Source organism: Dysgonomonas gadei ATCC BAA-286, from assembly GCF_000213555.1.
Taxonomy (GTDB): domain Bacteria; phylum Bacteroidota; class Bacteroidia; order Bacteroidales; family Dysgonomonadaceae; genus Dysgonomonas; species Dysgonomonas gadei.
Genome location: NZ_GL891990.1, coordinates 60,214 through 106,482, shown reverse-complemented (window position 1 = coordinate 106,482; position 46,269 = coordinate 60,214). Strand labels below are relative to the sequence as shown.

At 40.8% G+C, this 46,269-nt stretch carries 29 protein-coding genes and 1 pseudogene; 12 read left to right on the top strand and 18 right to left on the bottom strand.

The features are described from left to right. Nucleotides 1–409: 409 nt before the first annotated feature. A pseudogene (gene mobC / locus HMPREF9455_RS18255) lies at nucleotides 410–2,418 on the top strand (conjugal transfer protein MobC). A 73-nt stretch (nucleotides 2,419–2,491) separates the two neighbouring features. Here mobC and HMPREF9455_RS18250 read toward each other — a convergent pair. Then, the gene (locus HMPREF9455_RS18250) at nucleotides 2,492–2,665 is read right to left on the bottom strand and encodes a histone H1 (RefSeq protein ID WP_006801225.1); all 174 of its coding nucleotides are present in this window, start codon (nucleotides 2,663–2,665) and stop codon (nucleotides 2,492–2,494) included. 297 nt (nucleotides 2,666–2,962) lie between these two features. Between HMPREF9455_RS18250 and HMPREF9455_RS18245 the strand changes: the two genes are divergently transcribed. The 4 genes from HMPREF9455_RS18245 (at nucleotide 2,963) to HMPREF9455_RS18230 (ending at nucleotide 13,057) form a co-directional block, all read left to right on the top strand. After that, entirely contained in the window at nucleotides 2,963–4,522 is a 1,560-nt protein-coding gene (locus tag HMPREF9455_RS18245; RefSeq protein ID WP_006801224.1) for a DUF3945 domain-containing protein, read from the top strand. Nucleotides 4,523–4,557: 35 nt separating this feature from the next. Further along, nucleotides 4,558–6,666 carry a type IA DNA topoisomerase gene (locus tag HMPREF9455_RS18240; RefSeq protein WP_006801223.1) on the top strand — a complete coding sequence of 703 codons (2,109 nt, stop codon included), beginning with the start codon at nucleotides 4,558–4,560 and terminating at the stop codon, nucleotides 6,664–6,666. A 144-nt stretch (nucleotides 6,667–6,810) separates the two neighbouring features. After that, nucleotides 6,811–7,254: a DUF1896 family protein gene (locus HMPREF9455_RS18235; RefSeq protein WP_006801222.1), complete on the top strand. Its 444-nt coding sequence runs from the start codon at nucleotides 6,811–6,813 to the stop codon at nucleotides 7,252–7,254. Beyond that, nucleotides 7,244–13,057 (top strand): N-6 DNA methylase, encoded by a 5,814-nt coding sequence (locus HMPREF9455_RS18230; protein WP_006801221.1) that lies wholly within the window; start codon nucleotides 7,244–7,246, stop codon nucleotides 13,055–13,057. Before HMPREF9455_RS18235 ends, HMPREF9455_RS18230 begins: the two co-directional genes overlap by 11 nt. A gap of 34 nt (nucleotides 13,058–13,091) precedes the next feature. Here HMPREF9455_RS18230 and HMPREF9455_RS18225 read toward each other — a convergent pair whose 3' ends face one another. The 15 genes from HMPREF9455_RS18225 to HMPREF9455_RS18155 form a co-directional block, all read right to left on the bottom strand. After that, a complete protein-coding gene (locus tag HMPREF9455_RS18225; RefSeq protein ID WP_006801220.1) occupies nucleotides 13,092–13,412 on the bottom strand; it encodes a helix-turn-helix domain-containing protein in 321 nt (106 codons plus the stop codon). Continuing rightward, a complete protein-coding gene (locus HMPREF9455_RS18220; RefSeq protein ID WP_006801219.1) occupies nucleotides 13,409–13,723 on the bottom strand; it encodes a helix-turn-helix domain-containing protein in 315 nt (104 codons plus the stop codon). The genes HMPREF9455_RS18225 and HMPREF9455_RS18220 overlap by 4 nt, the downstream gene beginning before the upstream one ends. A gap of 199 nt (nucleotides 13,724–13,922) precedes the next feature. Beyond that, nucleotides 13,923–14,753, bottom strand: a complete 831-nt coding sequence (locus HMPREF9455_RS18215) for an RteC domain-containing protein (RefSeq protein ID WP_006801218.1) — start codon at nucleotides 14,751–14,753, stop codon at nucleotides 13,923–13,925. Between the two features lie 483 nt (nucleotides 14,754–15,236). Then, a complete protein-coding gene (locus HMPREF9455_RS18210; RefSeq protein ID WP_006801217.1) occupies nucleotides 15,237–17,522 on the bottom strand; it encodes a copper-translocating P-type ATPase in 2,286 nt (761 codons plus the stop codon). A gap of 107 nt (nucleotides 17,523–17,629) precedes the next feature. Then, entirely contained in the window at nucleotides 17,630–18,028 is a 399-nt protein-coding gene (locus HMPREF9455_RS18205; RefSeq protein ID WP_006801216.1) for a heavy-metal-associated domain-containing protein, read from the bottom strand. 40 nt (nucleotides 18,029–18,068) lie between these two features. Then, nucleotides 18,069–18,467 (bottom strand): heavy-metal-associated domain-containing protein, encoded by a 399-nt coding sequence (locus HMPREF9455_RS18200; protein WP_006801215.1) that lies wholly within the window; start codon nucleotides 18,465–18,467, stop codon nucleotides 18,069–18,071. A 48-nt stretch (nucleotides 18,468–18,515) separates the two neighbouring features. Next, nucleotides 18,516–20,189 (bottom strand): efflux RND transporter periplasmic adaptor subunit, encoded by a 1,674-nt coding sequence (locus HMPREF9455_RS18195; protein ID WP_006801214.1) that lies wholly within the window; start codon nucleotides 20,187–20,189, stop codon nucleotides 18,516–18,518. Next, nucleotides 20,176–21,681 carry a TolC family protein gene (locus HMPREF9455_RS18190; protein ID WP_006801213.1) on the bottom strand — a complete coding sequence of 502 codons (1,506 nt, stop codon included), beginning with the start codon at nucleotides 21,679–21,681 and terminating at the stop codon, nucleotides 20,176–20,178. Before HMPREF9455_RS18190 ends, HMPREF9455_RS18195 begins: the two co-directional genes overlap by 14 nt. A 13-nt stretch (nucleotides 21,682–21,694) precedes the next feature. Further along, the gene (locus HMPREF9455_RS18185; RefSeq protein ID WP_006801212.1) at nucleotides 21,695–25,519 is read right to left on the bottom strand and encodes an efflux RND transporter permease subunit; all 3,825 of its coding nucleotides are present in this window, start codon (nucleotides 25,517–25,519) and stop codon (nucleotides 21,695–21,697) included. A 10-nt stretch (nucleotides 25,520–25,529) separates the two neighbouring features. After that, nucleotides 25,530–25,946, bottom strand: coding sequence for a rhodanese-like domain-containing protein (locus HMPREF9455_RS18180; RefSeq protein WP_006801211.1), 417 nt, complete (start codon nucleotides 25,944–25,946; stop codon nucleotides 25,530–25,532). 123 nt (nucleotides 25,947–26,069) lie between these two features. Further along, nucleotides 26,070–26,528: an HYC_CC_PP family protein gene (locus HMPREF9455_RS18175; RefSeq protein WP_006801210.1), complete on the bottom strand. Its 459-nt coding sequence runs from the start codon at nucleotides 26,526–26,528 to the stop codon at nucleotides 26,070–26,072. 617 nt (nucleotides 26,529–27,145) lie between these two features. Then, the gene (locus tag HMPREF9455_RS18170; RefSeq protein ID WP_006801209.1) at nucleotides 27,146–28,201 is read right to left on the bottom strand and encodes a site-specific integrase; all 1,056 of its coding nucleotides are present in this window, start codon (nucleotides 28,199–28,201) and stop codon (nucleotides 27,146–27,148) included. A gap of 1 nt (nucleotide 28,202) precedes the next feature. After that, nucleotides 28,203–29,129 (bottom strand): helix-turn-helix domain-containing protein, encoded by a 927-nt coding sequence (locus HMPREF9455_RS18165; protein WP_044216727.1) that lies wholly within the window; start codon nucleotides 29,127–29,129, stop codon nucleotides 28,203–28,205. Between the two features lie 269 nt (nucleotides 29,130–29,398). Continuing rightward, nucleotides 29,399–30,790 carry a tRNA uridine-5-carboxymethylaminomethyl(34) synthesis GTPase MnmE gene (mnmE, locus tag HMPREF9455_RS18160; RefSeq protein ID WP_006801207.1) on the bottom strand — a complete coding sequence of 464 codons (1,392 nt, stop codon included), beginning with the start codon at nucleotides 30,788–30,790 and terminating at the stop codon, nucleotides 29,399–29,401. Between the two features lie 331 nt (nucleotides 30,791–31,121). Then, nucleotides 31,122–31,817 carry a helix-turn-helix domain-containing protein gene (locus tag HMPREF9455_RS18155; protein ID WP_006801206.1) on the bottom strand — a complete coding sequence of 232 codons (696 nt, stop codon included), beginning with the start codon at nucleotides 31,815–31,817 and terminating at the stop codon, nucleotides 31,122–31,124. A 525-nt stretch (nucleotides 31,818–32,342) separates the two neighbouring features. Here HMPREF9455_RS18155 and prfB point away from each other — a divergent pair. The 5 genes from prfB to HMPREF9455_RS18130 all read left to right on the top strand — a co-directional run bounded on the left by prfB (nucleotide 32,343) and on the right by HMPREF9455_RS18130 (nucleotide 38,213). Beyond that, nucleotides 32,343–33,456, top strand: a protein-coding gene (gene prfB, locus HMPREF9455_RS18150; RefSeq protein ID WP_185095965.1) for a peptide chain release factor 2 whose coding sequence is annotated in 2 segments (ribosomal slippage) — nucleotides 32,343–32,405 and nucleotides 32,407–33,456 — 1,113 coding nt in all. Because the reading frame shifts where the segments join, the coding sequence is not laid out codon by codon here. 48 nt (nucleotides 33,457–33,504) lie between these two features. Beyond that, nucleotides 33,505–36,273, top strand: coding sequence for a S9 family peptidase (locus HMPREF9455_RS18145; RefSeq protein WP_006801203.1), 2,769 nt, complete (start codon nucleotides 33,505–33,507; stop codon nucleotides 36,271–36,273). 125 nt (nucleotides 36,274–36,398) lie between these two features. Further along, entirely contained in the window at nucleotides 36,399–37,592 is a 1,194-nt protein-coding gene (locus tag HMPREF9455_RS18140; protein ID WP_006801202.1) for a low temperature requirement protein A, read from the top strand. A gap of 59 nt (nucleotides 37,593–37,651) precedes the next feature. Then, nucleotides 37,652–37,948: a GNAT family N-acetyltransferase gene (locus tag HMPREF9455_RS18135; protein WP_006801201.1), complete on the top strand. Its 297-nt coding sequence runs from the start codon at nucleotides 37,652–37,654 to the stop codon at nucleotides 37,946–37,948. 43 nt (nucleotides 37,949–37,991) lie between these two features. Then, nucleotides 37,992–38,213, top strand: coding sequence for a (4Fe-4S)-binding protein (locus tag HMPREF9455_RS18130; RefSeq protein ID WP_006801200.1), 222 nt, complete (start codon nucleotides 37,992–37,994; stop codon nucleotides 38,211–38,213). A gap of 85 nt (nucleotides 38,214–38,298) precedes the next feature. On the opposite strand, the gene HMPREF9455_RS18125 is transcribed toward HMPREF9455_RS18130, so the two are convergent. Next, the gene (locus HMPREF9455_RS18125) at nucleotides 38,299–40,959 is read right to left on the bottom strand and encodes a transglutaminase domain-containing protein (protein ID WP_006801199.1); all 2,661 of its coding nucleotides are present in this window, start codon (nucleotides 40,957–40,959) and stop codon (nucleotides 38,299–38,301) included. Nucleotides 40,960–41,029: 70 nt separating this feature from the next. Continuing rightward, a complete protein-coding gene (locus tag HMPREF9455_RS18120; RefSeq protein ID WP_006801198.1) occupies nucleotides 41,030–43,777 on the bottom strand; it encodes a putative LPS assembly protein LptD in 2,748 nt (915 codons plus the stop codon). 376 nt (nucleotides 43,778–44,153) lie between these two features. Here HMPREF9455_RS18120 and HMPREF9455_RS18115 point away from each other — a divergent pair, with 376 nt between their 5' ends. Both HMPREF9455_RS18115 and HMPREF9455_RS18110 read left to right on the top strand, forming a co-directional pair. Then, nucleotides 44,154–45,431, top strand: coding sequence for a M64 family metallopeptidase (locus HMPREF9455_RS18115; RefSeq protein WP_006801197.1), 1,278 nt, complete (start codon nucleotides 44,154–44,156; stop codon nucleotides 45,429–45,431). A gap of 92 nt (nucleotides 45,432–45,523) precedes the next feature. Beyond that, entirely contained in the window at nucleotides 45,524–46,237 is a 714-nt protein-coding gene (locus tag HMPREF9455_RS18110; protein WP_006801196.1) for a tetratricopeptide repeat protein, read from the top strand. The last annotated feature ends 32 nt before the right edge of the window (nucleotides 46,238–46,269 follow it).

Below are 46,269 nucleotides of genomic sequence, written 5' to 3'. Positions count from 1 at the left end.
AAGAATATGTCAACTGCGTCGTCTGAAAATATACGATCCTATAATGTAAACAGCTTTTCACATGAGAGATAACACTATCGTCCTCGTGCAGCTTTAAAGTCTGCTTTGCAAAATCTGTGACTCTCGCCTATGTAAACTAATACAGGGATTTGCAGCTCCCAAACTATTGGAAGTCTGCTGTGGGAAGTCTGTTTACTATAGGATTAAAGATTGGGTTTTTCGAGCCATATAGACAATATCAGTAATACTGAAAAGGGAGATAGAAAATCCATCTCCCCCAATAGCATTACTGCATATCGTCAGGATGTTTATTGCTGACAGGTTGCTCCCCAGCAGTGCCTGTTTCCTCTTAACATCCTGACATAAAGATAAAAAATAAAAATTAATCATTAAAAAATTTGGATTTAAAATGGGAAATGAGGATGATTTAAGAGGACTTGCTAAAGTCATGGAGTTTATGAGGGCGATCAGTATTTTGTTCGTTCTGATGAATATTTATTGGTTCTGTTATCAGGCAATACACGAGTGGGGAATTAATATCGGGGTAGTAGATAAAATTCTAATGAATTTTAACCGTACCGCAGGTTTGTTCAATTCTATATTGTGGACGAAAATCTTTGCCGTGGTATTCCTTGCCCTGTCCTGTTTGGGGACAAAGGGAGTGAAGGAGGAAAAGATTACATGGAATCATATCTATGCATGTCTTATTTTTGGTTTTGTATTTTTCTTTCTGAACTGGTGGCTTCTTTATCTGCCTCTTCCCAAAATAGCCAATGCAGGCTTTTATATTTTTACCATTGCAGTAGGATATATATTGCTTTTGATGGCGGGTACATGGATGAGTCGCTTACTCAAAAACAATCTGATGGACGATCCGTTCAATAACGAAAACGAATCGTTTATGCAGGAAACCAAGTTGATGGTAAATGATTATTCGATAAACCTGCCCACAAAGTTTTGGTACAAAAAAAGCAGTGGAAAGGTTGGATAAACGTAGTAAACCCGTTTCGTGCGGCTATTGTGTTGGGTACTCCTGGTTCGGGTAAGTCATACGCCGTTGTAAATCAGTTCATCAAACAGCAGATTGAGAAAGGCTATACGGGCTATATTTACGATTTCAAGTTTCCAGACCTTTCGACTATTGCTTATAACCATCTGTTAAACAATAGAGAAGGTTATAAGAAAGTACCGACCTTTTATGTGATAAACTTTGATGATCCAAGTCGTAGCCACCGTTGCAATCCAATTAACCCGTCATTTATGGATGATATTTCAGATGCTTATGAGAGTGCATACACCATAATGTTAAATTTGAACCGGACGTGGGTGCAAAAACAAGGAGACTTCTTTGTAGAATCTCCGATTATCCTTTTTGCTGCCATTATATGGTATTTGCGAATCTACAAGGATGGTAAATACTGTACTTTTCCTCATGCCATAGAATTTTTGAACAAAAGTTATGAAGATATTTTTCCGATTCTGACTTCGTACCCAGACCTCGAAAACTACCTTTCTCCCTTTATGGATGCGTGGAAATCTGGAGCTGCTGACCAGCTTCAGGGGCAGATTGCGAGTGCTAAAATACCTCTTTCTCGTATGATTAGCCCGCAATTATATTGGGTGATGTCGGGCGATGAATTTACCTTAGATATCAACAATCCCGATGACCCGAAAATATTGGTAGTAGGTAACAATCCTGACAGACAAAACATCTATGGAGCGGCACTTGGATTGTATAATAGTCGTATTGTGAAACTCATAAATAAGAAGGGGCAACTCAAATCATCGGTTATCATTGATGAGTTACCGACAATTTATTTCAAAGGATTGGATAACTTGATAGCCACTGCCCGAAGTAACAAGGTTGCTGTCTTGTTAGGTTTTCAGGACTTTTCGCAGCTAAAGCGTGACTATGGAGACAAAGAAGCTGCCGTAGTAATGAACACAGTAGGTAATATATTTTCGGGGCAGGTGGTCGGAGATACAGCAAAAACCTTGTCTGACCGATTCGGAAAAGTATTACAGAAACGCCAGTCTATGACCATCAACCGCAACGATAAATCGACTTCCATTTCTACCCAAATGGATAGCTTGATACCAGCATCCAAAATATCCAATCTGACACAGGGTATGTTTGTGGGTGCGATAGCGGATAACTTCGACGAGCGGATAGAGCAAAAGATTTTTCACTGCGAAATTGTGGTAGATAACGAGCGGGTTTCAGCCGAAACAAAGGAATACAAGAAGATACCTGTTATCACCAACTTTGTAGATGAGAATGGTGTAGACCGAATGAAGGAAATGATAAAGGAAAACTATGATCGCATCAAAGCCGAAGCTAAACAGATTGTAGTTGAGGAATTGCAACGTATCAAGGACGATCCCGACCTTTGCCATCTCCTGCCGAAAGAAGAATAGGTTTTATCAAAAATAAGAAAGCCGGATAATTGAAAATATTATTCGGCTTTTTATATTCCTTAAATATAGAATCTTATTTTGCAGCTTCAATAGATGCTTTACGAAATTCTTTCAATGCTTTTTCTATTGCTAAAGATGTTTTTCTGGCACGAGTTCCTGCTGCTTTGTTTCCGCTTTCTACTTGTAACGATGCATCTTTTTGGAAGTCTGCAATTAGGGAGTTGATGTTTTCTACTAAATTTTTCATTGTTTTTTATTTTTTATTCGGGGCAAAGATAATAATTATCATAAATCATCTTCGTTCTCTTTCTCTAAATCTGCTACAACTTCTTTTAATGATATCCTAAAAATAACAATTACAAATATACAGTTCTTTCGCTATTTAGATAATGAAACAGGTCGATAAATAAGAACCTTTCTAAAACCATCCATAGACAAGCACAGACACAAGCATCCACCTCTTTAAAACCTTGCAATCAGTCCATTAGTAAGATGTATTTTCGCTTTGCATTAATGTTAATGCAGAATAAAAATATCATTTATTATGGATCAAAACAAAGTAAAATCCGAAGAGCCTAAAGTCTTATTGACCCAAGGCGAAGATGGCAAACTCAAAGTCATCACAGGGGAGCAGGACGGTAAACTCAAAACCGTTGAACCCACCAAAGAGAATGCCGACCAATTTTTGAAGGTCGATACCAACAGTAACTTTCTGGAAAATTTCTTCAAGAAGATGTCGGCACAGTTCAATCACCCGTCACATACGGGTGTGTATGCCGTCGGGGTGTCAGCCATAGATAAAATAGCGGCTTTTCTCGACAAACTTATCCGTATCGACCACACCGACAAAGCCCTCGATCCGTATCGCCTTAAATTTGATGGTAAGGTAAAGATACATATTGAGCTTACAGGTAAGTTTCAGCCTTTAGACCTCAACAAACTCAATTGGAAAGAGACTGAGAAGTTGGGACTTTCGGGTGACAAATTGCAGGATGCCCTCAAAGCGATGGTTTACGGACACAAGTCTCCGGGATTGGTCGATATCAAACCTACTATTGACGGCAATGAGTTCCCGATGCAAGCTCGTTTATCATTAGAACCACAGGCGGATGGAAGTATCAAGTTGGTAACCCATCCCAAGCAGGAACAACCCGATTTTGACAAACCATTCATGGGAATAGCTTTTTCCGAGCAGGACAAAGAGCAACTCCAAAAAACAGGGCACGGAGCACGAGTCTACGAACTTGAACCCGTAGCCGGAGGTGAGAAAATCCCCTCGCTTGTATCTCTCGACAAAATGACGAATCGACTCGAAGCTGTCCCTATCTCTGAAATCAATATCCCGCAGACCTTGAAGAATGCTCCTCTTTCTCCTGAACAGCAACAAGGATTGAGAGAGGGTAAAGCTGTATGGGTTGAGGGCATGGATAAAAAAGTGAAGCCCGGAGAAGAACCACAGAAGATAGATCGTTTTGTGCAGTTCAATGCAGTCAATAAAAACTTCGATTTTAAGTTCAGTGACGAACAACGGCAACAGCATAAGGAGCAGCGACAAGCCAAACAGGGACAAGCACAGGAAAAGCCATTACCCAAAGCCCGTAAAGTTGATGAGGTATGGATTTATTCTAAGCAAGGTGGCGTACAGCTTAGTAAAGAAGAGTTTACCAAGCTGTGTAATAAAGAACCAATCTTTGTTGAGGGTATGCAATCCCGTCCGAAGCAACAACAAACAGATGCTTCAGGTGCACAAAAGGTAGAAGCTACCGATCAGAAAGGACAGAAATATAATGCATGGGTATGGGTTGACGAAAACAGAGATAAAGTCCGCCATACCTCTAAGCATCCCGATCAAGTACGAGCAATCGAAGCGAAGCAAGCGGCTAAGGATTCTCAGAAAGTTACTCCTGCTGCTGAAAGCAGAACACAAGTGGCTGTAAATAACGAAGGTAAGACCAACGAAGCGACCAAACATTCCAAAGAGCCGCTAAAACAAGGACAGACACAACCCACCGTCAAACAAGTCGAAAAGAAGGAGCAAAAACAGCAACAGGAACAAAAACAATCTCCTGCCGCTCCCAAGAAAAGTAAAGGGCGAAAAATGTAGTTTTTATCATCAACCACTAAAAAATCAATGTTAAAATGAAAATAATAATAGCAGAAAAACCCTCTGTGGCAAAAAGTATAGCAGCCATAGTTGGAGCAAATAATAAAAAAGAGGGCTATATGGAAGGTAACGGATATGCCGTTACATGGGCTTTCGGGCATTTGGTCGGACTCGCCATGCCGGAACATTATGGTATCACAGGATTTCAGAAAGAGAACCTGCCGATACTCCCAAAAGAATTTAAACTATTGCCCCGACAAGTTAAAGAGGGTAAGGAGTACAAGAACGATCCCGGTGTGATGGAACAACTCAAAGTAATCAAGGAGCTATTCTCTAAGGCAGATGAGATCATAAATTGTGCCGATGCCGGACGCGAGGGCGAATTGATTTTCCGATATATCTATGATTATCTGTGTTGTACTGTCCCATTTCAGCGATTATGGATCAGTTCGCTAACAGACCGAGCCATCAAAGACGGCTTTAAAACACTTCGCCTCGGAGCAGAATACGACAATCTGTATGCTTCAGCGAAAGCCCGCAGTACTGCTGATTGGCTCGTAGGGATCAATAGTAGTCAGGCTCTTTCTATCTCGGCAGGGTATGGCGTTTGGTCACTTGGCAGGGTACAAACCCCAACACTGGCGATTATTTGTAGTCGTTATCTGGAAAATAAAGACTTCAAACCACAGACCTATTTTCGGCTGAAATTACAAACAGAAAAAGAAGCTACTACTTTTTCCGTTCATTCGGTAGATAAATTCGACACCCGAACTCGTACCGAAGAAGTTACGGCAAAGGTAAAAGCCGCAGGAGCTATACAGGTTACAGCCGTAGAACGTAAGGAGGTCAAGCAGGAACCACCTTTGCTGTACGACCTTACCACACTTCAAAAGGAAGCCAACAGCGAGCATGGTTTTTCGGCAGATAAGACGCTGACGATAGCACAAAATCTGTATGAAGCGAAGAAAATTTCCTATCCCCGAACGGGCAGCCGTTATATTTCCGAGGATGTGCTGGAGGAAATACCGCACCTGATCGCTACGCTGCGGGCACACTCTCTTTTCGGAAAATACATAGACGGCAGATTCGACACTACGCTCAATACCCGTTCGGTGGACGATAAGAAAGTGACCGACCACCATGCGCTGATTATTACAGAAGAATCAGCAAGTAATTTATCCAAAGACGAACAGCTTATCTACGATATGGTTGCCGGACGTATGCTCGAAGCCTTTGGCGAACGTTGCATCAAAGAGAACACCACCGTATCACTTGATGCCGATGGCGTACACTTTTCCTGCAAAGGAAGCGTTACACTCGTCCCCGGCTGGAGGGCGGTATTTGATGCTAAAGACGAGCCAAACGATGAAGAGGATTCCACCACTTTACCTGTTCTTCTGGAGGGAGATAATCTTTCTGTTCGTGATTGCGAGATTCAAGAAAAGCAGACCAAACCCCGTCCATTGCATACGGAGGCAAGTTTGCTTAGTTCGATGGAATCCGCAGGCAAAGAAGTAGAGGACGAACAGCAACGTGAAGCGATGAAGGAATGCGGTATCGGAACACCTGCCACCCGTGCATCCATTATCGAAACACTATTTTCCCGTGAGTACATCGTCAGAGAGAAAAAGTCTCTTGTTCCGACCAACAAAGGATTGGTAGTCTATCTGGCAGTAAAGGACAAAAAGATAGCCGATGTAGCGATGACAGGTCAATGGGAGGAAGCCCTCAATAAAATTGCTTTAGGCAAGATGGATGCGGCTACATTTCACAAGGGAATAGAAGTCTATGCCTCGCAGATAACTACGGAGCTGCTTTCTACCACCATTGAACGCACGGATAATCACAATACTTGTCCTTGCCCAAAATGTAAAAACGGACAGATGGTATTTTATCCCAAAGTGGTAAAATGTAAAGATGAAAGTTGTGGACTGATCGTATTCCGCTCCATTGCCAAAAAAGAATTGACGGACGGACAACTCAATGATCTTTTGATGAACGGAAAAACCGCACTAATAAAAGGTTTCGTAAGCTCTAAGACCGGAAGTACCTTTGATGCCATCGTAAAATTTGATGTGGACTACAAAACAGTCTTTGAATTTCCACCACGCAAAGGTGACGGCAAAAAGAAACGTTCTAAGTAAAATCACTATCTTTACCACTGAAAGGTCTTTGTTCTACGATTCGGAATAGTCGTTTAACATTGATTTTTTAGTGGTGGCATCCGGGGCAAGGCTCTGGATGCCTTTTTTTTCCATCCTATTTCTCACCACTAAAAAATCAATGATATGGCGACAAAAACTAAAACGACAGTTACAGAACTGTCTTATTTCCGACTATCCCTATTATCTTATCTACGTGATACACATCCCGACAAAGCAACTGACCACAACTTTATTGCTGTACGTGGTGATGCCGCAGCAGAGACGTATAGCCAAGCTATAAAAGCAGGTCATACCCATGACTATGCAGAAGAAGCCTCTTCAAAGGTCTTATACGAAGGCTTATATTTCTCCACCTACCGAACCCTTGTAACTATCCTTTGGGAAGAATTTTCCGAAGAAATACCTCCCTCACAAGCCGAAGGCATAGCAATGGAGCTATTACCCTGCCTTACGGGTACAATTCAGAAATACAGCTTGTCTGATGATTTCGCCGATACACCTGAGTACAATCAGTTTTACACGGAACTGACTGGTGAAATACAAATACTTCTCGAAAATGGCTTATAATAAAAAAGCCCATCTTCGGGATAACATCGAGGCAATACGCATTGCTTTTGCTCTCGATAAAGAGAAAAGGCAGGCTACCGATGATGAAAAAATAAAATTGGCAGCCTATTCCGGTTTTGGAGGGATAAAAGCCGTGTTGAATCCCGCCGCCAAACAGGAAGATATACAATATTGGAAAGCCTCGGAGCATGATTTGTTCCCACTTGTAACCGAATTACATCAAGTGTTACGGGAAGGAGCGAAAGATGATGCCGAATACAAACGCTCTGTAAGCTCCCTTAAAAATTCGGTGCTGACCGCTTTCTATACACCCAAGCCCGTTATTGATGCTTTGACACTCGCTCTGAATAACAGTGGCATCAAACCTCAACGTTTTCTTGAACCGAGTGCGGGAACCGGAGCGTTTATATCCTCGTTCAAAGAAACTGTTCCTGATGCAGAAGTAACAGGATTTGAAAAAGATCTGCTGACAGGCAAGATTCTCTCACACCTCCACCCAGAGGATAAAATACGGATTGAAGGTTACGAAAAAATGGAAGGACGATACTCGCAGCATTATGATGTAATCGCTTCGAACATTCCTTTCGGCGATGTTGCTGTATTTGATCCTTTACTATCCAAACATGAGATACCCGCAGTGAGCCAATCTACAAAGGCAATCCATAATTATTTTTTCACTAAAAGTGTGATGGCTGCCCGTGAGGGAGGATTGATAGCTTTTATCACTTCACAGGGAGTTCTTAATTCGGAGCAGAATAAACCGATTCGTGAACACCTGATGAATAGTTGCAATGTCGTTTCCGCCATCCGATTACCCAATAACTTGTTTACAGAGGAAGCAGGAACAGAAGTCGGAAGCGATCTGATTATCCTGCAACGTAAGAATGATAATATCCTGCCGACCCAAAGGCAGCAGGATTTTATCGAATCTCGCAAATTATCGAACGGTATATCTGTAAATAATCTGTTCAAAGACTTCGACAGGGTGATACAGACCGATGTAAAAGTAGGTACTGACCCTTACGGAAAACCTGCAATGGAATTTACTCATTCGGGAGGAGCGGAAGCCATTGCCGCCACATTGTATCGGATGCTGAATGAAGATTTTACTCAACATTTAGATGTACAGCATTATCAAAGCCATGCACAGAGTACAGTAGAACAATTGCAATTACAGGTAGCTCCCACTGCGGAAATAAGACAAACACCCAATTTAGATGAAACTCGTTTTCCCGATGATCTTAACCCATTTTGGCAAGAAGTGGAGGATTTTCTGACACAGCCGACAGTACAACAATCCGAAACAACAAAACAAATCCAAGAGCCAAAAAGCATACAGGAAATATCTGTTTCGGATATGGTGGAATTAAGTCCCAAATCGGCTTATGAACCTATTGAAGAAGATTTAGTCCTTTTTTATCCGTTTGGAGAAGCCAGAAATCACAAAGCATGGGCAGAACTGTTCGAGCAGGGGAGAAAAGTAACTGTGGAGCCACGCATTGACCAACCAAAAGAAGAGCAGAAAGTTGTACCTGCAACAACAGAGAAAAAAGATACAATCATCAAGGATCAAGCCAGCGGATTGTTTGTAAATACGAATACGGGAGAAGTAATAGAGCAAAAGGACGTATCCGTACCCGACATTCAGCAACAGCCTATTGTTACTTTGTACGATTTGTTTGGTTTTTCAGCCGAGGAACGTTCACAGATTAAACAGCCCAAGCGTTCCCGTCGCCGTATGCCTATATCACCGCCTAAAGCCAGCCAGCAAAAGGAAGTACAACCTAAAAGTCCGGCAGCAAGTACACCAACAGAAACGCCAGAACAACGTGCAGATCGGTTGGAAAATGAAAGAGCGGAACGACTGAAGCCCATTCCGATGCCCATACCTGAAAACGGATTGCCGAAACATTATCGTGACGGCTCGTTGGTAACTGATGCAGATAATCGCATCGGCTACCTACGGGATATGGACGGACATCGACCTATGTTTCATCCGTTGGAATTGCCACCAAATCAACAAAAACGGGCATCACTTTATATTGAGATACGCGACACTTACAACCATCTGTATAACAACGAAGCCGATATACTGAAAGAGAATCCCGCATTACGGCAGATGCTCAATCGCCTGTATGATGATTTTACACAAAAATTCGGAAACCTGAACGATGTAAAGAATCTCGACCTCATCAAGATGGATGCCGCAGGGCGGGAAATACTTTCGTTAGAACGCTACCGAGAGGGCAAAGCGATAAAGGCTGATATCTTTGAACGTCCCGTAGCTTTCAATCCCGATGAGATTTCCAAAGTAGATAATGCATACGAAGCTCTTGTATCCAGTCTCAATAAATACGGAGCAGTCAATTTGGACTACATGGTTTCTCTAACAAGCAATACGCAAGAGGGAATACTTGACGAGTTAAAAGGTAAGATTTACTTCAATCCTCTTGTTGGAGGCTATGAAGTAGCGGACAAGTTTATATCGGGCAATGTTATCTCAAAGGCAGATGAGGTGCAGAACTTTATTGACCGCAATCCTGAACATAAAGCAGCCAAAGAATCCCTGACCGTTTTACAGGAAGCCATACCTAAGCCGATAGCCTTCGACGATCTGGATTTCAACTTTGGTGAACGCTGGATACCTTCGGGCATCTATGCCGCTTTTGCTTCACACCTCTTTGATACGAATGTAAATATCCATTATGCACAGAGCCGAGATGAGTTCAGCATAAATGCCAATACTAAAAATGCAAAGATCAGTGATCAGTATGCCGTCAAGGGAGAAAGCCGCACCTTTGATGGTATTGCCCTGATGCGTCATGCCTTGCACGATACAACTCCCGATATTACAAAAACGGTCAGAGTAGATGGCAAGGAGACAAAGGTACGGGACGGAGAAGCGATTCAGCTTGCCAATACCAAAATAGATGAGATGCGTAACGGCTTTTCGGAATGGCTCAGAGAGCAGACTCCCGAATTTAAAGACAGGCTGGCCGACCTCTATAACCGCACATTCAATTGTTTTGTACGTCCCGAATATGACGGCTCGCATCAAACTTTTGCCGGACTCGACCTGAAAGGTTTAGGCATTCCCGACTTATACAAGAGCCAGAAAGATGCCATCTGGATGCTTAAATTGAATGGTGGTGGGATAATCGACCATGAAGTGGGAGGTGGCAAAACGCTGATTATGTGCTGCGGAGCAATGGAGATGAAACGGCTCGGATTAGTCAATAAACCGCTTATCACAGGACTGAAAGCCAATATTCACGAAATCGCTCAAACCTTTTGTACGGCATACCCTGATGCAAAAGTGCTCTATCCCGGCAAGGAGGATTTTACACCACAGAACCGCAATCGTATTTTCAACGAAATGAAAAATAACAATTGGGATGCAGTGATTCTAACACATGAACAGTTCGGTATGATACCACAGTCCCCGGAGATACAGCGAGGCATCTTACAGGCTGAACTCGATAGCGTGGAGGAAAACCTCGAAGTATTGCGTTCACAAGGTAAGGAAGTTTCAAGAGGGATGCTTAAAGGTTGCGAGAAACGGAAAGCCAACCTTGAAACAAAGTTGGAAGGAATAGCCCACCAAATCGAAAACCGCAAGGATAATATGTCAGATTTTCGGATGATCGGTATAGACCATTTGTTCGTAGATGAATCTCACAAATTTAAAAATCTGACTTTTACCACCCGTCATGATCGTGTAGCAGGCTTGGGAAATACCGAAGGTTCACAACGGGCACTCAATATGCTTTTTGCTTTGCGTACCATACAAGAACGTACAGGCAAAGATTTAGGTGCTACTTACTCATCGGGAACTACAATTTCCAATTCACTAACAGAATTGTATTTGTTATTCAAATATTTGCGTCCCAAAGAATTGGAAAGGCAGGGTATCAATACTTTTGATGCTTGGGCGGCTATCTTTGCCAAGAAAACCAAAGACTACGAGTTTTCGGTTACCAATCAGATTGTTCAGAAAGAACGTTTCCGCTATTTTATCAAAGTGCCGGAACTGGCTTCGTTTTATTCTGAGATTACTGACTACCGTACTGCACAGGATATTGGCATCGACCGTCCTCAAAAGAATGAAATTTTGCACAATATACCGCCTACACCCGATCAACAAGAGTTTATCGGTAAACTGATGGAATTTGCCAAAACAGGTGATGCCACTCTCTTAGGAAGGGAACCGCTATCGGAACGGGAAGAAAAAGCAAAGATGTTGATAGCAACCGACTATGCTCGCAAAATGTCGCTTGATATGCGGATGATAGATCCGGTTAAGTATGGCGACCATATAGATAACAAAGCCAGCCATTGTGCCGCTTCGATAGCAGACTACTACCAAAAATACAATGCCCAGAAGGGGACACAGTTCGTATTCTCCGATTTGGGAACCTACAAACCGGGACAATGGAGCCCATATACCGAGATTAAACGCAAGTTGGTAGAGGATTACGGCATCCCTGCATCCGAGGTACGTTTCATTCAGGAAGCCACCAGCGAGAGGGCACGAAAAGCTATGATAAAGGATATGAATGAAGGTAAAATCCGTGTACTATTTGGCTCTACCGAGATGTTGGGAACAGGCGTAAACGCTCAGAAGCGGGCGGTGGCTATTCATCATCTTGACGCACCGTGGCGTCCGTCAGATCTGGAGCAACGCGACGGACGGGCTATAAGAAAAGGGAATGAAATAGCGAAACTCTATGCTGATAATAAGGTAGATGTAAAAATATATGCCGTAGAAAAATCACTCGATGCGTACAAATTTGGTTTACTGCACAACAAGCAGTTATTTATCAAACAGCTTAAAAATAATAATTTGGGTACTCGAACCATTGACGAGGGTAGTATGGATGAGAAAAGCGGTATGAATTTTTCTGAATATGTAGCTATCCTGTCAGGTAACACCGAATTATTGGAAAAAGCAAGGATTGAGAAGAAGATTGCTGCTTTGGACAGTGAAAAGCAGGCTTTCACTCGTGGCAAATCAGTGAGCCGATACAAGTTGGAGAATATCATGCAGACGGTTGAATCCAATAAAGGATATATTGATCGCATCTCCAAAGATGTGGAAGCCTTTAATAGTAGGGTGCAGGTTGCTCCCGATGGCACACGGCTCAATCCTGTAAAATTGGATGGGTTTCAAGCTGCCGATCCGGTTGCTATCGGCAAGAAATTGAACGAGATATCGGATAAGGCACGTACACACGGGGCACACGAGAAAATCGGCTCGTTGTATGGTTTTGATCTATTGGTAAAATCCGAAACTACGAATAAAGATGGTTTTGACTTGATACAAAACCGATTTTTCATACGTGGCGAGGGGCAGATACTTTATAACTATAATTATGGAAGTTTGGCGGCAGATCCAAAAACCGCCTCGCTTAACTTTCTGAATGCACTTGACAGTATGCCTAAACTATTGGAGAAGTATCAAACGGACACCGATAAGCGGATGCAGGATGTACCCGTTCTCAGACAGGTCGTGGAAGGCATCTGGGCGAAAGAGAATGACCTCAAAGACTTGAAAACGGAACTCACTGCTTTGGAGCGTAGGATAGAGTTGTCACTGAAGCCTATCGAGCAAAGTGAGGGACAAGAAAATGTTTCTGAAAAGAATCAGCTTCAAGCTCAGAATAGTCCAGAATCGACAGTGAATCAAGGTGGCCCTATGCCGAATACTTTGCAGGGAGTGAAAGAAGTTATGGGAGACAGGTTCGTGATTGCATCGGTGGGTAGTTCTCCACCAAAGGAAGAGAGAAGAGGTATGAAACTCTAAATGAAGACGACTGTAGAATTTCTGCGGTCGTTTTTTATTCTTTTTCTACCATTTCTTCATCAGTGTTATCTCTGAAATGATCACGAATAAATTTCTCTACGTTTTTCTCTGTATAAAATATCTTGTGATGAATGGTTATGTAGGTCAGTTCGCCAGCCGAACGGTAACGCTGCAATGTCCGTTTACTTACGTTCAGCATTTGGCACAAGTCTTGATTATCCAAAAGACGTTCGCCGTTTAGCACGTTATGTCGTCCGCTCATTATATCCATAAATTTATCCAATCGGTCAAAGCGTCCCATGAATTGCTCAAACCACTTTTGCATGAAATCTTTTATACCTTCGTTCTCGCTCATGGTTTGCCTCCTTTCTTATTGTTGTTTACCACAAGTCCCGGTAATAGACGTTTCACTTCTGCCAACAGATACCATACTCTACCTCCCCTGATTGAATAGGTTATTTCTCCGTTACTGCGTAACCGCTGCATAGTGCGTCTACTTACCCGTAATATGGTAGCAGCATCTTGATCACTCAGCCAAACCTCTGATGGATCAGATTGTTGTAGGATAGTATTTTCTTTTTCTTGTTTTTGTACAAAAGAATGAATCCGGTCAATTTTTTGTAGTAGACTTTTATAGGCTTCCGATTCTATACTTATTACTTTCATGCTCGTAACTTATTGGTTTGATGCAAAGTTCGAGCGTTTTTTGATACTTGATAACGAGGTCGGTACTACTCTTTTTGAATATTTCTGTAAGTAGCTTATATATAATCGAATATAAGTAAATTTTCTCCGAAAAAGAGAAATAGAAAATACAGAAAAGATCGGTATAATGCGTGTTTAAGCATACATACCGACCTCGGTATTATTCTTTTCTACCCATACGCCGCAATAGGGCATCTTTTAACTTGTCAAGAAATGGTGTAGGGGTATTCCGTATTTTCAAATCACCAAGAGTTCGCGAAAGATTGCTATCTAACTGGATATTAAATACATTTTGGATATAATCGTAAAGTTGTGTCAACGGTAGGTCTCCAAACATTCCGGCACTATCCCATGAAAATATTTGCTCCTGTAACTCGGCTTTACTACCCATCCAAGTCTTTTTAGTCGCAGGAAAGCCAAAAGAACAACTCTTCATACCGTTATCATCCAACAACTCCACTTCGTGCATCAAATAGACAGAAAGCATATCATTTGCTAAAATCTTCGCTACCTTAAAATCGCAGTTAGTCGAAAATTGGGGATCAAATTCATAATAAAATGTTTCGAGATATTGCTCCACGTCTGTTTTATCCCGCAGAAAATAAATAGCGTCTAAATGAGAAGAGTCTGATCGGTAATAACGGATAAAATCAAGCCTTTTACCATTATATTTGTTTATATCATTCAATAAATCACAGAAGTATTCCCGTTGTTTATTTATACCTATGGGGCGATTCATCTCAATATTATAGACTTTACGATAGAATATTAAACGGGAGCATAATCTAGGTTTAGTTTCTTTGAAAAAATAAATTTCCTCTTCCTCATCTTTAAAATCGTATGATAAAATAAATGCTTTTAATTGGTTGAATGCTTTGGCAAGTACGCGGGAAGCATCCAAAGACTTCGTAATCATACTCATTTCAGAACATTCTATTTGTTCAATCTTTATATCAATTTCTTTTTTTAGATGGGAGGTAAATCGAATCATAAATATGCATCTTTTTAGACCAAATAGTAAAACAGAATTCTATTACTAACTGATGTTACGCAAAAAAGAGAGAACATGCGATATGGATACCTCAGGGGCATCTTAGTTTCCCATCGTTAGATACACAATGTGCTTTGTGAGGCCTGAGATACAGGTATAATGTTTCCCTGCGTAACATCAGTTACTAATTGAACTACAATAGAGCACGAAATCTAATATCTCAAGTTTAATTTCTTTAAAAAACATTTTCATTAAAAATATCATTAGAGTTTAAAGAAAGAAAACAATTTCTCATTTTATTCAGACAATCGCTTAATAGTCTTATTATTGGTTCAGTTTCTTCAATGGAAATTCATCAAAATGATGGTAAAACACACCGACATATATACTACAACTTATCAGGTTATTTCATATGCCGGTGTGACACTTAACAGAATCAAATAAAAACAATTAATATTTCCATCAGGTATGAATAAATGGATTTTATTTCATTCGTAACATCAACGCATTTATTGCAACTATTACTGTACTGACGGACATTAGTACAGCCCCTACGGCAGGACTCAATATAATACCTACAGGAGCGAGAATTCCTGCTGCCAATGGTATAGCGATAATGTTATACCCTGCCCCCCACCATAGATTTTGCACCATTTTTTTTGTTGTGTTTTTTGCAAGTGAAAGAAAATGGATGATATCATATGGATTACTTTTTACCAATACCACGTCTGCTGAATCTATCGCCACATCTGTTCCGGCACCGATTGCCACACCGATATCTGCACGTGCCAATGCCGGGGCATCATTCACTCCGTCACCCACCATCATAACGTTTTTTCCCTTATGCTGGTATTCTGTTATGACCTTCTCTTTATTTTCGGGTAAAAGAGAGGCATATACATCGCTGATTCCCAACTGTCCACCAACAGACTTTGCTGAGGCTTCATTGTCTCCTGTTAACATGACCGGAGTAATTTTTTCATTTTGAAGTTTTTTTACTGTCTGTTTGGCTTCTGGTTTAATTTGATCTCCTTGTGCTATTAAGCCTGCTACATCATCATTTATTAAAAGGTAACTTATGGAATTGCCTTTTTCTGCCAAGTCATTAAACAAGGATTTATCATATGACACTGCATTTTTATCCAGATATGCAGCAGTAACAATTTTTGCATCCTGTCCACTTACAGTACCCGATAAGCCTGTTCCACTTATAAGAGCAACATTTTCGGCCTTTGGTATCTCCAATTTATCTTCTTTGGCTTTATCCAATATACCTACTGCTAATGGATGATTGGAATGTACTTCCATTGCTGCCATTGTTTTTAGTATATCAGCATCACTCCATCTACCCGAAAGACTTTTAACAACGGAAACACGGAAATTACCTTCAGTAAGTGTGCCTGTTTTATCCATGGTTACAACGGATATATCCTTTGCTTTCTCCAATGCGTTGCGGTTACGGATTAGTAAACCATGTGTTGCACCTAAAGATGTAGAGCGAGCTACTACAAGGGGGATAGCCAAGCCTAAAGCGTGTGGACAGGCAATGATAAAGACAGTTACCATCCTTTCCAATGCGATATTAATATCTTTGTCGATAATATACCAAACGATAAATGCAATGATACCTACTATCAATGCTATATAAAAGAGTGCTTTGGCTACTTTATCGGAAATGGATTCCGCTCGTGATTTTTCTTGTTGGGCTTGTCCTACCAATTTCATCACTTGTGCTAGGTAACCTGATTCACCTGTTCCTGTCACTTCTACTACTATTGATCCCGAGCCATTGACCGAGCCACCTATTACGATTGCTCCCTCGCTTTTCTTTATGGCTTTGGCTTCCCCGGTTACCATTGATTCATTAACAGATGTTTCACCGGATATAACTTTCCCGTCAGCAGGCACTTTTTCCCCCGCCTTTACCATTACATGCTGCCCTTCCTGTATTTGTTGAAGAGGGACATCATTAATACTTCCGTCAGGTTGTACCAGATGTGCACTTCCAGGCAACAATTCAGCCATTTTCTGCAATGCGTTTCCTGCATTACCCACAGCCTTCATTTCTATCCAATGACCGAGCAACATAATAACAATTAGTGTCGCCAATTCCCAAAAGAAATCCATTCGGTGACCCGGCACTTGCAGGATGTAATTGGTAACAAAGGCGTACACACTGTATATGTAAGAAACAGTGATACCCATTGAAATCAATGTCATCATAGCCGGATTTTTTGCTTTTAGTTCACTTACAGCTCCAGTGAGGAACGGCCATCCACCGTAAAAATATAGAAACGAAGCTAAGAACAGTACTACCCAATATGAGCCCTCAAACGAAAGGCTAAAAGGTAGTTTCATTCCCATCATAGGGGATAACAGAATAATCGGTATTGCTACGATAAGGGAAATCCAAAATTTCTGTTTAAGATTTCCCATATGAGCCATATGTCCTCCCGCATGATCGTGATTCTGATGTCCATGCCCACTATGGTCATGTCCTTTGTGCATACTGTTCATTTCTGTATGATCCTGATGATTATTATGCGACACGTTTTGAGCATTTTGAGCCATTTCTATAGTATAATTGCCAATTTTCGATAAGGCATCCTGCAATACTTCCGTAGATATATGTTTATCCATACTGATGATGGCTATAGGAGGATCAAGAGTAACAGTTGCATGAATGCCTTCAATAGCATTCAGTGCTTTTTCCACACTTGAACGGAAATGATTACAAGTCATACCGTTTATAATATATGTATGTTCCATGTTTGGCTTCTTTTTATAAGAGGAATGCTCTAATTGAGCATTCCCTTTAAATATAATACTCACTTATCCCGGTCATTTATTCACCGTTTAAATTATTTCTAACAGAATTACCTGTATTTGCAACAGTCGGGTAGGGCATTATACGTTTTTTTATCTGTTTTGTCCTTTTCTGTATCATGTCCCACTTTGGCAACGGCCTTACTTATTGCCTCGATAGATGTTTTCTTTTCGTCAAAGTTAAGATGTAATTCTTTCGTCTTTTTATCCCAAATAGCCGAAGACACACCTTCCACATTTAATGCGGCTGTCTCAATTCGTTTTTTACACATATCGCACTTACCTTCCACTTTGAGCATCGCATGAGATTCTTTCATTTCACTTTTTTCTTTTTGATGATGTCTGGCATGTATGGTATCTTTTTTTTGTAGGCTATCCTGATTGTTAGCAGTCAGGCTGTTTGCTGATAAGAATATTATCACTGTTAAAAATAAAACTATCTTTTTCATTTATTTTTTTATTTTGATTGATTAATTATTCGTATTTCTCTTATTTTCTGTATTTGCAGCAATCGGGCAATGCATCATATGCTGCCTGATCAGCTTTATCCTTATCCGTATCATGTCCTGCTTTGGCAATAGCCTTGCTGATTGCATCCAGATTAGTCTGATGTGGATTGAAGTTCAGATGTAGTTCCTTCTTTTCTATATCCCACATAGCCGAAGATACCCCTTCCACACCTTTTGCAGCAGTTTCTATCCGCTCTTTACACAATTCGCAAAGTCCTTGTACACCCAACATGGCATGTTCATCCTGATGATGTTCTGGGGCTGACTGGGTTGTCGGTTCCGTTTTGGATGTATCGTCACTTGGTGCGCTTTTTGAGTTACAGGCACTAAAAGACAGGATGCCTAATCCCAATACGATGACTAAAATATACTTCTTCATTTTATTCTATTTTTTAATGGTGAATATTCCTTTTTTAGGTTGTTATGTTTATTTCTTGTATTTGCAACAGTCCGGTAGTGCATCATAAACAGCTTTGTCTGCTTTGTACTTGTCTGTATCATGCCCAACTTTGGCTACTGCTTTACTTATAGCATCCACATTGGTTTTTGCCGGATCAAAGTTTAAATGCAGTTGTTTAGACTTCTGATCCCACGAAGCCGATGTTACTCCGCTAACACCTTTAGCAGCTTTCTCGATACGTTCTTTGCATATTTCACAGAGTCCCTGCACATTTATCATAGCATGTTCAGTTTTGGCAGTCATGCTTTGTTTTGAATCTCCCTGCATGGAGGACATATCGTGTCCTTCATGCCCGGTTGATGTTTCGGATTGGTTTGTACCTGATGAGCTTCCCGACATATTATGACCTTCGTGCCCTGTTACGGGACGGGATGCTTCAGCATTCATCATACTACGTTTTCCTTCGAGTTGCGCACTGGCATCAATGGTAAAGGCTCCGTTGGTCACAATCTCATCTCCTTCATTCACACCCGAAAGCACTACATACGAATCGCCAAGTGACGGGCCGAGTTCAATTTCATGTAACATAAATGCCGGAGATTGTGTATTCGGTTGCTTCACATAGACAATCGAACGTTTCCCTGTCCAGAGCACAGATGATTTTGGTATGACAATTTCATTGTTGAATTGTTTCAACGGAGCTTTGATAATGGCATTAGCATACATCTCCGGCTTTAATTGCATGCCGGAGTTGGCTGTTTCTACCCGAATTTTAGCTGTACGGGTCGTTCTATCCAATATCGGATCAATAAAGGATATTCGACCTGAAAATGTTTTGCCGGGCACAGCCTGCAACGTGAAATCAATTTTATCCCCGACTTTAAGGAAAGGCAGATCTACTTCATAGGCATCAAACATAGCCCATACCTGTGACAGGTTAGCAATATCAAAAAGTACACTTCCCTGATTAATATAATCTCCCTGATTCACTTTTTTGCTGACTACAATACCGCCGGTATTGGCTTTTATTTCTACCAATGCAGACACATTTCCTGATTGCTCTATCCTCGCGATCTGTTCATCTGTCAATTTCCACAGGCGCAGTTTTTCCCGTGCCGCCTGAATTAAGGCAGGTTGTACCGATTGCATTTTAGCTGCTTCCAATAATTCCTGCTGCGCACTTAATAATTCAGGGGAATAAATTGTAGCAATCGTTTGTCCTTGCCTAACACTCTCTCCTGTGAAGTTGATAAAGAGTTTTTCAATCCGCCCACTAACATGGGATGTTTGTGATTGAGACAATCGTTCATCAGCTTGTATTGTACCATACAACTGAACATCTTTTATTGGATTTTGGCGGCTGATAACGGTTGTTTGTATATTAGCCAGTGCCACAGCTTCCTTAGACAGTTGAATCGCACTCGGGTCAACAGCTTCGTCTCCGCTACCGGATGTTTTCAACGGTATCAGATCCATACCGCAAATAGGGCATTTACCCGGTTTGTTTTGTCTTATCTGAGGGTGCATGGCACAAGTCCAAATTTGTTCCGCACCCTCTTCGTGAACATGCTCAGATGATTCATTCTGATTATTGGATGAAGCTCCGAATATCAGCCAGCCGATAAACAGCCCGGCAATGAGTATCAATCCGTACTTGATATAATTATTATTAATAATCTTTTTTAATTTATTCGTTTCCATAATATATGCTGTTTACGTTTTGTTCAGTATCCTTAAATGAAATCAGTTTTTGAATAGATGCCACCATTGTATTGTAACTTGCGACTGCCTCGGCTTTTTTGAGTTGATAATCCAACAGTTGCCGTTGAACCTGTATAACATTGGTTAGATCGCTTTTTCCAACAACAAACTCCTGTACGACCAAATTATAGGTTGTTTCAGCAAGGTCTGACTGTTTTTTATATAGCGAAATTTTACGGGAAGCATCATCCAGCAGGTGTTTTGTCTTATACAATTCCGACTCCAGTACATTGTACGTATTGGTATATTTCTCTTTACTGGCTTGCCACCAGAATTTACTTTCACGCTGTTGAGCCTTGTACTTGTTACGATAGAGGGGGATACTAACGGAAACCATTGGCATAATCATATCCTTTCCGTTCATATCGCCCATTCCGAACATCGGATCGCTTGTTTTCTTATTAAGCATATATTGCACACCTATACCGAACATCGGATAACTCATCTTTTTATCCATTTCTGCTTTAGCTTTGTAAGCAAGCCCTTCTTCGGTAATCATGTTCAACATAGGGTTCTGATCGTTGATCTTTGTCATAGCAGTTTCGGGATCGAATAGGAATGGAAGTTGCTCAAAGGTTTCGGGTATCTGTATTTCGCTGAGAGCGGAGCGGTTCAGTAAAGCGTTGAACTTTGCTTTTTCCGCTTTTATTTCCGAAAGAATGCTCTCTATATTATTATCCAATTCAGCTATTTCCAACTGGATACGCAGCACATCAGACATACCGCCGGAAGCTGTACCACTCATGCCTGATGTCATACCACCACCGGAGCTGCCCATCGAAGACATACCTGCATTTTGAGCAGTTGGCTGAGAGCCACCACTACTTCCCATTGAGGACATGGATGACATACCACTTCCTCCTGCCGGAGGCGTACTGGTTGGTGGGGGCGGGGATGAAATTGAATATCCTGAACCTGAACCTGCTGATGGCGATGAAAACTTACGTAACGCCAGTTGTTCCAATTGAGTCAGCAGGGCTTTGTTATCCCTGTTGTTCATCAGTTTTTGTTGTAAGCTGCAAAGTAGATACCATTGGGTATAAACTTCCAGATAAAGGTTATCCCTTGTTTCACGGAATTTCTCAAACGACATTTTTGCCATGTGGGTGGCTTCGGTCTGTGCCGCTTTCTTTGTACCAAACCAAGGGAACATCTGCATCAGTTTGAACTCGGCAACCTGTTTCCCTCCGATAATATCCATCGGTTCAAGGAAAAAGCCCATTTCAAGTTCGGGATCTGCATAAGCTCCTGCTTGTGGTATTTTTTGCAGAGATGCCTTATAAACCATAAAATCCGCTTTAACTCCGGGGTTATTAAAGGCAGCTATTTTGAGGTAATGGCTGAGTGAATCAGCGGTTTGTGCTGAAACTGAACCGGTGCCCATTATCATCAACAACAGCATTGTTAAATATTTGATTCTTATTGTTGTCATAATACGATTTGTTTTATTCTTTAATCTTACCGTGTTTCTTTATCGCCGATTCACGCCACCAGCATTGAAACACCGGAACTACGAACATGGTCATCGACTGGATAAGCATCCCTCCGAAAGTAGGAATGGCCATCGGAACCATAATGTCCGCTCCCTTACCTGTCGATGTCAATACGGGAAGTAATGCGATGAGTGCGGTTGCCGTAGTCATAGCGGCAGGGCGTACACGCCTTAATCCGGCGTGAACTACAGCCTCTCTGATTTCATCTTTGGTATGTGGGTCGCGTTCGAGGAAAGTATCATGGATATATGTACCCATCAGCACCCCATCATTGGTAGCGATGCCGAATAAAGCTATAAATCCTACCCAAACAGCAATACTCAGGTTTATCTGATGCATTTGGAACAGGTCGCGCATATTCATATCCCCAATAGAGAAGTTCATAAACCAAGGCTCTCCATAAAGCCACAACAGGATAAATCCTCCGGCAAAGGCTACGATTACCCCGGAAAAGTGGATCAATGATGCTGTAACAGTCTTAAACTGAAAATACAATATCAACAAGATAGCCAGCAAACTTAATGGTATAACAACCAATAGTCGGTTAGCAGCCCTTTTCTGTTGTTCATAATTTCCAGCAAACTTATAAGATACACCTTTGGGCAATTCTAACTGTCCGGACGCTATTTTATCTTTAAGTATCTTGTCAGCTTCTTTAACAACATCTACTTCGGCTTTTCCGGCTACTTTGTCAAAGATTACATAGCCTAATAGAAAGGTGTTTTCACTCTGGATCATTTGCGCTCCCTTGGTATATTCTATATCTGCTACTTCCTTTAAAGGAATCTGAGCTCCGGTTGCTGTTGGCACAATCAGTTTAGCCAGTTCTTCGGGGTTATCCCTCAATTCCCTCGGATACCTTAAACGCACAGGAAAGCGTTCACGTCCTTCTACAGTTGTGGTCAAAGGCATTCCTCCCACTGCTGCACTGATTACATCTTGTAAATCAGCCACGGTAATGCCATAACGTGCCATATTCTGACGGTTTAATTTTATTTCAATATAGGGTGCTCCGACGGCACGGTCATAGAACACAGTAGATGAAAGTATAGACGGAATATCTTTCAAGGCTGCTTCCAATGCTTTTCCTCCTTGCTCAATGGATTCCAGATCGGGCCCTGATACTTTCAATCCCATCGGTGCGCGCATACCTGTCGAAAGCATCACCAATCGGGCTTCTATCGGTTGTAGTTTAGGCGAGGATGTAAGTCCCGGCATGTGAGAAACATTTACGATTTCCTGCCATATATCATCCGTTTTTTTGATATGGGGACGCCACTGACGAAAATAATCGCCCTTGCTGTCCGTGATAAGACTATCGGCAGGTAACAGGCGAAAACCATCTTTCGGATTATAAGCGCCTCCACCTTTTAAAAGGAACTCACCATTACGGTTTACTTTAAATCGTTGCCTGTGTCCATTTTCGTCCAGAATATATTCACTACGATAGTTAATTGTGTTTTCAAACATTTGGGTTGGAGCAGGGTCGAGTGCCGAATTGACACGTCCCCACTTACCTACGGTTAGATCCACTTCGGGAATATTGGAAATGCGTTTATCCAGTGTTTCAATAAATTGTAAATTCTGCTCTATACCCGTATGAGGCATACTCGTTGGCATCAAAAGGAACGAGCCTTCATTCAGACTTGGCATAAACTCTTCACCAATACCGGGGAAACGTTCACTTGAAGCCTGCCAGAAAGCAGTTTGTCTAAAACTCTTCCAGCCCACAGTTTCAAAACCTTTAGCCACAAAACCGAATGTTGTATCAAATCCCAACCATATCATAATACCGAAGAATACGGTAACTAATGGTATAAGCATAAACTTCCATCGATGTGCCAAGCACCAACGTAATATGCGTTCGTAATAAATTACCAATATCCATAGTAAGGCTAAGATTATACTTATCGCTACAAGGACGAATATTAAGTTTAAAAAGAATCCTTCCTGCGGGCCGATAGGTAGCCACTCGATTGTTAAATAATAGACAGCTACCAGAATTGCAATGCCAATATTGATATAAGTAGGTATCTTCTTATTCGTCCATCGGTAAGCAAGGAAGTTATTCAGTCCAAATAAAGTGAGAGCCAGGGCTGCCAATACTCCCGTAAAGACAAACAACAGGATACCTCCAGCTATCAGGACAATATTAGTAATTTTTCGTACCTGGGCAGAAGTCACTTTAATGGAAAATACATAATAAGCCAGTGTCGGCAACAGACTTAGTCCCAGTAGTAATGCCGATATCAATGCAAAAGTTTTTGTAAATGCTAACGGATGGAATAATTTCCCCTCCTGCGCCTGCATGGCGAAGACAGGCAGGAAGCTCACAATGGTAGTAAGCATTGCTGTCGTGATAGCACCTGAAACTTCGCTGACGCTTTTATGTATCAGGTTTGTAAAGGCTTTCCCTTTGGAAATGCCTTCATTTTCGGGCATCTCCATATGCCGGATTATATTTTCGACAAAGACAACTCCGACATCAATCATGACCCCGATAGCGATGGCAATACCCGACAGCGCGACAATATTGGCTTCGACACCCGTATAACGCATGATGATAAAGGTGGCCAGCACCGTTATAGGGAGCATGGAGGAAATCACAACCGATGCCCGTAGGTTGAAGACTAATACTATTACTACAATTATACAGATCAGTATCTCATGAGAAAGGGCTGTTTCCAGTGTACCGATAGTTTCCTGTATCAGTCCAGACCTGTCATAGAAAGGTACAACAGTAACTTTTGACACGGTACCATCCGCCAGTGTTTTCTGAGGAAGCCCTGCTTCCATTTCTTGTATTTTAGCTTTTACATTGTCAATGACCTGCATCGGGTTTGAGCCGTAACGGGCAACCACAACGCCACCAACTGCTTCGACACCTTCTTTATCCAGACCTCCACGACGGGTAGCCGGGCCCAGATTAACAAAAGCGACATCTTTAATTTTAACGGGTACTCCATTGCGGACAGTAATAACCGCTTCTTCCAGATCGGAAACATTCTTTATATACCCCAATCCCCTGACAAGATATTCAGCCTTATTGATTTCCACTGTTTCCGCACCTATGTCCAGATTGCTCTTTTGTACGGCATTCATCACATCCATGATGGAAACATTAAAGGCACGCATAGCATTAGGATTTATCTCTACCTGATATTCTTTCACAAAACCGCCGATAGATGCTACTTCGGATACTCCTTCGGCTGCTGAAATCGAATATTTGGCATAAAAGTCCTGAATAGTTCGTAACTCATCTGGGTTCCATCCGCCGGTTGGCTCCCCTGTTTCGGGGTTACGTCCTTCAAGGGTGTACCAGAATATTTGTCCTAAAGCAGTGGCATCTGGCCCCAAGCTGGGCTGTACCCCTTCTGGTAATGTTCCCGCAGGTAGGGAGTTCAGCTTTTCTAATACTCTGGAACGACTCCAATAAAATTCGATGTTGTCGTCAAAAATGATATATATAAACGACATACCGAACATAGAAGTACTACGGATGGTTTTCACTCCGGGTATTCCCAGCAGTGAAGTAGATAACGGATACGTAATTTGTTCCTGAATATCCTTTGGTGAACGTCCCATCCATTCAGTAGCTACAATTTGCTGATTTTCTCCTATATCAGGAATAGCGTCCACAGGGACAGGATCGCGTGGCAATACGCCACCATGCCAGTTGAATGGAGCTGTAGATAGTCCCCAAACAATGATGATAACAAGTAGTAACAATGTTATAACTCTGTTATCGAGAAAATACTTGATGATTCTGTTAAGCATAGTAATATTTTTATTTATCCGTCAATAATATATTAAGGTTTTCCCATTTTCCTCCGTCATATACATTTATAAACCCCTGATGTGTTAAAAATGTTTTAGCTTCTTTACTTCTTTTACCACTACGGCAAACTATAACAATAGCTTCTTTCTTTTGTAGGGAAAAAACAGAATCATTTAATTTGTCCAGCGGAATATTAATAGAATTTCTTATATGACCTTCATTATACTCTTGTTCTGTACGAACATCAAGTATAATAGCAGATTTATCCTCTATCAGATGTTTGACAAGGGTGTATTGAGGGGATGAGGGTTGAGAGACTGTTGAATCAATCGGAACTGTCTCCGTATTATAATGAGTATATACGGGACGTCCTGTGATATAGCCGGTGGACATAGCTATACCAATCAGAAAATAAAATGGTTTCATTGTTCTTTGATTTGATAAACATTTGTAAATCTTTGTTTTTAGATTTAAACAATTTAACGTACATCCGGTTTTGGATATACACAAAATTCAAACCAATGGCAGGGTAGCCACGGATTTATCAAATCAAATACGGTAGATGCAAATATAGGTCAGAAGGTCTATGTTGTGTAAACTAAAACCTCCTGGCGGAAAGTATTGACTGGTTTTAGTTACACCCTCATTCTCTGTTGGTATAAGCAAATTAAGAGCCAACCATACATTTTCATATGACGGCAATATATTGCTTAGGTTAAATTGCTGAACCTGATGCTGATAGTCGTCCGTTGAGAGTTCAACCTTTTGAATGTCACAGCAATTTTCATGGGATGGCATTATGTTATCCTCCTGTGTGTTTGAAGTAGTATGGCAGGCATTGTCATCCTGTTGTGGCATTTCCATATCTTCACAGCAGGACTTCTCTATTTCATTGTCCAAAACTCCAAAGGAATATAATTCTCCTGCACAATAATGCATAGCTATCACAGGATGAGCTCCAATGATCAGCATTAATAGCAACAGAAATATTGATATAACCTTCTTCATTTTATTACTGTAAAAATTCACTTATAAAATAAGCTATTGGCAAAGGTAGATATTTATTTTTATATTAACACAAAAAAAATACAATTTTATCCATGTTAGTTTTTAGATATCCAAATTGGATTTTATCATTATACTGCACAAAGATAGAAACACCCAACATGAAGTTACCGTCATTTTTAACAATCAACTTTAAGCATACCTAAATCTCATAATTTAATCTTTGCTATTTCCCATTTTAGTTTTTTGTCCTGTCCTGGAAATAATGGAATATCATGCTCCGAAATATTGGAATATCCTAAAAACACATTATACAGTGATAACACAGACATTGAACAGTTGTCTCTATTTTTGGAAATTACCAGTTCGTTTAGCAAACATTTATTATATTTATATCAAACGACATCAAACCCCTATTCATATATTTTTATTAATTCAAGGGTAAATATTCCGTACAAGCTCTTTTGGGTATTGAATTTGAATTATCATTAGCTATAAAATTTTATAGCAAGAAATTAATAAATACAATAAATCAGATAAATAAATTTGAGAATATTGGCAATATAAGGATTATTTAGTATTTTCACGCTAAGTTAAGTCGCTCTTTAATAGTAAGGGAATTAAGCATATCTAAGAACCAAGTTGGTTTCTAGATCGTTACCTATTGAAAAATAGCACATGCGCAATTTGTTGATTAATAGTCTATAAGACTTTCTTTTGTGTCTTGCTGTGTGGAATGTAATGTGTTTTGTTATCCCCGCACTGGCAACCCATGCTTTTAAAGGTTGCTGAGTCATGCTTCGTTGTAGACCTCTAAAGACTTTTCCTTTTCCTCGTTTGCCACATAAATCCAAAGCCTCATCACTAATCGGCAAGGTTGTTTCTGTTTCAGTCTTTTCAGTTCGCAATCGCATGCAATAACCTCCATCCGAAGCCGGCTCTATTTCTTTCCAATCGAGTTTCAATATATCACTGATTCGCAATCCGGTCATGCAGGAGAACAAAGAAGCAGTTTTCAATATCGGGTAATCATCGCATGGGGTGTTGGCTAGCAACTTGACTTCATCTAGAGTAAGGTATTCTTTCTTTACGTCAGTTGTTTCTATTGAATCAAGAAAGTCATTCAGATTCTCTCTAAAAAACTTCTCTTTATAGGCTACCTTCAATAATCCTCTGAAAGTAGAGAAATATCCGGATGCTGAATTCTGCGATATCCGATAATTCTTGTTTTTCAATTGCCTTGCATCCTGTAGATAATCTCTAAACCGATTGCATAGATCTACAGTTACTTGTCCGAAAGTACATTTGCCTTTGACGAAGTTAGAAAAATGTAGATACACTTTCATCCATTTCTGATCCTTCTTTTCCGCCTTCGTTTTGAAGTAAATAAGAAAATCCGCCTTCGCTTTATTCTTATCTAAAAATCCAAATTCCTCATTAATGATGGATTGTACCCTTATACTTCTGATGGCTTCAGCTTTCATCAACATTTCGTTGTTGAATTCTTTTTCGAATTCATTTCTAGGCTTTGCATAAATGTAAATACCCAAATACTCACGCCGTGTCATCTTCATGGAGTGAGTATCACGAATTGCAGGGTAGTAGTCTAAATAGAGGCTTATCCTTCCTCTTGTTACATCTCGTTGTCTGAGATGAACTCTCGTCAGTGTTGCCATATTATTGTGTTATTTGAGGGTTAAACAATTTGTCGAGTTCAGGCTTCGATATCTTAATGTATCGACCATCTTTCATTTTGGGTATATCATGATACTTTATATAATGGTATAGTGCATCACGAGTCAGATTGTATTTTTCCATAGCTTCTTCTACTGAATAATATTCAGGCTCCTTGGGTTTTTCATATCCCTTTGCTACATCGAAATCATGTTTGGAGTATAAAACCATTCGCCCATCCTTCTTCTTGGGTATTTGATTCTCTGAGACAAAGCTGTATATTGCATTGAGAGTCAACCCATACTTTTCCATAATATCCGCAACTGTGTACCATTCTCTAATATCCTGATAATCATTAATGCCTTTCTTTTCAAAATATTTATCAATGTGCTTCTTGCTAAAATAGGATTTTCCCCGAATCAGAGTTTTAGGTATATCATTCTCTCTGGCTACTTTGAATAGCCAGGATTCTTTAATATTGAATTTTTCTTTGATCTCAGCTACTGTATAGAATTCGGTGAGCGGTTTTGCTTCGACACTCGGCCTGGCCTTTGACTCGTATTTTTCGGCATTATCAAACATCGCATCAATATCTGAACGACGAATAAAAGTTTTGCCATCCATCCGGATTCCTTTTAATTGTCCGCGATGTAGATAGCGATAAACAGTGGTCCTCTCAATACTTAATAGAAAAGCTGTTTCTACCACTGACAGAAACTCTTTATCCTGAATTTCTTCGAAGCGTTCACTGATCCGTTCTATCTCCTGCATAACAGCATAATTGAGACCTACCACCTTTCTCTTCTTCTTATCTTCTTTATAAGCCCTCGAGTTACATTGGTGAGAACAATACCGGGTCGTAGTTCTCTGTGCTACGAATCTTTTTCCGCAGTACTCACATTTTTTTATGATCTCTAATTTATTACTCATAATTCTATCCTCTAACTTCGCTAAAATCTGTTGCCTCATGTTGCACTTTGTCTCACAACGTTGCTTTATGTTGCAAATATGCATAATCTGTGTTATTAATCCAAACGAGAGTGCAATTTTTCCGATGATCGGTACAAAAATGACATAAATATCATCAAAACAACTATAATTATTGATTAGCAAAGATAGAATAGAGAAAAAGAAAAGCCACCATAAAATGGTGACTTTGTGATGATTGATAATTATTTTCGATTAATATTGATCACTTATCATTTTCCGATACAAAACTTACCAAATATATTCCCCAATATCTCATCAGTAGATATCTGTCCAGTTATCTCACCCAGATAATGCATACATTCCCGAATATCCTGAGATAAAAAATCCCCGGATAGATGTAACTCCAGCCCTTCCCCTACTCTCTTTATAGCAGTTAATGCATTCTCCAACGCTGCATAATGGCGCATATTAGTTACAATAATATCCTGCTCTCCTATTTCCGGGATATTAGCCGCTTTCACAAGCAAGCTCTCCAAGTCATTCGTTCCCTGTTCATATTTTGCTGAAATGAAAATACGATCCGGAATCTCTTCCTTAAGTAGTCTCTCTTTATTATCTTTTCTCTCGGCAGAAATCATGTCAACCTTATTGAACACCAAAATCAACTTCTGATTCTTTATAGCAGGTAATATCTTTTCAGCCAAATCCCGGATATGCTCATCCGCTGTTCCTACATCCGTTATCCACAGTATAATATTGGCTTGCTCTATCTTTTTGAATGTACGTTCTATCCCGATACTCTCTATCTCGTCAGTTGTATCACGTATCCCGGCGGTATCGATCAGGCGGAATGTCAGCCCTTGTATATTAATAGTATCCTCTATCACATCACGGGTTGTACCATGTATATCCGAAACAATTGCTTTCTCTTCATGTAACAACAGATTCAAAAGAGTTGACTTTCCCGCATTCGTCTCACCTATGATAGCTACAGGAATACCATTCTTCACAGCATTTCCCAATTCGAAAGATTCTGCCAGTTTCCTTATATGCAGTTCAATATCATAAGCCGTTTCTTTTAGTCGCTCCCTGTTCGCAAATTCAACATCTTCCTCCGAGAAGTCAAGCTCCAGTTCGATCAGGGATGCAAAATTCAGGAGCTCAGTACGCAGCTCAATTAATTTATTACTAAATCCTCCGCGCATTTGGTTCATAGCCAGTCTGTGCGTGGCAGCCGACGACGATGCAATCAGGTCTGCGACAGACTCAGCTTGCGACAGATCCATCTTACCATTCAGAAAGGCCCGTTGTGTAAATTCTCCGGGTTGAGCCAAAGCAGCACCTTTGGATATCAACAACTGCAAAATATTTTGCTGTATATAAACAGAACCATGACAGGAGATTTCTACAACATCTTCACCGGTAAACGAATGCGGTGCTTTGAAAACACTAATCAGCACCTCATCCAATACAGTACTATCCTTTATTATGTACCCGAAATGGATTGTATTTGCCTTTTGCTCTCCAAGTTTTTTATTTCCAAGTGGCTTGAAAACGAACTCTGTCAACTCAATACACCCTTTCCCGGATAAACGAATAATGGCTATACCTCCCACACCGGCCGGAGTGGATATTGCTGCTATAATATTATTTTCCTGCATATTTTGTTCTCTCAAGTTATCTCCTCAAAGTTACACTGTTTCTGTTACATAAAAAATTAATCATCTCCCGAAGAGTAAAAAAGTAACAAAGGTAACAGGGAAAACAATTAAGAATGAAGAATGAAAAATTAATAATTAGCTTATCGTGTTGAGCAGAGCAGGGTATCCTGTTTATAAAAAACTCCGTGTTACTCCGTTTACTCCGTGGTTAAAAATAAAAGGTAACAGGTTTTTCATTCAATTGTTATCAGTTAGCAACTTGTATCTCGTGTCTTGTCTACCCCCGTATCTCATATAACTTTTAACTTATTACTCATTACTTACTACTTCCTCAATCTGTCCTCGATGTGTATCCCGGAGGCAGAAACGGATAAAGATTCACCTTGGACTTCTCCACCGGAGCGTCAGATTGTTGAGCAACAGCTGACTCTTCCTTGACTTTATCTTGCCCATTTTTCACTTTTAATTCTTCACTTTTCACTTTTAGTTCTTCTTCCAGTTTCCTGTCCACGGCCGCCACTACCTCCGCATTGAGCGAGCCGCCCGAACGGAAGCCATTCTCCTGTAAAATCATCAGTTGCCGTTTGGTTTCTTCATCCTGTACTTCGATGACCAGCGGACGGCGCTCCGATGCAAGTAACCGGTCTTTGTCTTTTTTCCTTTCCTCCCGGTCGAGTACATACTTTATCGCACGGATACTCGGCGGACAGAATTTCTTTTCCACCACACGGCATTTCTCCACATCGTTCAGCGGATCGTTCTTATCGGGGACATAGGTGACCTTCTCTTTTTTCTGCACGTAGCCCTCGAGCAGTTGTTTCAGTCCGATACGTGCCGAGGCTATCATCACGTCTTCCCGGTGGTCGATGGCTTCTTCTACTGCTTCTTTAAACCCGGGCTTTTCTTTTTTCCATTCGTAAAATGTTTTACGGCTGATTTTAAATGATTTGCAGATTTCTGATATGCTGCACAAGTCCTGCTCTATCATCCGGATAATCTCTGTTGCGATCTTTTCTTTATACTTCATAAGATACTTAAATATTAATGTTTAATAATTAGTTTCTTGTATAGATAAAGATATTTGGTTTTGATAAAAAGCCCTGCCTTCGTCCTTTCGGATTTGCAATCCGAAAATTTCTACTATCAGGATTTATAATCCGTTAAAGAGCTTATGATAATAAAAAGCGGGGGATTACAAGTAGACAAGATACCCCCCGCTCGCGAAGACGTCCCGTCTGTGTATTTGAGCAACATAACAAGGCTAAAATCAGCAATAAAAATAAATATCTCATTATTATTAGTTTTAATTATAAAGTTATATAAACTAGAGGAAAAGCCATTCGTTTTTCCATATTTATTCAGTACAGATTCTTCATGACTCGACTGATCGCACAGGCTCTCAGCCTGTAATACCTATTACCTCCTTCCATTATCAAAAAGAAACACACACACTATTTTATCACATTACAAAATACTTATAACTTATAACCCGTAACTTACAACTTATTTTTACCTTTGCATCTCAATTTAGTAATAACTTAAAAGGTAACTTATGATTACATCAGACCAACTCAAAGAAGTGTTGGAACGCGAGGACGCGTTGAGGAGGCATCTTTGACGTCGATGCAAAGAAAATACAACTAGAAGAAGAAGAATTAAGAACACATGCACCCGGTTTTTGGGACGATGCAAAGACTGCGGAAGCCCAAATGAAGATTATCCGTGGACTCAAAGGTTGGATAGAAGGATACGAAGAAGTAAAAGGTGCTGCCGAAGAATTACAGTTAGCATTTGATTTCCAGAAAGAAGGCGTTACTTCCGAAGAAGAAGTAGACGCAGCATATGAGAATGCCGTAAAGCTTGTCGAAAATCTGGAACTGAAAAATATGCTTCGCCGCGAAGAAGATAAACTCGGCGCAGTATTGAAAGTAAACAGTGGAGCCGGAGGTACCGAAGGACAGGATTGGGCGTCGATGCTCTTTCGCATGTACCAGCGATGGTGTGATGCCAGAGGTTACAAAACAACCATCACCCATTGGCAGGATGGAGATGAAGCCGGTATTAAAACAGCTACATTACAGGTCGAAGGCGAGTATGCGTATGGTTATCTGAAATCGGAGAACGGCGTGCACCGTCTTGTTCGTGTATCGCCATATAACGCTCAGGGCAAACGTATGACCTCATTTGCTTCGGTCTATGTAGTACCCTTAGTCGACGATACTATCGAGATCGAAGTAAACCAGTCCGACATTACATGGGATACGTTCCGTTCCAGTGGAGCCGGAGGTCAGAATGTAAATAAAGTAGAGACCGGGGTTCGCCTGCACTACAAATACAAAGATCCTGAGACAGGAGAAGAGAAAGAAATCGTAATAGAGAATACAGAAAGCCGTTCCCAGTTCGGAAACAAGGATAATGCGATCCGTTTGCTGAAATCGCAGCTATACGAAATGGAACTGGAAAGACGTAGTCGCGAACAGTCGAAGATAGAGGCCGGTAAGAAAAAGATAGAATGGGGTTCACAAATCCGAAGCTATGTATTCGACGACCGCCGCGTGAAAGATCACCGTACAAACTACCAGACATCCAATGTCAATGCTGTAATGGATGGTGACCTGGACGATTTCATCAAAGCATATTTAATGGAATATGGAGAAGAAGCCTGAAAAGGTTTCTTTTTCATTTCACAATTATAACCTCAAAAGACCTTAATTATGATCAGGAAAGCATATCGGATAAGTGCTGTTCTGTGCATTGCACTATTGGCAGCAATGCCGGGAATGGCGCAGAAGAAAGTGTTGGACCATTCTGTTTACGATACATGGAAGAGCCTTTCCAATATCGAAATAACGAATGACGGAAAGTATAGCGTTGCCATAGTAAAGGAACAGGAGGGAGATGATTATCTCCTAATCCGGAACCTGAAAAGCCAAAAGGAGCTTATCCTTCCCCGCGGTTATACATATACGATTACTCCAGACCAAAAGTATGTAGTAGCTCAGATAAAAGCGCCTTATGCTGTAACCCGTCAGGCAAAAATAAAGAAAACGGCCGATGAGAAATTGCCTAAGGATTCGCTGGCAATAATATCCCTCGATAAATTTACACTATCTAAGATACCGAATGTGAAGAGTTATAAGCTGGGAAAAGATTATTCCGACTATATTGCCTACACATTGGACGACACGATAAAAGTAAAGGACAAGAAAGACGTAAAGGCATATTCGCTTATCTTCCGTAATCTTTATTCGGCAAAAGAAGATACAATCAAACATGCGACCGAATATGTATTCAGCCGCAACGGTAAAAGTCTTGCAACAATACTGAAACCGAATGCCAAAGATACAGTGAATAAACCGGGAGTATTATTCATCAACCTGAGTACTCTGGATCAGAGAACAGTTTCGACAGGAAAAACAACATATAAAAATGTTGCATTATCGGAGTCCGGAAGTAAACTAACCTTCCTTGCTACAGCCGATAGTATCAAGAAAGAAATCAAACAGTATGGTCTGTTTTATTTCGATGCTACACTCGATTCAGCCATGCTTATGGCAGATAAAAGTACATCAGGAATGCCTGATAAATGGAGTGTGAGTGAAAATTATTCGCCTGTTTTCAGTAAAGATGAAAAGCGCTTGCTGCTAGGTACCGCACCCGTAAAATTACCAAAAGATACAACTATACCTGATTTTGAAAAGGCTCAACTCGACCTTTGGCATTGGCAGGAACCACAGATACAGCCCATGCAGCTGATTCAACTGGAAAAGAAAAACAAACAAACTTATCTCTCATATATAGATTTAAACAATAATAAGTTTTATCAGTTGGCAACCGAAGATATTCCCGAAGTAAATATCTCAGGAGAGAATAACGGAAAATATGCATTGGGAGTTTCTGACCTCAAATATGAAATTGAGCAGCAATGGGATCTTTGGGCAGGATCGAGAAATGATATCTGGCTCTTCGATCTGGAGAATAATACAAAGAAGCAAATAAGAACGGGCTTAGAAGGACGAATTTACTTCTCTCCCCAAGGCAATTATCTGTTATGGTATACTCCCCAAGATAAAAAATACTATGCTTATTCCTCAAAAACAGGAAAAGAAGTATGTCTGACTGATGGCCTTGACGTAAATTTCTGGGACGAAAAAACAGATACACCGATACAGCCTTATCCATACGGTCCTGCTGCTTGGATGGAAAATGATGCTGCCGTTCTGGTTTATGACAGATATGATATATGGAAGCTTGACCCTGATGGAGTAAAGAAACCGGAAAATCTGACGAAGGGTATTGGGCGTGAAAAGAAAACCGTACTCCGGTATATTAAGACTGACCCGGAGAGCCGCTTTATAAAACCCGATGAAAAATTATTACTCTCTGCTTTTGATGAGACCAGTAAGGAAGCCGGATTTTATGAATGGAATAAATCGAAAGCAGTTCCTCTGATAATGGGTAAATATACATATACTACGCCGGTAAAGGCGAAAGATAAGGATGTATATTGTTTTACAAAAAGCAATTTCAACACGTCTCCGGATTTATATGTAACTACCGATCTATGGAAGACAGATGCTAAACTGTCGGATATCAATCCACAGATGAAAGAATACAACTGGGGTACGGCAGAATTAATGTCGTGGACCATGTTTGATGGCAAGACAACACAGGGTATTGTATATAAGCCCGAAGATTTTGATCCGGCAAAGAAATATCCTGTAATGATTTATTTCTATGAGCAGCATACAGATAATCTTTATCAGTATTTTCCACCTGCGCCCAGCCGTTCCATTATCAATATCCCGTTTTATTGCAGCAGGGGTTATATTGTATTTACACCCGACATAGTATACACAACAGGACATCCCGGCGAGAGCGCCTATAACGCTATCGTTTCCGGTGCGCAGAAACTGGCTGAGAACCCATGGGTAGATAAAGACAATATGGCTATACAAGGACAAAGCTGGGGTGGCTACCAGACAGCTTACCTGATTACCCGTACCAATATGTTTAAAGCTGCGGGAGCCGGAGCACCGGTATCCAATATGTTCAGTGCATATGGTGGTATCCGTTGGGATACGGGAATGAGCCGCCAGTTTCAGTATGAGCAGACACAATCACGTATCGGTGCTACTATGTGGGAGGCTCCGGAACTGTATAAGGAAAATTCTCCGGTTTTCTTTGCCGATAAAGTACAGACTCCTTTGCTTATCATGCATAACGATAAAGACGGCGCTGTGCCGTGGTATCAGGGTATCGAATATTTTATGGCTCTCCGCCGTTTACAGAAACCGGTATGGATGCTTCAATACAATAATGAAGCACACAATCTGAAAGAGCGGAGAAATACCAAAGACCTGAGCATACGTTTACAACAATTTTTCGATCATTACCTGAAAGGCGCCCCGATGCCTGTATGGATGAAGACGGGAGTGCCCGCCACCGAAAAAGGGCGGAATTATGGCTTAGATATGGAATGAAAATATGAAAATATATAGGAGAAGACAGGCTAAAATAGCCTGTCTTTTTCATATCTTGTCTTCTTTGAACAAAGCATAGATCAAACCGTTAATAACATAACCGGTCCGATAAATAATATTAACTTATGGCTCATTCTTCACATACCTCACATTCCCTCCTGCGCAAGCGCGGAGAAGGAATTGCTACCGTGTCTTTCTCCGAGTTGCTGTTCGACCTGATATATGTATTTGCCGTCACACAGTTGTCTCATTACTTTTTGCATCATCTGAACTGGACAGGCTTTTTGCAAAGCGCCGTACTCTGGTTTGCCGTATGGCTCGGCTGGCAGCATACCACATGGATGACAAACTGGTTCGATCCGAATATCCGCAGTATAAGGGGCATCTTATTTGTGCTGATGATGATCGGGCTACTGGTTGCGGCAGCCATTCCGGAGGCTTTTGGCGAAAGGGGATGGATATTTGCCTTTTGCTATGTGGCCATTCAGGTCGGACGTACAGCATCCATTCTATTTATGCTGGGCAGGAAGCATCAATTAACACCAAATTACACCCGTATATTCGGCTGGTTTATCATATCGGCAATCTTTTGGATCATCGGCACATTTCAGGAAGGAGATATGCGCCTGTTATTATGGGCGATAGCTGTCCTGTGTGACTATACCGCACCTATGTTCGGCTTTTACCTCCCGTTTTTGGGACGGTCAGATTCGGCCAAAGACTGGACAATAGACGGACATCATCTGGCCGAAAGAAGTCAGTTGTTTGTTATCATTGCCTTTGGGGAAACAATTTTAATGTCAGGCGCTTCATTAAGTGAAATCGAAGTATGGACAGCTCCTGTTGTTTTGGCAGCACTTATATCATTCGTCAGTAGCCTGGCTATGTGGTGGATTTATTTCGATACAAGCAGCGAAGCCGGAGCGGAAAAAATAATGAAAGTGGATAATCCTGGCTTGCTGGGTTTGAAATATCACTCGATACATGTTATCTTAGTAGGTGCATTGATATTATGTGCCGTGGGTGATGAATTGGTGGTCAATCATCCGTTGGGGCATATGACTGCATCTGCCGTATTTGTCGTGATTGTGGGACCGATCATCTATCTGATTGCGAATATGGTATATAAATGGTTTACATGCAGGATTATAGCAAAGTCTCATATTGTAGCGATTGTGGCTTTAGGTGTCCTTATTCTGTTTAGTTCTTATCTAAATCTTATCGTCTGCAATGCATTGTCTGTATCTATATTTGTGTTTATCAGCATTCATGAAGTTATTGATTCGAAAAAGAAAGGTCATAAGAAAATAAAGGAATAAACAATATGCAACTACAGGACGTTTATTAATAAAATACAAACTAAAAAACTTATTCTGCAATGGAAAATTACGAATTAATCAACAATACAGATGAGAATCAATATGAGTTTCATGTAGGTAAATATCTTGCTAAGATAGAATATATAAAAACAAATAACGGGGAAATATACCTGACTCATACTGAAGTTCCTGTTGTTCTCGAAGGGCAGGGTATTGGCAGCCAGCTTGTCGAAAAAGTACTTACAGATATAGAAAAGAATGGGTTGCGCCTTATCCCCCTTTGTCCTTTTGTGGCAGGATATATCAAAAAGCACCAGGACTGGAGACGTATTGTGATGAAAGGGATCAACGTGTAACAGAGGAAACTATAAGATCTACTAAATATACAAAACTAAAAACATGGAAAAGAAAATTGAATACACCAATGGTGAACTTACCATTGTTTGGCAACCTGAGCTTTGTCAGCATGCAGGTGTTTGTGTGAAAATGCTGCCTGAAGTATATAATCCTAAAGACAGACCTTGGGTAAAACCGGGAAATGCGACTACAGAACAATTAATTGCTCAGATAAATAAATGTCCTTCGGGGGCGCTAAGCTATAAGCTGAATAATAAAGGTTGACCAGAGCCAACATTCATATCATAATTATAACCATAACGGCCATAAAAATAATGGCCGTTATGGTTATAATTGCTTCTTCCTAAAGCTATTTTTTCGTTGCTTTTTCTTCTTCTATTGTTTTAAGTATATTTTCTCCGATGCCAATACGGTAACCTTGCGACGAATATAATATGCCTCCGTTTGTAGACAAATAAACAGTCAAAGGAAAATTGTTCGAGAAATCTATTTGCAAAGCTCCCGCGACAGCATTAAGCAATACGCGGTTATTATCAGTCATCCACAACGATTGTTTAGGTAAGCCTTTAAACACAGAGGCATCAAATGCTTTGCTCAGTTTATCGTCAGGCACTGCAAATAATAATCCTCCGTTCCAGTCCTCAATAGCCTGCTGCACGGCCGGCAGATCCTGAAGAATATGCTTGGTCGGTTCTTTGTCAGGATCGGCGAAGCAGATAACCAAACCTTTTTTGTTGGTCAGCTCTTTCAATGTTTTTTTGCTGCCGTCATTCAATGTGACTATAGTATTCGGATCTACGATACCTTGCACCTGAATGCGTCCTTCTACTTTAGGTAATTTGATTTCTATGGATCTGGATTCCTTTCCTTTCACTTCTATATAGCGTGTGTCAATGGTTACAGAACCATCATTCCCCCTGCTGCCTGTCATTATACGGTAATACCCTTCGTCAACGGATATTTTTGCAGGCAGGCTCTTTATCTCGTTCTCATAGTCGAGTGTGACAAAATTCCCATTATCGAAACGGGCGATTGTAAAATGAGTATAGTATCCCGGTTTCACTATATTACCCTTTGCACTAGTGAATGTTATAGTCGCTTTAGGCTTTTCTGCGGCTTGTTCTTCAAAAAATACATCTGTCCACAGATTATCTTCTGCCCTGAGATATTGGGGACGGCTGGTAGCCGGGTCTATACGTGTCAGTATATCCATCGAACGACATAAGGCGACAAAGAATATATCTCTCGAGTGCTTATCAGAAACCTTTAGCTCGTACACTCCTTGAGGTGAGACAGGACATTTGAAGTAGTTTTGTTCATCATCCACTTTTATATTGGTTCGGACAAAATCTACGACAGTCTGTATATCGGAGCGTGATTTATTGATAAAATCCTCAGTCAGCACCTTTTTGAAGTAGCCGCGCCACGGGCGGATTAGTTCCAGACCGATGCGTGGTGATAATATATATTGTGCATAACGCTTATGGAAGTCAGGTATTCCTCCCGGCCAGGAGCCATTGACGATCAGATGATCTGACAAATATCCGGCTGGAGTATCACGCAAGTCTTTGTCTTTTAATGATTCTATGAACGGGTATAAGTATCCGTTGCCGCTTTGAGATTTAAGGAATGCGGATATCTCCTGCCAGTTCCCTTGCGATTTAGATAAATACTCCCACGTTTTGTCAGCATTCAGATTATTCTCTCCGGCAAATTTACGAGCGTCAGCCTCATTTATAAATGTATTCATATACCCATTACGGATAGAATCTTCATGGGCAAGACGTTTCGCATTCCCGGCAATCTTTTCAGCTGACAATTCTTTTACTGATTGTTCGGCCGGGGCTTCCATAATGATGGACTCTTCGAATTCCCCGCCTTGTTTTTCTTTTAGGGTAACTGTTAATTCCCCGCCATCCGGTGTCGATTTTGCATAGCCATATATGTCATCTTTATTTGCCCACACAAGTATATCCCCCATACCGGAAACAATGGACGCACTACCGTCCTCTTTTGTTATACTTTTAGCAACAGGATAAAATTCAGCATAGTTATATACATTAAAGTTCACCGTTGCTCCGGGTACAGGCTTGCCTGCTTCGTCCACCACCTTTACTTTTACATCACGGGTAGCAGTATAGTTACCTAACAGATTAATCACGGAATACAGACCCGTTTGTACATTTTTTTCTTCAGGGCCATTGTATAATCCGAAAACATTGGTATGTACCATCATTGCCCGCTTTACAGGCGCGGAAAACCATGCCACATCGAGTTCGGGTTCGGGTTCACAAGCGCCGATATAGTGCCATTTCCCGTCTACCCATGCTTCAACCCAAGCGTGGTTATCATCGGTGTGTACCCATCGTGGGGTATAACATTGACGGGCAGGAATACCTACAGCCCGTAAGGCTGCTGTAGTAAATGTAGACTCTTCCCCACAACGCCCCCAGGAGGTTTTAGCTAAAGCCAAAGGGGAAGACGTGCGTCCGTCCGTTCCTCTGTATGTTACTTTTTCGTGGCACCAGTGATTGACTTCGAGTACTGCTTGTTCCATTGTCAGGTTTTTCACCCGGTCTTTTAATTCTTCGAAAAAGACCTGGCGTGCAGTATCCAGATTTTCATTGTTTACCCGGTAAACCAGTACAAAATGGCGGAAAATATCATCTGGTATTTTCTTTCCCCAATCAAAATAGTCACGGGCATTGAATGCCGCATCTACTTGTCCGAGAAAAAAATCGCCGTCATAGTCAGCCAAATCGGAAAGCGGCATATAAGCATACAGAAATTCCAATGCTTCTCGTTTCTCTACAGGCAAATCTGGTCTATCGAGAACAGAGAATAGTTGCTCGCTACGACCGGCAGCCAGTTCTTTTCGTTTAAGGAATTGCTCGTGTACTTCTTTTCTGTACTTTTCGTCTTTCAGAAAATGAAGATTCGACTCACTACAGGCACTGATAAAAATCAATATAGAAAATAGGATAATAGAGTAGCAGCTTATTCTTTTCATGTCTATTAATAAATTAAGGTTTTAAATTAAACACCCGTCAGCAAAAATAGTTGACAGGCGATAGACCGGATTAATCCCAGTTAGGATCGTAACTGGACGAACGGCCTCTTTGCTCATATTTCAAATCCTGCAATAGGGATGAGCTTGCCCTTAACGACACATAATATGATTTATAGGCGCCCACAGGGTTGAAGCTGGCGGTGATTGACCAGCAATGGAGGTTGCGGGTAAGGTTACAGCTCATATATGCGATTTTTTTAGCATCGAAATCGTAACTGGTGTTGAAATTGAAATTCCAGTTTTTTGTAGGTTGTATGCTTCCGCTTAATCCGAAGTTCTTGGTCAGGCGGCCTTTGTATTCCATCTTATCATAATCAAAATCCCCATAGTTATAGTTCATGGAGAAGTTGAAGGCCAGGTTCCATTTAATATCATTTTTCACATAGCCGTCTTCATCATATTGATTATCATCTTTCTTTTTTTCCAGCAGGCTACCCTTTTTCTGTTCTCCGGCTTCACCTTCAGGGTTGTCCGTATCCGTCTGACTGCCTTCTTTTTTGCCGCCTTCTTTCTCTACATCTTTACCAAACAGCTTTTTAAAGGTGTCCTGGTTGATGGATGGGGATATGGAATATCCCGTACTTTTCAGTCGCCCTATACCCTTACCGTGGCTGATACGCAGCTTGTCAACCTTTGTAGGGCTTCCATATTGGTCCAATCCATACATATACGGATCGAAAGCGGCGCCTATATTTACTACAAATGATTTGCTGAATTTGAAACGGGCATTTACAGCGATGTCGCTCCATTTGAGGGAGTCGGCCATCATATTGTTGCTGAAATTGATGCTGAGATTGTCTATCAGGCTTATCTTTTTGTATCCGGTCGAATCTTTTTCGGACGCGACTTTCATTTCCAGATTATTTTCAAAGTTGAATGAAACCATTCCCGAAGCACCCATCGGAGCTGTACCGAACATTCCCTGTGAATAAGGGGAATATACATATTCCATCTGCTGCCCTTTCGAGTCGATATATTTATATCTTTCGTAGAATCCGAACATAGGGTCGCTGAAGTCGGGAGCATAACTCAGGCTGATACTGGGAGTAAATACGTGGCGGATTCGTGTCGTTTTGGAAAAGACAGGGATATATTCTCCGTATAATTTAGTCTGGAAACTCAGTGCTGCATTGAAATCATAGACACGCTTGAATGAATATGTGGTATCGCCCCGCATACTCATATGTGTGTTTGTCTGGGGATTCCATTGTTTTTGTATCTTACTGGTATACCAACGTTCCGTATAATTTATAGATGGTGTGATATTCAGATAATTGAAAGCGCTGAATGTCGCGGAAACCGGAATAGTATGTTTCATCGCATTTTTCCAGTCTTTCTGTAAGTTGGATTTCAACAGGAGGTTTTCTTTCGTATCTATACTGTTCCTGAAATCTCCGGTATAACTTAGTTGTATCTTCTCATACCAACGTTCTGCTCCCGCCGCTTCTTTTCTTTTGAACGGTGCTACACGGCTCATTGTTACGGTCAGGTTCGGCAAAGTCATGGAGATGGACGAGTCCTGGCTACGCTGTGCCACATTCATAGAGGCTGATATGCTCCACGCCGAATTTGGTATCTTCTGAGTCAGGTTGACACTCGAACCTTTCGTGTTACTTGTACCTTGCCGGGTATACCGATTATCGAGACTGTTGTTATTATAAGAGCTTGTTGCAAAGTTCACACTTGCAGAAAGCGTCCTGAACATATTCGCTTTAGGGTCTTGGGAGTGTGTCCAGTTGATGGCGAGGTCTTTGCTTATAGACTGGTCTACATCCTTTTCCCCATATTTGTTGTACAGGTAATTGAAGTCGAACGAGCCGGAATATTTATAACGTTTACGGTATGATGAACGTGCTTTGAGCGCCCATGAACCTTTTGTGTAAATATCTCCCGTGAGGGCAAGATCTATATTGTCATTAATGGCGAAGTAGTATCCTCCGTCATGCAAGTTGAATCCTCTGTCCATCTCGTCTCCGTATGATGGCATGATAACCCCCGATGAATATTTGTCGGAAAAAGGGAAGAACCCGAAAGGAAGTCCCAGAGGCAGGGGTAATCCTTCAATAACGAGATAAGCAGGTCCTGTTACTACATTCTTTTTCGGTTTGACCTTTGCTTTTGTCAGTGCCAGATAGAAATGCGGATGTTCGTGGTCGTCGCAGGTCGTGTATTTACCGTCGAGCATAAAGAAAGAGTTGTCCTCCTGCTTCTTAGCTCTTCCCGCTATTACATAACCCTCTCCCTGAGTGGTAATAACATTGGTGATATATCCTTTTTTTGTTTTGAAGTTATACTTCATATCTTTCGACTCATAATCCGTGCCTCCATCAGAAAAGACAGGATAGCCGAATTCTTTCCCTACCGAATCCAGTCCGTATGTGGCATATACCAGACTACTATCCATGTTCATGGACAACTTTTCACCTTTTAGTGTTATTTCGGTATATTTTACTTCTGCTGCACCATATAAATAGCCCCAATTACTAGCCATAAGTACTACGGAGTCATTGGCGGTATAGTCCACTACGGCATCCAGCGCATTCTTTTTTTGTGCGGTAGAGTCTTGTAGTAAAGAGTCGTTGCGGAGCTTCAGGGAATCATTCTTCAGGAGGGAATCACCCTTCACACGGGGCAGGGTGTCGTTGCTATATATTGAATTTATAGCACGATGCTTAGTATAGGCATATTGTGCACCCCAAAAAGGCACAGAGAACAATATACATAGAAAAATGTATGCTAAGATGCGAACTTTTCTCATCTACAAAACCTCATGCTTATATATTCGGATGCAAAGCTAATCAATTAAACATGAAAGCAGAATACGAAAAAACAAAAAAAGTATAAATTTTTGTATTCAGACTGAATATTCACGATCAATCTTATTGCCCGGAGTCCGGATATTTATGTATATATTTAGAGCTTGTTTAAATTTTATTCGTTCCGATTTTCAGAACTATTTTTAGAATGATTTTTTCTTTTCTGAAGTGCGAATAGCGGGCTATTCAAGCTGAAGAAAGGGGAAAAATCAGATAAAAAGAGACTGAAAATGAACGAAAAAAGAGTTATAATAAAATATTTTGGTAAAATTTAAACAAGCTCTTACTATCTTTGTTCCTTATTAAACGAATCTTTCTATGAAATATTTTTTACTTGCCCTCGCGCTCTTCTTTTCAATAACAAAATCACAGGCTCAGAACTTCGAAGATTATTTCGTCGATAAAGCGTTGCGTATCGATTATATTTTTTCCGGAAATGATGAATCTCAGGTTGTGGCTCTCGACCAGTTGAACCAGTTGCCTCACTGGGCAGGGCGCAGACATAACCTCTCACAGCTACTCCGTAAAGGTAACGGACAAATATGGGTGACAGATGCAAAAACCGGGACATGTATCTATACCGATGCTTTCAGTACCCTGTTTTCAGAATGGCAGACTACACCTGAGGCTAAGGAGGTTAGAAAAAGTTTCGAAAACTCATTCCTTATACCTTATCCTAAAGGGAAGATATCAGTGGAGATAAAACTGAGAGACAAGTTTGGCATATACAAGACTGCGATCAGGCACGATGTAAATCCGGATGATATTCTGATAAAGAAAAAAGGATTGAAGAACATTCCGGCCTATACAACGGTACATAGGGGCGATTCGGTTAATAAATGTGTGAATGTAGTTATTCTCGCAGAAGGATATACAGCTTCTGAAATGGCAAAATTCAGAGAGCATGCACAGATTACCTGTGAACAAATATTCAATCATAGCCCGTTCAATCAACTGAAAGATAAGTTCAATTTTTATGCGGTAGAAACAATTTCAGAGGATTCAGGCGTAAGTGTACCGCGTGAAAACAACTGGAGCAGGACCGCCTTCAGTTCCCATTTCGATACATTCTATTCCGACCGCTATCTGACGACATCTCATGTAAAAGATATACATGATGCCATTGCCGGGATACCATATGCACATATTATTATATTAGCAAATACAGATGTGTATGGAGGCGGAGGAATATTTAACGCATACACACTGACGACCACCGGCCATGCTGCCTTCAAACCTGTTGTAGTCCATGAATTCGGGCATAGCTTTGCAGGTTTGGCTGATGAGTATTTTTATGAGAGCGATGTACTGGATAATACATACCTTCATTCTGTAGAGCCATGGGAGCCGAATATTACCACGTTGGTTGACTTTACCCTAAAGTGGCAGGATATGCTTGTGCCTCAGACTCCGGTACCCACAAACACCGATCTTGCAGATAAATTTAGTGTAGGAGTATTCGAAGGTGCCGGTTATTCGGCAAAGGGTATTTATCGTCCCGCTATCGATTGCCGGATGAAGACAAATACATGCAAAGACTTCTGTCCTGTATGTCAAAGAGCTATACTGCAACTCGTAAAATTCTATACTGAGTAAAAAAAATACAGTCAGGATTTTATTTATAAGGATAAAACCCCTATTTTTGTCGCTGCTAATTCTGAATATTAAAATATATAACTAATAATACAATGTCTTCTAAAAAGAAACAAGCTGAAATACAGGAAGAGAAGGACTGGGAAAAAATCGACAGTGCTGTTCATAAATCTGAAAATTTTATCGAAAAATATCAGAAACAGATATTGATCGGAATTGGTATTGTTGTGGTAGTTGTCAGTGGCTATCTGGCATTCCGGCATTTCTATCTCGGGCCAAAGAATGTAGAAGCACAGGTTGCTTTATTCAAAGGTGAGCAATATTACAGAAACGGACAAGATTCCCTTGCTATCTATGGTGATGCAAACGGATATGTAGGTTTTGAATCTATCATCAGCGACTATGGTTCTACCGATGCCGGAAATCTTGCAAAATTATATGCCGGCATCTGTTATGCTAATATGGGCCAATACGATAAGGCTTTGGATCATTTGAAAGGATTTAGCGGAGGTGACAAAGTATTGTCTCAATTAGTAAATGGAACTATTGGAGACTGCCTTAGCAACACCGGAAAAGAAAACGATGCTGTTTCTTATTATGTGAAAGCGGCTAAAGGTGTTGACAATCCGTCACAAAGCCCGATCTTATATAAGAAGGCGGGGCTTATATACCGCAACCAAGGTAACTACGACAAAGTAGTTGAAACGTTTACTACGATCAAAAATCAATATATGAATTCACCAGTTGCAATGGAAGCGGATAAATATATTGAAGAAGCTAATCTGATGAAAGCAGGAGGAGCAAAATAAGAGGAAAGAAAATTATCCAGATATACAAAAAG

Coding starts and splice junctions, on each gene's coding strand:
- HMPREF9455_RS18245 (WP_006801224.1), top strand. CDS start 2,963: ATGGATCAAAACAAAGTAAAATCCGAAGAGCCTAAAGTCTTATTGACC.
- HMPREF9455_RS18235 (WP_006801222.1), top strand. CDS start 6,811: ATGGCGACAAAAACTAAAACGACAGTTACAGAACTGTCTTATTTCCGA.
- HMPREF9455_RS18185 (WP_006801212.1), bottom strand. CDS start 25,519: ATGCTTAACAGAATCATCAAGTATTTTCTCGATAACAGAGTTATAACA.
- HMPREF9455_RS18205 (WP_006801216.1), bottom strand. CDS start 18,028: ATGAAAAAGATAGTTTTATTTTTAACAGTGATAATATTCTTATCAGCA.
- HMPREF9455_RS18200 (WP_006801215.1), bottom strand. CDS start 18,467: ATGAAGAAGTATATTTTAGTCATCGTATTGGGATTAGGCATCCTGTCT.
- HMPREF9455_RS18210 (WP_006801217.1), bottom strand. CDS start 17,522: ATGGAACATACATATATTATAAACGGTATGACTTGTAATCATTTCCGT.
- HMPREF9455_RS18155 (WP_006801206.1), bottom strand. CDS start 31,817: ATGAAGTATAAAGAAAAGATCGCAACAGAGATTATCCGGATGATAGAG.
- HMPREF9455_RS18175 (WP_006801210.1), bottom strand. CDS start 26,528: ATGAAGAAGGTTATATCAATATTTCTGTTGCTATTAATGCTGATCATT.
- HMPREF9455_RS18145 (WP_006801203.1), top strand. CDS start 33,505: ATGATCAGGAAAGCATATCGGATAAGTGCTGTTCTGTGCATTGCACTA.
- HMPREF9455_RS18250 (WP_006801225.1), bottom strand. CDS start 2,665: ATGAAAAATTTAGTAGAAAACATCAACTCCCTAATTGCAGACTTCCAA.
- HMPREF9455_RS18180 (WP_006801211.1), bottom strand. CDS start 25,946: ATGAAACCATTTTATTTTCTGATTGGTATAGCTATGTCCACCGGCTAT.
- HMPREF9455_RS18120 (WP_006801198.1), bottom strand. CDS start 43,777: ATGAGAAAAGTTCGCATCTTAGCATACATTTTTCTATGTATATTGTTC.
- HMPREF9455_RS18135 (WP_006801201.1), top strand. CDS start 37,652: ATGGAAAATTACGAATTAATCAACAATACAGATGAGAATCAATATGAG.
- HMPREF9455_RS18115 (WP_006801197.1), top strand. CDS start 44,154: ATGAAATATTTTTTACTTGCCCTCGCGCTCTTCTTTTCAATAACAAAA.
- HMPREF9455_RS18220 (WP_006801219.1), bottom strand. CDS start 13,723: ATGAAAGTAATAAGTATAGAATCGGAAGCCTATAAAAGTCTACTACAA.
- mnmE (WP_006801207.1), bottom strand. CDS start 30,790: ATGCAGGAAAATAATATTATAGCAGCAATATCCACTCCGGCCGGTGTG.
- HMPREF9455_RS18110 (WP_006801196.1), top strand. CDS start 45,524: ATGTCTTCTAAAAAGAAACAAGCTGAAATACAGGAAGAGAAGGACTGG.
- HMPREF9455_RS18140 (WP_006801202.1), top strand. CDS start 36,399: ATGGCTCATTCTTCACATACCTCACATTCCCTCCTGCGCAAGCGCGGA.
- HMPREF9455_RS18170 (WP_006801209.1), bottom strand. CDS start 28,201: ATGGCAACACTGACGAGAGTTCATCTCAGACAACGAGATGTAACAAGA.
- HMPREF9455_RS18190 (WP_006801213.1), bottom strand. CDS start 21,681: ATGACAACAATAAGAATCAAATATTTAACAATGCTGTTGTTGATGATA.
- HMPREF9455_RS18230 (WP_006801221.1), top strand. CDS start 7,244: ATGGCTTATAATAAAAAAGCCCATCTTCGGGATAACATCGAGGCAATA.
- HMPREF9455_RS18125 (WP_006801199.1), bottom strand. CDS start 40,959: ATGAAAAGAATAAGCTGCTACTCTATTATCCTATTTTCTATATTGATT.
- HMPREF9455_RS18215 (WP_006801218.1), bottom strand. CDS start 14,753: ATGATTCGATTTACCTCCCATCTAAAAAAAGAAATTGATATAAAGATT.
- HMPREF9455_RS18195 (WP_006801214.1), bottom strand. CDS start 20,189: ATGGAAACGAATAAATTAAAAAAGATTATTAATAATAATTATATCAAG.
- HMPREF9455_RS18165 (WP_044216727.1), bottom strand. CDS start 29,129: ATGAGTAATAAATTAGAGATCATAAAAAAATGTGAGTACTGCGGAAAA.
- HMPREF9455_RS18130 (WP_006801200.1), top strand. CDS start 37,992: ATGGAAAAGAAAATTGAATACACCAATGGTGAACTTACCATTGTTTGG.
- HMPREF9455_RS18240 (WP_006801223.1), top strand. CDS start 4,558: ATGAAAATAATAATAGCAGAAAAACCCTCTGTGGCAAAAAGTATAGCA.
- HMPREF9455_RS18225 (WP_006801220.1), bottom strand. CDS start 13,412: ATGAGCGAGAACGAAGGTATAAAAGATTTCATGCAAAAGTGGTTTGAG.